The organism is Pseudomonas sp. LY-1, assembly GCF_053502595.1.
The window spans coordinates 6,566,732-6,622,307 of sequence record NZ_CP094353.1; the positions used below are offsets into that span (position 1 = coordinate 6,566,732).

Annotated in this window: 55 protein-coding genes and 1 other RNA gene (2 of these 56 cut by a window edge); 23 read left to right on the forward strand and 33 right to left on the reverse strand. The window is 62.2% G+C overall.

The genetic code is table 11. From position 1 onward, the window contains the following. Together pepP and MOQ67_RS30300 are read right to left on the reverse strand one after the other, a co-directional pair. Positions 1-300: the 5' end (the start) of a Xaa-Pro aminopeptidase gene (gene pepP / locus MOQ67_RS30295; protein ID WP_046381697.1), read on the reverse strand. 1,023 nt of this gene lie to the left of the window's left edge; the window shows 300 of its 1,323 coding nt (coding positions 1-300); the start codon lies at positions 298-300; its stop codon lies beyond the left edge, outside the window. Between the two features lie 20 nt (positions 301-320). Next, positions 321-878: a YecA/YgfB family protein gene (locus MOQ67_RS30300; RefSeq protein ID WP_017845110.1), complete on the reverse strand. Its 558-nt coding sequence runs from the start codon at positions 876-878 to the stop codon at positions 321-323. A 137-nt stretch (positions 879-1,015) separates the two neighbouring features. Here MOQ67_RS30300 and MOQ67_RS30305 point away from each other — a divergent pair, with 137 nt between their 5' ends. From MOQ67_RS30305 to MOQ67_RS30320, 4 genes are all read left to right on the forward strand, one after another. Next, positions 1,016-1,225, forward strand: coding sequence for a TIGR02449 family protein (locus MOQ67_RS30305; protein ID WP_017845111.1), 210 nt, complete (start codon positions 1,016-1,018; stop codon positions 1,223-1,225). Beyond that, positions 1,222-1,539 carry a cell division protein ZapA gene (locus tag MOQ67_RS30310; protein ID WP_017845112.1) on the forward strand — a complete coding sequence of 106 codons (318 nt, stop codon included), beginning with the start codon at positions 1,222-1,224 and terminating at the stop codon, positions 1,537-1,539. Before MOQ67_RS30305 ends, MOQ67_RS30310 begins: the two co-directional genes overlap by 4 nt. Before the next feature lie 30 nt (positions 1,540-1,569). Then, a non-coding RNA gene (ssrS, locus tag MOQ67_RS30315) (6S RNA) lies at positions 1,570-1,748 on the forward strand. A gap of 57 nt (positions 1,749-1,805) precedes the next feature. Beyond that, positions 1,806-2,435: a 5-formyltetrahydrofolate cyclo-ligase gene (locus MOQ67_RS30320; RefSeq protein ID WP_126585200.1), complete on the forward strand. Its 630-nt coding sequence runs from the start codon at positions 1,806-1,808 to the stop codon at positions 2,433-2,435. 7 nt (positions 2,436-2,442) lie between these two features. On the opposite strand, the gene MOQ67_RS30325 is transcribed toward MOQ67_RS30320, so the two are convergent. Beyond that, a complete protein-coding gene (locus tag MOQ67_RS30325; protein ID WP_017845114.1) occupies positions 2,443-2,592 on the reverse strand; it encodes a hypothetical protein in 150 nt (49 codons plus the stop codon). Positions 2,593-2,787: 195 nt separating this feature from the next. Here MOQ67_RS30325 and MOQ67_RS30330 point away from each other — a divergent pair, with 195 nt between their 5' ends. From MOQ67_RS30330 to MOQ67_RS30345, 4 genes are all read left to right on the forward strand, one after another. Further along, entirely contained in the window at positions 2,788-3,237 is a 450-nt protein-coding gene (locus tag MOQ67_RS30330; RefSeq protein ID WP_046381695.1) for an EVE domain-containing protein, read from the forward strand. A 139-nt stretch (positions 3,238-3,376) separates the two neighbouring features. Beyond that, positions 3,377-4,342, forward strand: a complete 966-nt coding sequence (locus MOQ67_RS30335) for an HlyD family secretion protein (protein ID WP_017845116.1) — start codon at positions 3,377-3,379, stop codon at positions 4,340-4,342. Next, complete coding sequence (rbbA, locus tag MOQ67_RS30340) at positions 4,339-7,056, forward strand: ribosome-associated ATPase/putative transporter RbbA (RefSeq protein WP_126587671.1); 2,718 nt, start codon at positions 4,339-4,341, stop codon at positions 7,054-7,056. Before MOQ67_RS30335 ends, rbbA begins: the two co-directional genes overlap by 4 nt. Next, the gene (locus MOQ67_RS30345) at positions 7,056-8,174 is read left to right on the forward strand and encodes an ABC transporter permease (RefSeq protein WP_046381693.1); all 1,119 of its coding nucleotides are present in this window, start codon (positions 7,056-7,058) and stop codon (positions 8,172-8,174) included. The genes rbbA and MOQ67_RS30345 overlap by 1 nt, the downstream gene beginning before the upstream one ends. A gap of 96 nt (positions 8,175-8,270) precedes the next feature. On the opposite strand, the gene MOQ67_RS30350 is transcribed toward MOQ67_RS30345, so the two are convergent. Next, positions 8,271-8,678 (reverse strand): flagellar basal body-associated protein FliL, encoded by a 408-nt coding sequence (locus MOQ67_RS30350; RefSeq protein ID WP_017845119.1) that lies wholly within the window; start codon positions 8,676-8,678, stop codon positions 8,271-8,273. A gap of 150 nt (positions 8,679-8,828) precedes the next feature. Between MOQ67_RS30350 and MOQ67_RS30355 the strand changes: the two genes are divergently transcribed. Then, positions 8,829-9,815 carry an NADPH:quinone oxidoreductase family protein gene (locus tag MOQ67_RS30355; protein WP_126587637.1) on the forward strand — a complete coding sequence of 329 codons (987 nt, stop codon included), beginning with the start codon at positions 8,829-8,831 and terminating at the stop codon, positions 9,813-9,815. 106 nt (positions 9,816-9,921) lie between these two features. Here MOQ67_RS30355 and MOQ67_RS30360 read toward each other — a convergent pair whose 3' ends face one another. Beyond that, positions 9,922-10,575: a gamma-glutamylcyclotransferase gene (locus tag MOQ67_RS30360; protein ID WP_017845121.1), complete on the reverse strand. Its 654-nt coding sequence runs from the start codon at positions 10,573-10,575 to the stop codon at positions 9,922-9,924. Positions 10,576-10,815: 240 nt separating this feature from the next. On the opposite strand from MOQ67_RS30360, the gene MOQ67_RS30365 reads away from it, so the two are divergent. Continuing rightward, a complete protein-coding gene (locus MOQ67_RS30365) occupies positions 10,816-11,298 on the forward strand; it encodes a hypothetical protein (RefSeq protein WP_017845122.1) in 483 nt (160 codons plus the stop codon). 38 nt (positions 11,299-11,336) lie between these two features. Here the strand turns inward: MOQ67_RS30365 and MOQ67_RS30370 are convergent, their stop codons facing one another. The 6 genes from MOQ67_RS30370 to MOQ67_RS30395 all read right to left on the reverse strand — a co-directional run bounded on the left by MOQ67_RS30370 (position 11,337) and on the right by MOQ67_RS30395 (position 18,609). Then, complete coding sequence (locus tag MOQ67_RS30370; protein ID WP_017845123.1) at positions 11,337-12,305, reverse strand: CDP-6-deoxy-delta-3,4-glucoseen reductase; 969 nt, start codon at positions 12,303-12,305, stop codon at positions 11,337-11,339. After that, on the reverse strand, positions 12,305-13,771 hold the full coding sequence (gene ubiD / locus MOQ67_RS30375; protein ID WP_046381692.1) for a 4-hydroxy-3-polyprenylbenzoate decarboxylase: 1,467 nt from the start codon (positions 13,769-13,771) through the stop codon (positions 12,305-12,307). Before ubiD ends, MOQ67_RS30370 begins: the two co-directional genes overlap by 1 nt. 59 nt (positions 13,772-13,830) lie before the next feature. Next, on the reverse strand, positions 13,831-15,813 hold the full coding sequence (locus MOQ67_RS30380) for an acyltransferase family protein (RefSeq protein WP_126587635.1): 1,983 nt from the start codon (positions 15,811-15,813) through the stop codon (positions 13,831-13,833). A 155-nt stretch (positions 15,814-15,968) separates the two neighbouring features. Beyond that, complete coding sequence (gene rho, locus MOQ67_RS30385) at positions 15,969-17,228, reverse strand: transcription termination factor Rho (RefSeq protein ID WP_017845130.1); 1,260 nt, start codon at positions 17,226-17,228, stop codon at positions 15,969-15,971. A gap of 234 nt (positions 17,229-17,462) precedes the next feature. Then, positions 17,463-17,792 (reverse strand): thioredoxin TrxA, encoded by a 330-nt coding sequence (gene trxA / locus MOQ67_RS30390; protein WP_017845131.1) that lies wholly within the window; start codon positions 17,790-17,792, stop codon positions 17,463-17,465. 121 nt (positions 17,793-17,913) lie between these two features. Then, positions 17,914-18,609, reverse strand: a complete 696-nt coding sequence (locus tag MOQ67_RS30395) for a FadR/GntR family transcriptional regulator (protein ID WP_017845132.1) — start codon at positions 18,607-18,609, stop codon at positions 17,914-17,916. A 255-nt stretch (positions 18,610-18,864) separates the two neighbouring features. Here MOQ67_RS30395 and MOQ67_RS30400 point away from each other — a divergent pair, with 255 nt between their 5' ends. From MOQ67_RS30400 to MOQ67_RS30415, 4 genes are read left to right on the forward strand one after another with little or no spacing between them, the layout of a single operon-like run. Continuing rightward, positions 18,865-19,650 carry a transporter substrate-binding domain-containing protein gene (locus MOQ67_RS30400; protein WP_046381688.1) on the forward strand — a complete coding sequence of 262 codons (786 nt, stop codon included), beginning with the start codon at positions 18,865-18,867 and terminating at the stop codon, positions 19,648-19,650. 21 nt (positions 19,651-19,671) lie between these two features. Further along, complete coding sequence (locus tag MOQ67_RS30405) at positions 19,672-20,340, forward strand: amino acid ABC transporter permease (protein WP_017845134.1); 669 nt, start codon at positions 19,672-19,674, stop codon at positions 20,338-20,340. Next, positions 20,337-20,987, forward strand: coding sequence for an amino acid ABC transporter permease (locus MOQ67_RS30410; protein ID WP_017845135.1), 651 nt, complete (start codon positions 20,337-20,339; stop codon positions 20,985-20,987). Before MOQ67_RS30405 ends, MOQ67_RS30410 begins: the two co-directional genes overlap by 4 nt. Beyond that, on the forward strand, positions 20,974-21,711 hold the full coding sequence (locus MOQ67_RS30415; protein WP_017845136.1) for an amino acid ABC transporter ATP-binding protein: 738 nt from the start codon (positions 20,974-20,976) through the stop codon (positions 21,709-21,711). Before MOQ67_RS30410 ends, MOQ67_RS30415 begins: the two co-directional genes overlap by 14 nt. On the opposite strand, the gene MOQ67_RS30420 is transcribed toward MOQ67_RS30415, so the two are convergent. The 4 genes from MOQ67_RS30420 to MOQ67_RS30435 form a co-directional block, all read right to left on the reverse strand. Continuing rightward, positions 21,683-22,231, reverse strand: a complete 549-nt coding sequence (locus MOQ67_RS30420) for a hypothetical protein (RefSeq protein WP_057003996.1) — start codon at positions 22,229-22,231, stop codon at positions 21,683-21,685. The genes MOQ67_RS30415 and MOQ67_RS30420 overlap by 29 nt on opposite strands. Further along, positions 22,221-24,722 carry a fimbria/pilus outer membrane usher protein gene (locus MOQ67_RS30425; protein WP_185833371.1) on the reverse strand — a complete coding sequence of 834 codons (2,502 nt, stop codon included), beginning with the start codon at positions 24,720-24,722 and terminating at the stop codon, positions 22,221-22,223. Before MOQ67_RS30425 ends, MOQ67_RS30420 begins: the two co-directional genes overlap by 11 nt. Before the next feature lie 7 nt (positions 24,723-24,729). Further along, complete coding sequence (locus MOQ67_RS30430; protein ID WP_206614658.1) at positions 24,730-25,446, reverse strand: fimbria/pilus chaperone family protein; 717 nt, start codon at positions 25,444-25,446, stop codon at positions 24,730-24,732. Positions 25,447-25,552: 106 nt separating this feature from the next. Continuing rightward, positions 25,553-26,212: a DUF1120 domain-containing protein gene (locus MOQ67_RS30435; RefSeq protein ID WP_046381682.1), complete on the reverse strand. Its 660-nt coding sequence runs from the start codon at positions 26,210-26,212 to the stop codon at positions 25,553-25,555. Positions 26,213-26,693: 481 nt separating this feature from the next. Here MOQ67_RS30435 and ppx point away from each other — a divergent pair, with 481 nt between their 5' ends. Next, positions 26,694-28,196, forward strand: coding sequence for an exopolyphosphatase (gene ppx, locus MOQ67_RS30440; protein WP_017845141.1), 1,503 nt, complete (start codon positions 26,694-26,696; stop codon positions 28,194-28,196). Positions 28,197-28,327: 131 nt separating this feature from the next. Here ppx and ppk1 read toward each other — a convergent pair whose 3' ends face one another. Continuing rightward, entirely contained in the window at positions 28,328-30,553 is a 2,226-nt protein-coding gene (gene ppk1 / locus MOQ67_RS30445) for a polyphosphate kinase 1 (protein ID WP_126589666.1), read from the reverse strand. Positions 30,554-30,571: 18 nt separating this feature from the next. Continuing rightward, positions 30,572-31,585, reverse strand: a complete 1,014-nt coding sequence (gene hemB / locus MOQ67_RS30450; RefSeq protein ID WP_057003998.1) for a porphobilinogen synthase — start codon at positions 31,583-31,585, stop codon at positions 30,572-30,574. 207 nt (positions 31,586-31,792) lie between these two features. On the opposite strand from hemB, the gene MOQ67_RS30455 reads away from it, so the two are divergent. Next, a complete protein-coding gene (locus MOQ67_RS30455) occupies positions 31,793-32,440 on the forward strand; it encodes a DedA family protein (RefSeq protein ID WP_126589665.1) in 648 nt (215 codons plus the stop codon). Here the strand turns inward: MOQ67_RS30455 and MOQ67_RS30460 are convergent. After that, positions 32,421-33,656, reverse strand: a complete 1,236-nt coding sequence (locus MOQ67_RS30460; RefSeq protein ID WP_126589664.1) for a sterol desaturase family protein — start codon at positions 33,654-33,656, stop codon at positions 32,421-32,423. The genes MOQ67_RS30455 and MOQ67_RS30460 overlap by 20 nt on opposite strands. A 115-nt stretch (positions 33,657-33,771) precedes the next feature. Here MOQ67_RS30460 and elbB point away from each other — a divergent pair, with 115 nt between their 5' ends. Next, positions 33,772-34,437, forward strand: coding sequence for an isoprenoid biosynthesis glyoxalase ElbB (elbB, locus tag MOQ67_RS30465; RefSeq protein ID WP_102617833.1), 666 nt, complete (start codon positions 33,772-33,774; stop codon positions 34,435-34,437). On the opposite strand, the gene MOQ67_RS30470 is transcribed toward elbB, so the two are convergent. From MOQ67_RS30470 to MOQ67_RS30490, 5 genes are all read right to left on the reverse strand, one after another. Further along, positions 34,434-34,889: a YaiI/YqxD family protein gene (locus MOQ67_RS30470; protein ID WP_017845147.1), complete on the reverse strand. Its 456-nt coding sequence runs from the start codon at positions 34,887-34,889 to the stop codon at positions 34,434-34,436. The genes elbB and MOQ67_RS30470 overlap by 4 nt on opposite strands. Before the next feature lie 2 nt (positions 34,890-34,891). Continuing rightward, positions 34,892-36,787 carry an FTR1 family protein gene (locus MOQ67_RS30475; protein WP_126589663.1) on the reverse strand — a complete coding sequence of 632 codons (1,896 nt, stop codon included), beginning with the start codon at positions 36,785-36,787 and terminating at the stop codon, positions 34,892-34,894. 294 nt (positions 36,788-37,081) lie between these two features. After that, positions 37,082-37,714 carry a LysE family transporter gene (locus MOQ67_RS30480; protein ID WP_026139801.1) on the reverse strand — a complete coding sequence of 211 codons (633 nt, stop codon included), beginning with the start codon at positions 37,712-37,714 and terminating at the stop codon, positions 37,082-37,084. Between the two features lie 88 nt (positions 37,715-37,802). After that, positions 37,803-38,375: a mechanosensitive ion channel family protein gene (locus MOQ67_RS30485; RefSeq protein ID WP_017845150.1), complete on the reverse strand. Its 573-nt coding sequence runs from the start codon at positions 38,373-38,375 to the stop codon at positions 37,803-37,805. Further along, positions 38,375-40,285: an ATP-binding cassette domain-containing protein gene (locus tag MOQ67_RS30490; protein WP_017845151.1), complete on the reverse strand. Its 1,911-nt coding sequence runs from the start codon at positions 40,283-40,285 to the stop codon at positions 38,375-38,377. Before MOQ67_RS30490 ends, MOQ67_RS30485 begins: the two co-directional genes overlap by 1 nt. Positions 40,286-40,335: 50 nt before the next feature. Here MOQ67_RS30490 and MOQ67_RS30495 point away from each other — a divergent pair, with 50 nt between their 5' ends. Then, entirely contained in the window at positions 40,336-40,800 is a 465-nt protein-coding gene (locus tag MOQ67_RS30495) for a TIGR02444 family protein (RefSeq protein WP_126589662.1), read from the forward strand. On the opposite strand, the gene MOQ67_RS30500 is transcribed toward MOQ67_RS30495, so the two are convergent. Next, a complete protein-coding gene (locus MOQ67_RS30500; protein ID WP_126589661.1) occupies positions 40,797-41,813 on the reverse strand; it encodes an AlgP family protein in 1,017 nt (338 codons plus the stop codon). The genes MOQ67_RS30495 and MOQ67_RS30500 overlap by 4 nt on opposite strands. 192 nt (positions 41,814-42,005) lie before the next feature. Here MOQ67_RS30500 and MOQ67_RS30505 point away from each other — a divergent pair, with 192 nt between their 5' ends. After that, positions 42,006-42,683, forward strand: coding sequence for an FKBP-type peptidyl-prolyl cis-trans isomerase (locus tag MOQ67_RS30505; RefSeq protein ID WP_104904261.1), 678 nt, complete (start codon positions 42,006-42,008; stop codon positions 42,681-42,683). Positions 42,684-42,737: 54 nt separating this feature from the next. On the opposite strand, the gene rsd is transcribed toward MOQ67_RS30505, so the two are convergent. From rsd to MOQ67_RS30540, 7 genes are all read right to left on the reverse strand, one after another. After that, the gene (gene rsd, locus MOQ67_RS30510) at positions 42,738-43,196 is read right to left on the reverse strand and encodes a sigma D regulator (protein ID WP_102617839.1); all 459 of its coding nucleotides are present in this window, start codon (positions 43,194-43,196) and stop codon (positions 42,738-42,740) included. 209 nt (positions 43,197-43,405) lie between these two features. After that, positions 43,406-43,927, reverse strand: a complete 522-nt coding sequence (locus MOQ67_RS30515; protein ID WP_046381673.1) for a disulfide bond formation protein B — start codon at positions 43,925-43,927, stop codon at positions 43,406-43,408. Positions 43,928-44,164: 237 nt separating this feature from the next. Then, positions 44,165-45,406 carry a heme biosynthesis protein HemY gene (locus MOQ67_RS30520; RefSeq protein ID WP_017845157.1) on the reverse strand — a complete coding sequence of 414 codons (1,242 nt, stop codon included), beginning with the start codon at positions 45,404-45,406 and terminating at the stop codon, positions 44,165-44,167. 5 nt (positions 45,407-45,411) lie between these two features. Beyond that, positions 45,412-46,527 carry a uroporphyrinogen-III C-methyltransferase gene (locus tag MOQ67_RS30525; RefSeq protein WP_017845158.1) on the reverse strand — a complete coding sequence of 372 codons (1,116 nt, stop codon included), beginning with the start codon at positions 46,525-46,527 and terminating at the stop codon, positions 45,412-45,414. Between the two features lie 18 nt (positions 46,528-46,545). After that, positions 46,546-47,304 carry a uroporphyrinogen-III synthase gene (locus MOQ67_RS30530; protein WP_126589423.1) on the reverse strand — a complete coding sequence of 253 codons (759 nt, stop codon included), beginning with the start codon at positions 47,302-47,304 and terminating at the stop codon, positions 46,546-46,548. Further along, entirely contained in the window at positions 47,301-48,242 is a 942-nt protein-coding gene (gene hemC, locus MOQ67_RS30535; RefSeq protein WP_017845160.1) for a hydroxymethylbilane synthase, read from the reverse strand. The genes MOQ67_RS30530 and hemC overlap by 4 nt, the downstream gene beginning before the upstream one ends. A gap of 138 nt (positions 48,243-48,380) precedes the next feature. Beyond that, complete coding sequence (locus MOQ67_RS30540) at positions 48,381-49,127, reverse strand: LytR/AlgR family response regulator transcription factor (protein WP_017845161.1); 747 nt, start codon at positions 49,125-49,127, stop codon at positions 48,381-48,383. Positions 49,128-49,628: 501 nt separating this feature from the next. Here MOQ67_RS30540 and argH point away from each other — a divergent pair. Then, on the forward strand, positions 49,629-51,023 hold the full coding sequence (gene argH / locus MOQ67_RS30545) for an argininosuccinate lyase (RefSeq protein WP_046381669.1): 1,395 nt from the start codon (positions 49,629-49,631) through the stop codon (positions 51,021-51,023). 40 nt (positions 51,024-51,063) lie between these two features. On the opposite strand, the gene MOQ67_RS30550 is transcribed toward argH, so the two are convergent. Continuing rightward, positions 51,064-51,723 (reverse strand): glutathione S-transferase family protein, encoded by a 660-nt coding sequence (locus MOQ67_RS30550; protein WP_126589422.1) that lies wholly within the window; start codon positions 51,721-51,723, stop codon positions 51,064-51,066. A gap of 125 nt (positions 51,724-51,848) precedes the next feature. On the opposite strand from MOQ67_RS30550, the gene MOQ67_RS30555 reads away from it, so the two are divergent. The 3 genes from MOQ67_RS30555 to MOQ67_RS30565 all read left to right on the forward strand — a co-directional run bounded on the left by MOQ67_RS30555 (position 51,849) and on the right by MOQ67_RS30565 (position 55,549). Continuing rightward, positions 51,849-52,133, forward strand: coding sequence for a hypothetical protein (locus tag MOQ67_RS30555; protein ID WP_017845164.1), 285 nt, complete (start codon positions 51,849-51,851; stop codon positions 52,131-52,133). 152 nt (positions 52,134-52,285) lie between these two features. Then, the gene (locus MOQ67_RS30560) at positions 52,286-52,540 is read left to right on the forward strand and encodes a TIGR02647 family protein (RefSeq protein ID WP_017845165.1); all 255 of its coding nucleotides are present in this window, start codon (positions 52,286-52,288) and stop codon (positions 52,538-52,540) included. Positions 52,541-52,708: 168 nt separating this feature from the next. Next, entirely contained in the window at positions 52,709-55,549 is a 2,841-nt protein-coding gene (locus MOQ67_RS30565; protein ID WP_126589421.1) for a class I adenylate cyclase, read from the forward strand. Here MOQ67_RS30565 and rnk read toward each other — a convergent pair. Further along, positions 55,546-55,576, reverse strand: partial view of a nucleoside diphosphate kinase regulator gene (gene rnk, locus MOQ67_RS30570; RefSeq protein ID WP_017845167.1) — the final stretch only. Its footprint extends 380 nt past the window's final position; the window shows 31 of its 411 coding nt (coding positions 381-411); the start codon falls outside the window, past its right edge; it ends in the stop codon at positions 55,546-55,548. The genes MOQ67_RS30565 and rnk overlap by 4 nt on opposite strands.

Below are 55,576 nucleotides of genomic sequence, written 5' to 3' on the forward strand. Positions count from 1 at the left end.
ACGGATCGCGCCTTCAGTACCGGCGCGCAAGCCGTCCCACAGTTCGCGCTCGGCATTGCGTTCGCGACAGAACAGCACGTACTCGCCGTGCGGGCGACCGGGCATCAGCACGATCACCGCTTCGGGCTCGGGGAAGCCGCTCAGGTACTGGAAATCGCTGTCCTGGCGGTAGACATGTTCGACATCGCGATTGCGGATGGCCACCGCGGCGGCCGGCAGGATCGCGATACTGTTGGGTTCCATCTGCGCCATGAGCGCCTTGCGGCGACGGGTGTATTCCGCTTTCGGGATATGGATCATGGGCAGACGGGCTTCCTTTCTCAGTGCAGCGACGGCTTGGGGGTGGCCGGTTCAGCGGACTTCTTGGTCTCGGTGAACAGCAGCAGCGGCGCGACGCGCAGGTATTCCATGACTTCCATGTAGTCGCCTTCGCCGTCTTCGGATTCTTCCAGGGCATCTTGCACCTGGGAGATGGCCGCCAGGTCCTGCAGCACTTCCTTGGCGTCGGTGCTCAGCTCCAGGCCGCCGGCATTCACGCCAAAGCCATGGAGGAAGCCCTGGCACCATTGGCCCAGCGCGGCAGCACGTTCGGTGAGCGGTGCATCGTCGGTCGGCAGCAGCAGGACCACGGTGACGTCATCACCGGTCAGCTCGCCCTTGACCATTTCCTGCAGGCCGATCAGCGCGTTACGCACGTTCTCGGAGGGCTCGGTTTCCAGCAGTTCGGCCACATCGGCCAGCCAGTTGTCGGCGTCAAAGCCAACACCGGTGCAACTGCGGCCCAGCAACACGCCGTGCAGTTCGGCGGGCGAGCAAGGATGACCGCTGGAGCTCAGCAGTTTGGTAAAAGCGTCGTACGGGGAGTTCTGAATGGGCATGGTGAGCTAGGCGCCAGACGGCGCAATGTCTAGAATGAAGCGCTGTATCCTAGCACCGGCAGACGCACCAGACTATCAAGGGCGTCAGATCGTTTATCCCGCAGTTGCCATTCATCAGACAAATCCAGTGGAACCCAATGGAAGACACCGACCTGCAAGCGCTGATGGCCAGACTCGAATTGCTAATTGATCGGGTCGAGCAACTAAAGAGGCAAAACGGACTCCTATTAGCTCAGGAAAAGACCTGGCGCGAGGAACGCGCTCACCTCATTGAAAAAAACGAAATCGCCCGGCGTAAGGTCGAGTCGATGATTTCGCGCCTGAAGGCCCTGGAGCAAGACTCATGAGTTCAAGCAATAGCGTCACCGTGCAGATTCTCGACAAAGAATATTCGATCATCTGCCCCCAGGAAGAGCGCAGCAACCTGGTGAGCGCCGCCCGCTACCTGGACGGCAAGATGCGTGAAATCCGCAGCAGCGGCAAAGTGATCGGCGCCGACCGCATCGCCGTGATGGCCGCGTTGAATATCACCCACGATCTGCTGCATAAGCAGGAGCGCCCGGACGTGCAGGCCAGCGGCTCGACGCGCGAGCAGGTACGTGACCTGCTGGAGCGTGTGGACCTGGCACTGTCCAACGATTCCGACACATCCAAGGGCTGATTGCCGTGTCTGTTTAAGGTATACTCGCCCCACTCCCTGGCGTGCTTGCCAGTCGGCGATGTCCCGGAGCCGATTCGCACTACCCTGGAAGTTGCACGTTTGGCTGGTGTGCATGTCCGCTAGACGGAAAGCCTTAAAGCCTACTGCTTCTTCCACCTTGAACTTTCGGGTTCAAGGGCTTAGTCGACAGCGGTTCTGTCGGGGAGCCTGAATCCCAAACTCAATGCCAGTCCCAGGACTGGCATTGTTTTATGAGCCGAAAAACCATGACCGAACCTGCGCCGCTTTCCCGTCCGCAACTTCGACGCATGTTGCGCAACGCCCGCCGCGCACTCACGCCAAGCGAGCAGCGAAAAGCCGCCCAAGGCGTGTATCGGCAATTGGCACAGCACCCGCTGTTTCGCCGGGCCAAGCATATTTCCCTGTATCTGCCGACGGACGGTGAAATCGATCCGCGCTTGCTGCTGCGTGCGGCTCAGCGGCGGGGCAAGGCCACTTACCTGCCGGTGCTCAGCGCCTGGCCACGGACCAAGATGGTGTTCCAGCGCGTTCGCCCCGGGGAGAAGTTGCTGCCCAATCGCTTTCGCATTCTTGAACCACGGGTGAATGTCCGCCGCCAGCGCAAGGTCTTGGCGCTGGACCTGGTGCTATTGCCGTTGGTGGGGTTCGATGACGCGGGGGGACGGCTGGGCATGGGTGGCGGTTTTTATGACCGCAGCCTGGCTTACCTGGCGCGCCGCCAGCACTGGCGCAAGCCGACGCTGCTGGGCCTGGCCCATGAATGCCAGAAAGTCGAACGGCTGGTGCAGGCGAGTTGGGACGTGCCGTTGGCGGGCACCGTCACCGATAAGCAGTGGTATATCGCACAGGCGTCGCTGGAACCCGCGACGCCCTGAAGAAGAGTTAACGCTTGAACGGTTGTGGCGGCTGCTGGGTCAGCTCAACGGGCGCATCGGTCTTGTTCGACCATAAGCTTTGCGCATACCCGGTGGTCACGACGCCCAGACCAAACAAAATAACCAGTATCCATAGTAAATCCGGTTTGCGTTGCATCGATTGCCCCCCTTCAGGCACCTCGTACACGATGACAACAACGTTCCAAAGTAGTCCGTTGCAGCTGCGTCAAGCTTAAAATCCCGGCATTCTGCGTTAACGTGAACCAACACGCAAACCTTGACGCCAACCGACCGTCGGTTTGTCATGCAATTGCCCCACAACCTGTCCAACGCCTTTTTCAGGAGCCCCCCAATGGCCTACTGGCTGATGAAATCCGAGCCCGACGAACTCTCCATCACCGGCCTGGAACACCTCGGCGAAGCGCGATGGGACGGGGTTCGCAACTATCAGGCGCGCAACTTTCTGCGTGCGATGGCGGTGGGCGATGAGTTTTTCTTCTACCACTCCAGCTGCCCCGAGCCTGGCATTGCCGGCATCGGCAAAATCGTCGTGGCGGCGTATCCCGACCCCACCGCGCTGGAACCTTCCAGCCACTATTTCGACGCCAAGGCCAGCCCGGACAAAAACCCGTGGAGCGCGATCGACGTGGCCCACGTCCAGACGTTTCCCAAGGTGCTCGGCCTGGGCTATCTGAAGCAGCAAACCGCCCTGGCCGAACTGCCCCTGGTGCAAAAAGGTAGCCGTCTGTCAGTGATGCCGGTGACCGCCGAGCAATGGTCGGCGGTCCTCGCGCTGGGCTGAACCGCAGAACCTTGCAGTCACGCGCCCGACGCATGCATCTGCAGCGCAACCGGGTTAGGCTTGCGCTTCATTTGACCCGTATCAAGCGCCCTCGGGCCGAACCCGTCAGACTAGGACGCTAACACCGCAGGAAGCATCTATGTCCACGAACCACCGCACCTCCCAGCTGTTTGCCACCCTCCTGATTGTGTTGCTGCTCGCCGCTGGCGGTTTCGGTTACTGGAAATCCACCCAGGACCGCCTGCCCGAAGGCTTGAGCATGGGCAACGGCCGCCTGGAATCCACCGAAGTGCAGATCGCCGCCAAGATCCCCGGGCGTCTGGAAGAAGTGCGGGTGGATGAAGGCGACAAGGTACTCAAGGGCCAACTGCTCGCGCGCATGGACACCCGCACTCTGGAAGCCCAGCGCGCCCAGGCCGAAGCCGAAGTGCTGCGGGCCAGGGAAAACCTCGCCGCCGCCGAGGCCAATGTGCAATTGCGTCAGAGCGAACAACTGCTTGCCCACCAGGAACTCCAGCGGACCCAGGAGCTGTACAAACGCGGCTTCGCCAGTGGCCAACTGATCGACCAACAGCAGGCGCGCCAGAACACCGGGAATGCGGCCGTGGTCGCCGCCCAGGCCCAGGTCAATTCGGCCAAGGCCGCCATCGGCGCCGCCCAGGCCCAGGTGGCGCAGCTCACCAGCGAAATCGACGACAGCAGCCTGCGCGCGCCCATCGACGGCATTATCCAGCTGCGCCTGGCCGAGCCGGGCGAAGTGCTCGGCGCGGGCGGGCGCGTATTGCTGCTGATCGACCCCGAGGATCAGTACATGAACCTCTACCTGCCCGCTTCGGTGACCGGCGCCCTGACCGTCGGCAGCGACGCGCGCATCCTCCTCGACGCGCTCCCCGGCCAATCGCTGCCGGCCAAAATCAGCTTCGTCGCGGCTAAATCGCAGTTCACCCCCAAAGAGGTGGAGACCCGCGATGAACGCCAGAAACTGGTATTCCGCGTCAAACTGCGCCTGACCCAACCCAGCGCCGTGCCGCAGGCCAAACCGGGCATGCCCGGCGCCGGCTACGTTCGCACGGCTGACATCCCATGGCCGGCCAACCTGCAATGACCGATCTGGCGCTGCACGCCACCGGCATCCAGCACCGCTACGGCAAGCAACAGGCGCTGGTCGATATCGCCTTCAGCCTGCCCACCGGCACGCGCTGCGGGCTGATCGGCCCGGATGGCGCCGGCAAGTCGAGCCTGCTGGGTTTGATCGCCGGGGTTAAAAAACTCCAGGACGGCCAACTGGAGGTGCTCGGCGGCTCCATCGCCAACCGCCGCCACCGCAACAGCCTGTACCCGCGCATCGCCTTCATGCCTCAAGGCCTGGGCGGCAACCTGTACCCCGAACTGTCCATCCGCGAAAACATCCGCTTCTTTGCGACGCTGTTCGGCCTGTCCAAAGCCGATTGCAACCAGCGCATGCACAACCTGCTGCTGGCCACCGACCTCGAGCGCTTCGCCGAACGGCCGGCCGGCAAACTCTCCGGCGGGATGAAGCAGAAACTCGGCCTGTGCTGCGCGCTGATCCACGACCCGGACCTGTTGATCCTCGACGAACCCACCACCGGGGTCGACCCGCTGTCCCGTCGGCGCTTCTGGGAGCTGGTCGAAACCGTGCGCAGCGAGCGCCCGCAACTGACGCTGCTGGTGGCCACGGCCTACATGGAAGAGGCCGAGCAGTTTGAACATTGCCTGATGCTCGACCGCGGCAAACTGATCGCCGACGGTTTGAGCAGTGAGCTGGCGGCAGTGACCCCCAGCGGCAAACTGGACGAAGCCTTCACCCACTTCCAGGGAGACAACGCCCATGACAACCAGCCGCTGGTCATCCCGCCGCGCACAGGCAACAACACCGATATCGCCATCGAAGCCCACGACCTGACCCTGCGCTTTGGCGACTTCACCGCCGTCGATAAAGTCAGCTTCGCCATCGGCCGGGGCGAGATCTTCGGTTTTCTCGGCTCCAACGGCTGCGGCAAGACCACCACCATGAAAGTCCTCACCGGCCTGATGCCGGCCACCGAGGGCAGTGCCACGTTGTTGGGCAACCCGGTGAACGCCAAGGACCTGGCCACCCGCAAGCGCGTGGGTTTCATGTCGCAGAGCTTTTCGCTGTATGGCGAACTCAGCGTGCTTCAGAACCTGGTGCTGCACGCGCAGTTGTTCGATTTGCCCAAGGTCGACAGCGGCAAGCGGATCGACGAGTTGATCCAGCGTTTCGACCTCAGCGAGGTGGCCGAGCAGCCGTCGGGCGAACTGCCCCTCGGCTTGCGTCAGCGCTTGTCGTTGGCCGTAGCGGTGCTGCATCGTCCTGAAGTGCTGATCCTCGATGAACCGACCTCGGGCGTCGACCCGGCGGCGCGGGATGACTTCTGGCGGCTGCTGATCGAACTGTCGCGCGAACAAGGGGTGACGATCTTTCTGTCCACCCACTTCATGAACGAAGCCCAGCGTTGCGACCGCATCTCCCTGATGCACGCCGGCAAGGTGCTCGCCTGCGACACGCCCGACGCGCTGCAGCAGCAATTCCACGGCGACACCCTCGAAGCCGCGTTCGTCACGTGCCTGGAGCAAGCCCAGGGCGAGGCCGAACCTACCGCGCCCACCGCCACCGTCAGCGAAACCAGCGCGCCGCCGGTGAGCAAGCGCGGCTTCAGCCTGTCGCGCCTGCTGGCCGTGGCCAGCCGTGAAGGCAAGGAACTGCTGCGCGACAAGGTGCGTATGGCCTTCGCCCTGCTCGGGGCGATGTTCATGATGGTGATCTTCGGCTACGGCATTTCCCTGGACGTGGAAAACCTCGCCTTCGCCGTCTACGACCAGGACCAGACCCCGCAAAGCCGCGCCTACCTGGAGGCGTTTCGCGGCTCACGCTATTTCGCCGAACAAACGCCGATCCAGGATGCCAACGAGCTACACCGGCGCCTGCAACGTTCGGAAATCAAACTGGCCCTGGAAATCCCGCCCGGTTTTGGTCGTGACCTCTACGCCGGCCGCCAACCCAGCGTGGCGGCCTGGCTCGACGGCGGCATGCCATTTCGCGCGGAAACCAGCCGGAACTATGTAGAAGCGGTCCACCAGGCCAACCTGCAGCAACTGGCCGAGCTGAGCAGCCAGCCGCAGAACAGCCAAGGCGCGGCCAAGCTCGAAACCCGCTTTCGCTACAACCAGGATGTGGTCAGTGTGAACGCCATCGGCCCAGGCGTGATGGCACTGATCCTCGCCTTCATCCCGGCGATGCTCACCGCCCTGGGCATCGTGCGCGAAAAGGAGCTGGGTTCGATCACCAACTTCTACGCCACGCCCCTGACTCGCCTGGAGTTCCTGCTGGGCAAACAGACGCCGTACCTGGCCGTGAGCCTGATCAACCTGGCGGTGCTGGTCGCGATGAACCGCTGGCTGTTCGGCGTACCGTTCAAGGGCAGCGGCCTGACCCTGGCGTTCGGCGGCCTGCTGTACGTGCTCGCCACCACCAGCATGGGCCTGCTGATTTCCGCGTTCACCCGCACCCAGATCGCCGCGATCCTCGGCACCATGATCATCACCAGCCTGCCGACCATTCAGTTCTCCGGGCTGATCGTGCCGCGTTCGTCCCTGGAAGGCGCGGCGGCGGTGATGGGCACGCTGTTTCCGGCGGGGCACTTTCTCGATATTGCGGTGGGCACGTTCACCAAGGCCCTCGACCTGCGGCAACTGTGGCCGCAGTGCCTGGCGCTGTTCGGGTTTTTCCTCGGGTTTACCGGGCTTAGCCTGATCATGCTGAAGAAGCAGGAGGCTTGATGCATAAGTTCGCGCACATCCTGCGCCTGGGGATCAAGGAACTGACCAGCCTGCGCCACGACAGCGTGCTGCTGCTGTTTCTGTTCTACGCCTTCACGGTCGCGATCTACATGCCCGCGGCCGGCTCGGTGATTGGCGTACACAACGCCAGCGTGGCGTTTGTCGACGAGGACCACAGCGCGATCTCGCGGCAGATGGCCGAGGCGTTGCAGCCGCCCGAGTTCCAGTCACCCGTGCCGCTGGCGTATGACCAGTTGGATAAGGTCATGGACAGCGGCCAGTACACGTTCGTGATCAACGTACCGGCGAATTTCCAGGCCGACCTGTTGGCCGGTCGCGAGCCCGATGTGCAGGTGAACGTCGATGCCACGGCGATGAGCCAGGCATTCATGGGCGCCGGCTACATCGGGCGGATTTTCCAACGCGAGCTGCTGACCTACAGCGGCCAGGCCGACTCCGCCAGCAAAGCGCCGGCGCTGCTGACAACGCGGGCGCTGTTCAATACCAACCTGGAGGGCGGCTGGTTCCTCGCGGTCATCCAGATCGTCAACAACATCACCATCCTCGCCATCGTGCTCACCGGCACCGCGCTGCTGCGCGAGCGCGAACATGGCACCCTCGACCATTTGCTGGTGCTGCCGCTGACGGCGCTGGAAATCATGCTGGCGAAAATCTGGAGCAACCTGCTGGTGGTGGTGCTGTGTACCTGGGTGTCACTGGAAGTGGTGGTCAAGGGCATGCTCGGCGTGCCGCTGGCCGGGTCGCTGAGCCTGTTTCTGTTCGTGACCGCGCTGTACCTGTTTGCCAGCACCGCCCTGGGGATCTTCCTCGCCACCCTCGCCCGCTCGACGCCGCAGTTCGGCTTGCTGGCAATCCCAGTGATCATCCCGATGCTGTTGCTCTCCGGCGGCAGCACGCCGCTGGACAGCATGCCCGAATGGTTGCAGTGGGTGATGCAGGCCTCGCCGTCGACGCACTTTGTGAGCCTGAGCGCGGCGATCCTGTTCCGCGATGCGGGCATGAGCGTGGTGTGGCCGGACATGCTGGCGCTGGCGGGAATTGGCTTGCTGTTCTTTTTGGTGGCGCTGGCGCGGTTCCGCAAGAGCCTGGCGTCCTGAGGTGCCTGCCCGGCCGCTATCGCAGGCAAGCCTGCTCTCACAGGTGGAACACATTCCCTTGTGGGAGCGGGCTTGCTTGCGATCGTTGCGCCGTGACTATTGGATGATCAGGTTGTTGAACAACAGGTCTTCCACCACCGGCTTGCCGGTTTCGTCGTTCATCACTTGCTGGGTCTGCTTCAGGGCTTCCTGGCGCAGTTTTTCCTTGCCCTCAACCGTGCTCATGGTCTCGTTGGTTTGCTGGGTGAACAGCGCCACCAGTTGATTACGAATCAACGCATCGTTGGCTTTGATGGCGGCGGCCGCGTCGGTGCCGGTCACGCGCAGAGCGATATCGGCCTTGTACACCTTGAGCTTGGACGTACCGTCCAAGCCATAGTTGCCCACGAACGGCGGGGCCAGGCTGATATAGCTGACCTTCGGCGCCTCGCCTTCTTTCGCCTCTTGCGCCTGGGCCGCCATTGGCAAGGTCAGGGCCAGCATCAACAGAATCCACGCTTTCACAGTTCATTCCTCACATTCGGTAGCCCAGTAGCATAACGCTAGCAAGGCAGAGCACAAGCTTATGGCGACTTATCAGGCCCGGGCATGCTCGTTGACCCACGGGCATACCCTCCTACACTTATCGGCCACGACGCCAAAAGGAATAGTCCGATGAAAGCTGTGCTGTGCAAAGCCTTCGGCCCCGCCGAAACCCTGGTGCTGGAAGACATCGCCAGCCCGGCGATCAAGAAGAACGAAATCCTGTTGGACGTGTATGCCGCCGGGGTCAACTTCCCGGACACGCTGATCATCGAGGGCAAGTACCAGTTCAAGCCGCCGTTCCCGTTCTCGCCGGGTGGCGAAGCGGCGGGCGTGGTCAGTGAAGTGGGGGAAAAGGTCAGCCACCTGAAGGTAGGAGACCGCGTGATGGCGCTGACCGGCTGGGGCAGTTTTGCCGAGCAGGTCGCGGTGCCCGGCTATAACGTGCTGCCGATCCCGCCCAGCATGGGCTTCAACACCGCCGCCGCGTTCAGCATGACCTACGGCACCTCGATGCATGCGCTGAAACAACGGGCCAACCTGCAGCCCGGCGAAACCTTGCTGGTCCTCGGCGCCTCCGGCGGCGTGGGCCTGGCTGCCGTGGAAATCGGCAAGGCCATGGGCGCCCGGGTCATCGCCGCCGCCAGCAGCGCCGACAAACTGGCGGTGGCCAAGGCCGCCGGCGCCGATGAGCTGATCAACTACAGCGAAGCCAGCCTGAAAGATGAGGTCAAGCACCTGACCGACGGGAACGGCGCCGACGTGATCTACGACCCGGTGGGCGGCGACTTGTTTGACCAGGCCATCCGCGCCATCGCCTGGAACGGCCGCCTGCTGGTGGTGGGTTTTGCCAGCGGGCGCATTCCGGAGCTGCCGGTGAACCTGGCGCTGCTCAAGGGCGCGGCCGTGGTCGGAGTGTTCTGGGGCGCGTTCGCCCAGCGCCAGCCGCAGGACAATGCGGCGAACTTCCAGCAGCTGTTTGGTTGGTATGCCGAGGGCAAGTTGAAACCGCTGGTGTCGCAGGTGTATCCGCTGGAACAGGCGGCCCAGGCGATCAATGACCTGGGGCAGCGCAAGGCGGTGGGTAAGGTGGTCGTGCAAACCCGCCTGCCGAGGTGAAATGCGCTTGAATGTGGGAGGGGCGGTGTCCTCGACCATCACCTGTCTATTCGCGACATGTTCGTAAGAGAACATGCATTTGCTCATATTTCCTGCGTTTGGCGCGTTAATCGCCTGAGCAATCCTTGGCACAACGCTTGAGCCGCGCCTCCAGGTTTTTGTCTGGCATGGCGTGGCTGCGCAGGGCGTTGACGGTCTGCTCGACATAATCGCGCGTCGTGCCGTAACGCCCGCAAGCGCTTTGCAGCACATGGCTGAGCACGATGTCGGGCAGATTGCCAGCGTAGCTCGGCAGGTGCCGCTCCAATACAAACCCCAATGCCTGCACCCGACTGCCATCTTCCAGACGGCAACTGAGCCAGTGCGGCCGATAGGAGGGGTAAGGCATTTCGCGCTGCCACAAGGCGTACAGCGAGGCTTCTAACTGATCTTCCGGCAGACGGTAGGCAAACCCGCTGCACGAGCCGCCACGATCCAGGCCGAACACCAACCCGGGCAACTCCGGCGTACCCCGATGCTCGTGGGACCACAGGTACAAACCACGGTGATAGCCATGGACCCGCGCCCGAACCCGCTCGGTCGATGAACATTCCGGCCGCCAGATCAGCGAACCGTAAGCGAATAGCCAGACCGGCCCGCCCTTATGCCGGGCCATGGTGGCCTGCATCGAGTTCATCAACTGTTCGTGCGTGAGTTGCGGTCCCAGATCGAGCCGCGGAGGGTAAGCCAATTGCAAAAGATCGGATTCGATGGCGGTCATGGCGAAAAGTGGCTCGCCTCCTATGTGTTACCAATTGTTAGCAACTCTACCGTAATAAAACGCGCTGCTGTGACCATACGGCAAAAAAGTACAATAGGCTGAACGACCACCGCATTCTCCAGAAGCAATCCCAGTATTTTCAGCTCCGGTTCAGCCCGGCAAAGCGCTTGACCGTCAAAATAGCGCAGCTGGCACGACTCAGTCGGTCACCCCTCACACCGATTACTCGAGGTCGCACCTATGAAAAAATTACGATTGCCGGGCCTGCTGCTCCTGGCCCAGGCCACCACCGCTCTCGCTGTCGAAACCCCGCCCGTCGACGATGACAAGGGCTTCTGGTATGCGCAGACCAGCGTCTACACCCGGCACTTCTCCCCCGACCCGGACCACAACAACAACCAGGATTTGCTTGGGTTGGAGCGCAATGAAGCGTCAGGTTTGGTGTATGGGGCGGCGACGTTCCGCAACTCGTTCAGCCAACGCTCGTACTACGTCTACGCGGGCAAACGCTATGACATGACCGACTATCCGGTGTATCTGAAACTGACCGGCGGGGCGATCCAGGGCTATCGCGGCAAGTACCGCGACAAAATCCCGTTGAACCGTTTCGGCGTGGCGCCGGTGATCATACCGTCCGTGGGCACCCATTACGGGCCGGTGGCGGCGGAGTTGGTGCTGCTGGGGTTCAATGCGGCGATGATCACGACCGGCGTGCGTTTCTGACAGCGACGCCAGCTCCTCCACCAGAGCCGGCGCAGGTTTCAGGGCCGCGGGGCGTAGGCGAATACGTCGGCGCGCATCTGGTGTGCATCCATGCCCGCAGCCACCAGCGCATCCAATGTGCCGTAGATCATCGCCGGTGAACCGCTGGCGTAGACATGCACGCCTTTGAGGTCGTGGATGTCTTCGCACACCGCTTCATGCAACAGCCCACAGCGTCCTTCCCAACCGCACAGGTCACTGACCACTTTGTGCAGGAACAGGTTGGGCAGTTGCAGCCATTGATCCCAATGCTCGATCTCGTAGAAATCTTCCGGACGCCGCACGCCCCAATACAGATGCACCGGGTGTTTGAAGCCGGTGGCGCGGCAGTGCTCGATCAGGCTGTGCATCTGCGCCATGCCGGTGCCCGCAGCGATCAGCACCAACGGCCCATCGGGCAACTCGGCCAGGTGGGTATCGCCAAACGGCAGCTCGATGCGGGCCATCCGGTTGCGCTGCAATTGCTCGATCAGATTGCGCGCGCTGTCCTCGCGGGCCAGCACGTGCAGTTCCAGTTCGCGTCCGGCGTGGGGCGCCGAAGCCAGGGAAAACGCCGACTTCTCGCCGTTATCCCGTTCAATCATCAGGTATTGCCCGGCGTGGTAACGCACGGCCTTGCCGGCCGGGGCGAGCAAGCGCACGCGCCATACATCGCCACCGACTTGCACGCATTCACTCACTTGGCACGACAACTTGCGCAACGGCAACTCTCCCGGCGCCAGCACGCCATCCCACAACACCACACAATCCTCCAGCGGCTCGGCGATGCAGGTGTAGAACTCCCCGTGGTCGCGTATTTCACCGGACTGCCGCACCCGGCCGTCCACCAACAGCGCCGCGCACACGTGGCACACGCCATTGCGACAGGCTTGCGGGCATTCGTAGCCCAGGCGGCGCGCACCTTCGAGAATTCGCTCACCGGGGACCAGCTCCAATACGGCGCCGGAAGGTTGCAGGGTCACACGCATCAATCTATTCCCAACTCTTTCCAGATCGCATCGACACGCGCCGTCACGGCTTCGTCCTTGACGATCACCCTGCCCCACTCGCGGGTGGTCTCACCCGGCCATTTGTGCGTGGCATCCAAGCCCATCTTCGAGCCCAGGCCCGAGACCGGCGAGGCGAAATCGAGGTAGTCGATCGGCGTGTTGTCGATCATCACCGTGTCGCGCTTGGGGTCCATGCGCGTGGTGATGGCCCAGATCACGTCGTTCCAGTCGCGGGCGTTGATGTCGTCGTCGGTGACGATAACGAACTTGGTGTACATGAACTGTCGCAAAAACGACCACACGCCGAGCATGACCCGCTTGGCATGGCCTGGGTACGACTTCTTCATGGTCACGATGGCCATGCGGTACGAACAGCCTTCCGGCGGCAGGTAGAAGTCGGTGATTTCCGGGAACTGCTTCTGCAGGATCGGCACGAACACTTCGTTCAGCGCCACACCGAGAATCGCCGGCTCATCCGGCGGACGGCCGGTGTAGGTGCTGTGGTAGATCGGCTTGATCCGATGAGTGATGCGCTCGACGGTGAACACCGGGAAGCTGTCGACTTCGTTGTAGTAGCCGGTGTGGTCGCCGTAGGGGCCTTCGTCGGCCATTTCGCCGGGGTGGATCACGCCTTCGAGGATGATTTCCGCGGTGGCCGGCACTTGCAGGTCGTTGCCACGGCACTTCACCAGCTCGGTGCGGTTGCCGCGCAGCAGGCCGGCGAAGGCGTATTCGGACAGGCTGTCCGGCACCGGGGTCACGGCGCCGAGGATGGTGGCCGGGTCGGCGCCCAGGGCCACGGAGACCGGGAACGGCTTGCCGGGGTGTTTTTCGCACCATTCACGGAAGTCCAGCGCGCCGCCGCGGTGGCTCAGCCAACGCATGATCACCTTGTTGCGGCCGATCACTTGCTGACGGTAGATGCCGAGGTTCTGGCGATCCTTGTTCGGGCCCTTGGTGACGGTCAGGCCCCAGGTGATCAGCGGGCCGACATCGCCGGGCCAGCAGGTCTGCACCGGCAGCATGCCCAGGTCGACGTCATCGCCTTCGATGACCACTTCCTGGCACACCGCGTCCTTGACCACCTTGGGCGCCATGGCAATGATCTTGCGGAAGATCGGCAGCTTCGACCAGGCGTCCTTCAAGCCCTTGGGTGGCTCGGGCTCCTTGAGGAACGCCAGCAACTTGCCGATCTCGCGCAATTCGCTGACTGACTCGGCGCCCATGCCAAAGGCCACGCGATCGGGGGTGCCGAACAGGTTGCCGAGCACCGGGATATCAAAACCGGTCGGGTTCTCGAACAGCAGCGCCGGGCCCTTGTTGCGCAGGGTACGGTCGCAAATCTCAGTCATTTCCAGCACCGGCGAAACCGGCACGTGGATGCGTTTCAACTCTCCGCGCTGCTCAAGTTGCTGCACGAAATCCCGAAGATCCTTGAATTTCATTAACCATGCCACCCGTAAAATAGGCGTACATCCTACCTGCTCTGAGGACGGCTGGCAGCTTAATTGGCCGTCAGCCCCCGTGATTGCAGCGAACGGAACAGCGGTTCCAGGAACGCCTGGACATGTCGCGCGCCGACGTCGGAGAGGTGGTTATCGTCGGTGTACAGCGCGCGGCCGTCGAGCTCGACCCGGCACAGGCCGTCGGCGCCACACAGCAGGGGCGCGGGGTCCAGCACGGTGACGCCACTGTCGGCGGCGGCCAGTTCGTCAAACAGCCGAGTGATAAAGGCCTGGCGCTTCTCGTGCTCCGCCACGGGGAGCCCTTCGCCGTCCACCGGCCGGTGCATCATGGCCAGGCGACTGAGGCGGTACGGCACGATGATTTCCTGCAACGGCACTTCCTTGACCAGCCACACGCGATGCCCGGCGGCGCGCAGCCCCTGGATGCGTTCACGCAAGCCCTGCTCGAAGCGCTGCTCGGCCACGGCACGCACGTACTTGCCGGTGCCCAGGTCTTTTAGCGCATGTTCCTTGTCACCCGACATCTGCCCATAGAGGTACAGGCTCCAGCGCGCCGCCAGCACGACATCGCTGAACGACTGTTCGGCCAGGGCCTTCTCGACGCGCTGGTTGAAATGCGCGCACGGGGTGATGTTCTCCAGACCGTCCAACGGCACACACCCGGCAAAACTGGCCTGGACCAGACTGATATCGTGCCGATTGGCCGCGTCCTCAAGCGCTGGAATCAACGCCGTGGCGTGGCTGTCGCCCCAGACCAACGCTGACACCGAGAGGCCTTGCGGACCGAAGTGGCAGAACGACCGCTTATCTGCAGTATTCTTGTCCGCCAGGCAGGCCGTCAGCTCCGGGCTCCACTTCTTCGCCTGGGCATAACGCAATGCCTGCTCGGACAGGCGCCACGGCACGCCATCGGCTTCCCGCAATGCCAGGCCAGTAAGGCCGAGGCACAAAATGCCGGCCGCGGCGCCAGCCAGGATCGCCTTGCGTCCGGCCAGCAGACGTTTTTCCCGGAATGGCGCCTCCACGAAGCGCCAGGACAAATAACCCAGCACCAGGCTCAGCAGCATCAACCCGCCCAATTCCGCCGCGCTCAAGCCATCAACCGCTGCGTAGTTGGCGTACACGAACACCGGCCAATGCCACAGATACCAGGAATAGGAGATAAGCCCCAGCCCCACCATCAGCCGCGAACTCAGCAGCTGCCCGACCCAGGTGGCTTGCTGCCCATTGGCCCAAATCAACCCGACCACGCCCAGCACCGGCAGCAAAGCGGCCGCGCCAGGGAACGGTGTATGCCGGTCGAAACCGAATATGGCGGTCAGGATCAATGCCAGGGAAGCCAGGCTGACCGCTTGCGCCAGGGGCGGCGAGGCGCGCCACTCAACCTTCGGCATCACCGCCAGCATGGCGCCGGCCAGCAATTCCCAGGCACGCAGATGCAGCAGGTAGAAGGCTTTCTGCGGCTGATGGGAAACCGCCCAGACACTCATGCCAAACGACACCAGCAGCACCGCGAACAACGCCAGGCGCCAGTGTTTCAAGCGGCTTGAAAGCAGGGCCAGCAACAGCGGGAAGAAGATGTAGAACTGCTCCTCCACCGCCAGCGACCAGGTGTGCAACAAGGGCTTGATGTCGGAGGATGCATCGAAATAACCGTGCTGGCGTGCAAACAGCAGGTTGGAGGTAAAGGTCACCTGGTAGTGCGCCGACCGCCCCAGCTCTTCATAGTCCTTGGGCGCCAGCAAAAACCAGCCCACGGCCAGTGTCGCGGCCATCATCACGAACAACGCCGGCAAGATACGCCGGGCACGGCGCGCCCAGAAGCCCACGAAACTGAAACGCCCGGCCTGGCGTTCGCGCCAGATGATCGAGGTAATCAGGAAGCCGGAAATCACGAAGAACACATCGACACCGACAAAGCCGCCAGTAACACCCGGAACGCCAAAGTGGAACAGCACGACTGCGAGGACAGCGACAGCACGCAAGCCATCAATGTCTCTTCGGTAAGCAAGAATGGTCATAAATCCAGAGTCAGCCAGAAACGAATGGGAACGAGCGTAGCCTCGCTCATCCTTTTGTTTCTTAACTGACACTTTAAGCGCTCAAACCTCCCTTTCTAGATACAAAAAAAATGGCGCCCCGAAGGACGCCATTTTTTTGGACCTGAAACGTCGTGTTACTTACGCTTCATCGACAGGAAGAACTCGTCGTTGGTCTTGGTGGTTTTCAGCTTGTCGATCAGGAACTCGATGGCCGCGACTTCATCCATCGGGTGCAGCAGCTTGCGCAGAATCCACATGCGCTGCAGTTCGTCGTCGGCTGTCAGCAGCTCTTCACGGCGGGTGCCGGAGCGGTTGATGTTGATCGCCGGGAACACACGCTTTTCAGCGATACGACGGTCCAGGGGCAGTTCCATGTTGCCGGTACCCTTGAACTCTTCGTAGATCACTTCATCCATCTTCGAGCCGGTTTCAACCAGCGCGGTGGCGATGATGGTCAGCGAGCCGCCTTCTTCGATATTCCGCGCGGCGCCGAAGAAACGTTTCGGTTTCTCCAGGGCGTGGGCATCGACACCACCGGTCAATACCTTGCCGGAGCTCGGGATCACGGTGTTGTAGGCACGGGCCAGACGGGTGATGGAGTCGAGCAGGATCACCACGTCTTTCTTGTGTTCGACCAGGCGCTTGGCCTTCTCGATCACCATTTCGGCAACCTGCACGTGGCGGGTTGGCGGCTCATCGAACGTCGAGGCAACCACTTCGCCGCGCACGGTACGCTGCATTTCGGTCACTTCTTCCGGACGTTCATCGATCAGCAGCACGATCAGGTGAACTTCAGGGTTGTTACGCGCGATGTTCGCTGCAATGTTCTGCAGCATGATGGTCTTACCGGCTTTCGGCGGTGCGACGATCAGGCCGCGCTGGCCCTTGCCGATCGGGGCGCACAGGTCGATCACACGACCGGTCAAGTCTTCGGTGGAACCGTTGCCGGCTTCCATCTTCATTCGCACGGTCGGGAACAGCGGGGTCAGGTTCTCGAAGAGAATCTTGTTTTTCGCGTTCTCTGGACGATCGAAGTTGATCGTGTCGACCTTGAGCAGGGCGAAATAACGCTCGCCTTCCTTCGGCGGACGGATCTTGCCAACGATGGTGTCACCGGTGCGCAAGTTGAAGCGGCGGATCTGGCTCGGCGAGACGTAGATATCGTCTGGACCGGCGAGATAGGAAGCGTCTGCAGAGCGGAGGAAGCCGAAGCCGTCCTGGAGAATCTCCAGCACGCCATCACCGGAGATTTCCTCGCCGCTTTTCGCGTGCTTTTTGAGCAAGGAGAAAATCACGTCCTGCTTGCGCGAACGGGCCATATTTTCTATGCCCATCTGTTCGGCCAATTCGAGCAGTTCGGTAATCGGCTTTTGCTTGAGTTCAGTCAGATTCATATAGGAATGACGTAATCATTTATGGAGGGGGGAAATTAAGCTTTTGGCTTAATGAGGCCGCGCCGCAGAGAAGGCGACAGGATCGCGTACTAATCGAAAAGGAATGCGTCGGCGACGGCTTGCAGGGGGCAGTGGAGAAACCAGTGCGGGGCCGAATGTACCACCTGAGTTTCGGAGCGTCTAGCCCTGTTTCACGAAAAAGCCCCGCAATTTGCGGGGCTTTTTTGACGGCGCTTAGATGTTCACGTCGATGAATGCAGCCAGTTGGGACTTCGACAGCGCGCCCACTTTGGTCGCTGCGACTTCGCCGTCCTTGAACAGCATCAGGGTCGGAATACCACGCACGCCATGCTTGGCCGGGGTTTCCTGGTTTTCGTCGATGTTCAGCTTGGCAATGGTCAATTTGCCGTTGTACTCGGTTGCAATGTCGTCCAGAACCGGAGCGATCATTTTGCAAGGGCCACACCATTCAGCCCAGTAGTCAACCAGCACCGGGCCAGCAGCCTTGAGTACTTCGGCCTCAAAGGTCGCGTCGGTGACGTGCTTGATAAGATCGTTGCTCATGGATGTCTCCGGATTGTAAGCAAAAAAAACGTGGCCCATCATAGCTGCCCTTCCCTCGTTCAGGAAGCCGCCTCTGATTGAGTCTTGCTATGGTGGCGCATGAGTTTGGGTATCGCCTCGCTCACGGCGCTACGGGAGTCACGAAAGCAATCCCGGTGCGCAACGCCGCATTACGTACATGTTCCTGCATGGTTTTCTGCGCCGCCGCGCTCGCGCGCCGGGCCAGGGCGCGCAAGACTCTGCGGTGCTCCTGCCAGGTTTCCATGGCCCGCTCCGGCCGGATGAACGGTAGCTTCTGACTCTCCAGGAACACCTCGGCGCTGGCACTCAGGATGCTGACCATCGCCTGATTGCCGCTGGCGAGGAGGATGCGCTGGTGGAATTCGAAGTCCAGCCGCGCGGCCGCTTCGAAGTCGCCGGCCTTGAGCACCTTGCGCATGGCTTCGACATTCTCTTCCAGGCTATCCAGTTCATCAATGGTCAGCGTGACGGCCGCCAACCCTGCCGCAAACCCTTCCAGGGCATAGCGCAACTGGAAGATATCCAGCGGCGTCGCCTGGGCCGCGAAGGGCCACGCAAACCCCGGTGGCTCCTGTGCCTCTTGCACGAACACGCCTTTGCCCGGCTGCACGCTGACCACCCCCAAGGCACTCAGGGACGACAACGCTTCGCGCAATGACGCCCGGCTCACGCCCAACTGCAGCGCCAGGTCGCGCTGGGACGGCAGTGCGTCGCCCGGCCCGAAGCCTTGCTCCTTGATCAGTTTGCGGATGGCCTGCAAGGCCGCTTCCGGTACCGCTTGGGCGATGGAATTCATAAAAAACTCAAGGTTCCAGACAACTGAGCGGCTAGTTGTAAAGCTATTCGTGCCCGGCGGCAAGCCACGCCCCAAAGGGGCTCGCGCGCTTTGGGCGGCGCTCGAAAAAGGTGCGAAAGCCGCGCTCACTGTTCAGACCAGTAAGACCACCGAAGTTCAACAAATCCCGGCCTTGCAGACGAACCGAGCCGGGATGGCATGGGCTGTGCACTGGGCAAAAACAGAATGCCCCTTCGCCCTTCTCGGAGAGTTCCCATGACCAAGCGCTACAGCGCCCTGCTCACCGCCCTGTTTGCCAGCCTGATGCTGAGCCAGGCACCCGCCCAGGCCAACGGTCTGGACGATATCGTTGCCCGCGGCACCTTGAAGGTCGCCGTGCCCCAGGACTTCCCGCCGTTCGGCTCGGTCGGCCCCGACATGAAACCACGCGGCCTGGACATCGACACCGCCAAGCTGCTGGCCGACCAGCTCAAGGTCAAACTGGAGCTGACCCCGGTCAACAGCACCAACCGCATCCCGTTCCTCACGACCGGCAAGGTCGACCTGGTGATTTCCAGCCTGGGCAAGAACCCCGAGCGAGAAAAGGTCATCGACTTCTCCAAGGCCTACGCGCCGTTCTACCTGGCCGTGTTCGGCCCGCCTGACGCCGCCATCAGCAGCACCGACGACCTCAAGGGCAAGACCATCAGCGTGACCCGTGGCGCCATCGAAGACATCGAGCTGACGGCCGTCGCGCCCAAGGAAGCCACGATCAAGCGCTTCGAAGACAACAATTCGACCATCGCCGCCTACCTGGCCGGCCAGGTCGACCTGATCGCCAGCGGCAACGTGGTGATGGTTGCGATCAGCGAGCGCAGCCCGAAACGCGTACCGGCGCTGAAAGTGAAGCTCAAGGATTCGCCGGTGTACGTGGGCGTGAACAAGAACGAGCCGGCGCTGCTGGAGAAGGTCAACCAGATCCTGGTGGCGGCCAAGGCTGACGGCAGCCTGGAAAAAAATGCGATGCAGTGGCTGAAAGAACCTCTGCCTGCTGATCTCTGAAGCCCGCGACGGAGCTGATTCATGGCCTATCAATTCGACTTTGTGCCGGTGCTGGCCAATACCGACCTGCTGTTGCGCGGCGCCCTGTTCACCCTTGAACTGACCGCGATCGGCGCAATCCTGGGGGTGGCCCTGGGCACCGTCGGCGCAGTAGTGCGGGCGTGGAAAATCCAGCCGTTCGCCTGGTTCTTCGGGGTGTATGTCGAGTTGATCCGCAACACGCCATTTCTGGTGCAGTTGTTTTTCATCTTCTTCGGCCTGCCCTCCCTGGGGCTGAAAATCACCGAGTGGCAAGCGGCGGTATTGGCGATGGTGATCAACCTGGGCGCCTATTCCACCGAGATCATCCGCGCCGGCATCCAGGCGATCCCCGGTGGTCAGCTGGAGGCTGCTGCCGCCCTGGCGATGACGCGCTTCGAGGCGTTCCGCCACGTGGTGCTGCTGCCGGCACTGGGCAAGGTGTGGCCGGCCCTGAGCAGCCAGATCATCATTGTGATGCTCGGCTCGGCGGTGTGTTCGCAGATCGCCACCGAAGAGCTGAGTTTTGCCGCCAACTTCATCCAGTCGCGCAACTTCCGCGCCTTTGAGACCTATGCCCTGACCACCCTGGTGTACCTGTGCATGGCGTTGATGATTCGCCAGTTGCTCAACTGGATCGGCCGCCGGTTTGTGATGAGGAACAGCCGATGAGTGATTTTTCCTTCTGGGACATCGTGCGCAACCTGCTCATCGGCCTGCAATGGACACTGTTGCTGTCGCTGGTGGCGTTTGTGGGCGGTGGCCTGATCGGCCTGCTGGTGATGACGATGCGTATCAGCCGCAAAGCCTTCCCGCGCAATGTCGCCCGCACCTATATCGAACTGTTCCAGGGCACGCCGCTGTTGATGCAGCTGTTCCTGGTGTTTTTCGGCGTCGCCCTGCTAGGGGTGGATATCTCGCCCTGGCTGGCGGCGGCGATTGCCTTGACCTTGTTTACCAGCGCCTACCTCGCCGAGATCTGGCGCGGCTGCGTCGACTCCATCGCCCACGGGCAGTGGGAAGCCTCGGCCAGCCTGGCCCTGAGCCCGCTGGAACAGCTGCGCTACGTGATCCTGCCCCAGGCCCTGCGGATTGCCGTGGCGCCTACCGTGGGGTTCTCGGTGCAAGTGGTCAAAGGCACCGCGGTGACCTCGATCATCGGCTTCACCGAACTGACCAAGACCGGCGGCATGCTCGCCAACGCCACGTTCGAGCCCTTTATGGTCTACGGCCTAGTGGCCCTCGGTTACTTCCTGCTCTGCTACCCCTTGTCCCTCAGTGCGCGCTACCTGGAAAGGAGACTGCATGCCTCTGCTTAGAATTTCCGCCCTGCATAAGTATTACGGCGATCACCATGTGCTCAAGGGCATCGACTTGACCGTTGAAGAAGGCCAGGTCGTCGCGATCATCGGCCGCAGCGGCTCGGGCAAGTCGACCTTGCTGCGCACCCTCAATGGCCTGGAGTCGATCAACGACGGCGTGATCGAAGTCGACGGCGAATACCTCGACGCCGCCCGCGCCGACCTGCGCAGCCTGCGGCAGAAAGTCGGCATGGTGTTCCAGCAGTTCAACCTGTTCCCGCACCTGACGGTGGGCGAAAACGTCATGCTCGCGCCGCAGGTGGTGCAGAAAGTGCCCAAGGCCAAGGCCGCCCAGTTGGCGCGGCAGATGCTGGAACGGGTCGGCCTGGGCGAGAAGTTCGACGCCTTCCCTGATCGCCTGTCCGGTGGCCAGCAACAACGCGTCGCGATAGCCCGCGCCCTGGCCATGTCGCCCAAGGTGCTGCTGTGCGACGAGATCACCTCGGCGCTGGACCCGGAACTGGTCAATGAAGTGCTTAGCGTGGTGCGCCAACTGGCCAAGGACGGCATGACCCTGATCATGGTGACCCACGAAATGCGTTTCGCCCGCGAAGTCGGGGACAAACTGGTGTTCATGCACCAGGGCAAGGTGCATGAAGTGGGCCCGCCCCAGGCGCTGTTCGCCAACCCCCGCACCCCCGAACTGGCCAACTTCATCGGCTCGGTGGGGCAGCCGGGCTGACCAGCTCGAAGGTGCCCCGCCCCTCCAGCCGCGTTTCATCACGGACCTGCAGGGCATCGGAAGGCAGGTCGATATCGACATCGACCTGGGCCGTCAGGCGCTGGCCGACCAGCGCTTGACCTGCTGCGCGTGCCACCAGGACCTGGCCCGGCAACAACGCCCCGCTGACGGTTTCACCGGGCAAGTGCGCCACCCCCCACTCGACGGCGCGCCCATCGACCTGGGCATGCTTGAGACTCAGGCGCATACGCCCCTGGCGGTCAAACCGGAAACCTTGCCCATCCGCCGCACCGATGAAGCGCAACGCAATCATCGAAGGCTGCGTACACACAACGTTCAGGTGCAGCGTGCGGGTGCCGAGGGCCACGGAGGTGCTTTGGACGACGGCCTCCCTGCGAATGACGCCATAGTCGAGGCGCGGCTGGCTCACGGACAACCGGCAGTTTTCAGCGCGCACGCCCTGGGCCATCAACAGCGCGCAGAACAGGACGACGCCCGCGCTTCTCCACTTAGCGGCCATGGCACACCGCCGTCGTGGTCTCATAGAACTTGTCATGGTCAGGCTGGGTTCCGGGGTCAAGGCTCAGTTGGCAGGTGGAAGAGTCCGGCAACGAAACCCGCAGGCTTTGCGACTCATTGACGTCATTCAGGAAAATCATGCCCTCGCCCACCACGCTGGTGAGGAAGCGGCCATCCTGGCCGAACACCGACGCGCCCTGGGGCAACGGCTGACCGTGCTGATCGCTGGCGGTGAGCAACACGCGGCGCACTGTCACCACATCGAACGCGACGGTATTGAAGGACCCGCGACCGGCGGCGAGCACCTGGGTGCCGTTCTTCAGGTCAACCCGCCTGGGCAACGACTGCGTCTGCACTTCGACGCGGCTGTTGGCATACGCGGGCAAGCCGGCAATCACGGCCTGCCCGGTGAAGTCGGTCCACACCGGCCCCTGGGGGGTTTCGACTTTCGCGGAGCCGATATCCCCCACGGAGACGATGCCGAACGTGTCCTGCACGGGATAGGGCGAGAAGGTCAGGCCGTTTTCGTGCGCGACGATGCCGCCTTGCAGTTGCCCCGTATAACCGGTGCCCTGGGCATCTCGGCTGACGCCCAGGCCGACGCGGGTGTAGCGCGGCAGCAGGTCCACATGGCCGCGAACCGCTTGTTCGCGGGCGCTGAGGTCGCGCTCGACACCCACCTCGTAATTCACATAGTCATTGACCCGCTCGCTGAGTGCCGTACCGGCGCGGGACTGGTTACCACGCCGACTGACGTAGCTGTTCACACGACGATCACCGCCCAGCGGCACGCTGATCTGCAACCGTACCGACAGATCATTGTCCACCGTGCTATCGCGCCGGCCGGCGGCAACGCTGGCGTCACGCCGCGGCCGCGTGCCGCCCACCTGCGAGTCGGCGATCAAAGCAACATCGACGTGACTGAACGACTTGTTCCACGAAGCAAACACATGTTCGGCCGTTTGCCGGTCAAATTGCGCGCTGCGCGAATAACCCAGGGAGAACACGCCCAGGGTTGGATCGGCCCAGCTCATGCCCGCCGTGTACTGGTTCTTGAAGCGCGAACCCAACTCGTCGGCCTTGAACGAGCGGCCCGCTTCAAGCACCTCGCGATACCCCCGGGTCTGGGTGGTGGCGCTGAAGTTGACGTCTATATTGGCGTAGACCGGGCTGCTCGCGGACACGCTGCTACGCGAACCCGACACCGCGTTACGGCCGTCCCGGGACACATTGTGGCGAGCGCCAACCGCAACCCGCTGGAAAAAGACGCTGCTCAGGGTGCCGCCTGCCGACCAGTATTCATCGGTGCTCAATAAGCCAAACCCCGCCGACGATTCACGCCCCAGACCCCAGGTGCCGCTGCCCATGGCGACCACCGGCGACGGCGCCTGCGCGTCGATGTTTTCGCGCACCTTGCCGAGCGAAAAATAATAGCCGGGCGCCGCCGGGGCTGCCCCCGCGAACGAAGCCGCCGGCACCACGAAACTGCGCTTGGCGCCGCGTACATCGATCACGCTGACTTCGAGGTCGCTGGTGCCATTGAGCAAAGGCAACCCGGTCAGCCGGAAGGGGCCTTCGGGCACCAGCGTGCTATGGATCAGCACGCCGGACTGGCGCACTTCAATCCGCGACTGACTCTGGGCCAGCCCCTCGACCACCGCATTATTACCGCCCGCCGGCACCCGCGACTGGCCATCGGGGGAAAACTGCACACCGGACAACTGGATGCCGCCAAACAGCGGATTGTTGCTGGAGAGCTGACCCACCTGGAACGTCGATCGCAGCACGGCCAGATCCCGCTGGGCGAAGGCGTACAGGTGCTCGGTGCGCGCATCGCCATTGTCGGACACATAGAATTGGCGGCTGCGGACAATCCAGTCGCCCAGGTTGAAGCCCGCTTCGGTGTAGGCCGATACGAACCGGCTGGACTCACTGCGCGAACGGTTGTCGAAACCCAGCACGTCATAGTTGAACATCGCCGCTGCGCCACCCTGGGCAAAGTCCCCGGCCTCCCACTGGGGTTCACGCAATGACTGGGTCGGCACCACCAGTGCCACCTCATCGATGCCGGGCCGGAGCCGAACCATCGTCGTCGGGAAGGCGCCCAGGAAGTCATGGCAGGCCTGGTCCGGTGACGCGCCTTTGCGGACAACGGCGCGGGGCTGCACCAACCCGGCTTTCTCGAGCAAGCCCGGGGTGAAACACAATTGCCCCTGTGCGTCGAACCGCGCATCGACTGACCCGAGCGGGTTCCCGTTGACCCGCAGCCCTACCACCTGGACGCCTTCGCGAAAACGCGCCGCACTGCGGAAGTAGTCGGAGACCTTCGGGTCTATACCGTGGGTGGTCAGTGCCGCGAGGTCAAAACCCTCGCCCAACTCGAGCGCCGGAGCCAGGCCGGGCAAGCTCCACAGGGTCGCAAACCCGATGAGCAGCGTGGGGCGGCGAGACCGGATGGAAACCGCAGGCGTGTTACTCGACAGGTTTTTCATAAGCCGCTCAACCCCCATCGGTACTGATCGGGGCGCGGTAACTGTCCACCGAAAACCCATAGACCGTGGCGGGCTGGATCTCGACTTCGGCCAAGCCGTCCAATGTTCCGTCAACCTTCGCCGTCAACGCCTCCCCCGGCAAAATGTAAGCACGCGGCAACGTCGCCAGAACCCGTTGGGGCAGCAACTGCACCTCCGGCGCCAGGCGCACCACATAAGCACTGTCGTTGTGAACAGCGAGCCTCTCTCCTGCCCGCCGCCACTTCAGCAGCTCCCAGGGCGTGTGATGTTGAGGCAAGCCTTTGGGGTGCAGGATCAGCGGCAGATTCTGCCGAAGGGTGATACCGATGGTCGCACCCCCTGCGGCACGCGCCTGCGGAATACCCTCGAAGGACACACGCTTCAAGCGCTGGGTCTTCAGCGGTGCTTCCAAGGTGCTGATGAAACGCACCAACTGGGTTTCACCGGGTTCCACACGCGCAATAGGCGGCGTGACAATCAATAGGGGCTCTACGTCTTCGGGCACGTTCAGTACGACTGAATGAAGCAGCGCCGGCCCCGAATCGGTGTTCTTGATATTTATCGTGGCCTCGCCCTGTTCCTCATAAAGAACCACAACCGAGGTTTCCGGCAACATTCCGTCCGCCAATACCATGCCGGTAAAACACAGACACACACTTGCACACAACAACAGCAGATTATTTATTACTGAAAGACTACGCACTCAGTGTTCCCCGCAGACCATGAAGTTGGCAATTGATAGCCAAGCACCCACATGAAAACAGCCGATCAGAACGCGTGCGTTCTTTGACCGGCTGTATTTCAGCCGCTTAGAGGTAAACCAAAGTAAGCGTTGCGCGACCATCAAGAGTAACGTCGCGAGCCAGGTTCAAGTCTTGGCCTTTGTTGATCACGGCCCGTACTGCAATAGTCCCGGTCAGTTGAGAGAGTTCGGCCGGAATGAGCGAAGTGCCACTGCGCCACGAAGATTGGTTAGGCGATTTCGCGACTTTGCCATCACTGCTCTGCCAGGCCGCGCCTTCGCCGACACGTGTAATAGCCGTCAGCGTTTTGCTCGGCGACCTGAGGTCCCTGAGCGTAACCGCATAGCCACCGGTATTTTTGCCAGCGACCGAACCCAAGCCGAAGTTATGCACCTCGGTATAACCTGCGCCAAGGGCGCTGAGAATGCCCGTTACCCTGCTGCCGGCCTGCAGGTCGGTGAATGTCAGCCCGAACGGAGCGCTGCCGGTGCCGCAATTGACGGACAGGGGCGTGGTCATTTCCCGAAGCGGGTTGAACGCCGTCTGGGAGAGTTGGCCCGAAGGAATATCGCCGTAATTGATAATGCCGCCGCCAGTCATGCTGAGGTTGCAGGCAGCGGGTTTGATCGTGCCCCTGACGACCAGTTCGGCACTGGTGGATGCGTTAGCACTGATGGCCGCAGCCAGGCAAGCGAGACCGAGAGTCAATCCAACAATTTTTTTCATATTCGACCTGTCACTGAAAGTTATCAGGCGTTCTTTATTTATCTCTTGGCAAGTCCAGCGCCAAACGGCTTATTTCTCCGGAGCTGCACGACTATAAATAAATAACACCCAGGCAATATTGCCGGGTGACAGTCTGTCGCTTTGGCACTTCATTAAAGAATCAGATAACACATCAGTTAGTGTGGGAGCCGTAAAAACAAAGAGTCGCCTTTACCCGACCGCGAGGTAGTCCTAAACAAAAAAACCAATGGAACATCAACAAGCACCCTGTAGGGAAAATCATAAAAAGCTTTACAACAACAACTAGTTAAAAACTCCTACAAAACTAAAACCTCATTCAGTGGATATTTAGAAACCCACCCTACATTTCCCACAAGAATTCCTCGCAGACACCCTTAGGAAAATTACCGGAGCGCTACGCGTTGGCTCCAGCGGTCGATCGTGGCACGATGGTCAGGTTATCGACCGAGACCCTCTAACCATGCCGCAATCCCAAGCCAAGAATCTGTCCCTGATCGCCGCCATCGACCTGGGCTCCAACAGCTTTCATATGGTCGTGGCCAAGGCCCAGAACGGCGAAATCCGCATCCTTGAGCGGCTAGGCGAAAAAGTCCAACTGGCTGCCGGAATCGACGACGCGCGCCAGCTCAATGAAGAATCCATGCAGCGCGGGCTCGATTGCCTCAAGCGGTTTGCCCAGCTGATCAACGGCATGCCCCCGGGTGCTGTGCGAATCGTCGGCACCAACGCGTTGCGCGAAGCCCGTAACCGGGGCGAATTCATCCGCCGCGCCGAGGAGATCCTCGGGCACCCGGTAGAAGTCATCTCCGGACGCGAAGAAGCGCGCCTGATCTACCTCGGCGTGTCCCACACCCTGGCCGACACCCCCGGCAAGCGCCTGGTGGCGGACATCGGCGGCGGCAGCACCGAATTCATCATTGGCCAGCGCTTCGAGCCGCTGCTGCGCGAAAGCCTGCAGATGGGCTGCGTCAGCTATACCCAGCGTTATTTCAAGGACGGCAAGATCACCCCGGCGCGTTATGCCCAGGCCTACACGGCGGCGCGGCTGGAGATCATGAGCATCGAGCACGCCCTGCATCGCCTGTCGTGGGATGAAGCGATCGGCTCGTCCGGCACCATCCGCGCCATCGGCCTGGCCTTGAAAGCCGGCGGCCATGGCACCGGCGAGGTCAACGCCGAAGGCCTGGCGTGGCTCAAGCGCAAGCTGTTCAAGCTGGGAGATGCCGAAAAAATCGACTTCGATGGCATCAAGCCCGACCGCCGCACGATTTTCCCGGCGGGCCTGGCGATTCTCGAAGCGATCTTCGACGCCCTCGAACTGCAACGCATGGACCACTGCGACGGCGCCCTGCGCGAAGGCGTGCTTTACGACCTGCTCGGCCGTCATCACCATGAGGACGTGCGTGAGCGCACCCTCAGCTCGTTGATGGAGCGCTATCACGCCGATCTGGAACAAGCGGCCCGCGTGGAACGCAAAGCCCTGCATGCCTTCGACCAGGTGGCCGCGGACTGGGACCTGGAAGACGGTGTATGGCGCGAACTGCTGGGCTGGGCGGCCAAGGTGCATGAAGTGGGCCTGGATATCGCCCACTACCATTACCACAAGCACGGCGCCTACCTGATCGAGCACTCCGACCTGGCTGGTTTCTCCCGGGAAGACCAGCAGATGCTCGCGCTGCTGGTACGCGGCCATCGCCGCAATATCCCCAAGGACAAGTTCGCCGAATTCGGTGACGAAGGCATCAAGCTGATCCGCCTGTGCGTGCTGCTGCGCTTTGCGATCCTGTTCCACCACATCCGTGGCACCCAGGAAATGCCCCAGGTGACCCTGCGCGCCAGCGGCGACAGCCTCGACGTGGTGTTCCCGGAAGGCTGGCTGGAGGAGAACCAACTGACCCAGGCGGACTTCGCCCAGGAAGCGGAGTGGCTGACGCGGGTGGGCTTCAGCCTGAACGTGCGCTAAAGAACACCGAAAATACATGTGGGAGGGGCGGTGCGACGATTCGACTTGCTCCCGATGGCGGTGTGTCAGTCACTTGGTACTTTGACTGAACCATCGCCATCGGGGGCAAGCCCCCTCCCACATTAGGTCGGTTAATTCACTGCGAGAATCGGGCTACCCAGCCTTTCCAGCAAGGAGGCCTGGGCGCTGCGCGGGTTCTGGTTGCCGGTCGGCGTGTTGCGCACGTAGCGGCCGTCCGACTGCAGGCTCCAGCTGTGGGTGTTATCGGTGAGATAACTTTCCAGCTCTTTCTTGACCCGCATGATCAGCTTCTTGCCCTCCACCGGGAAGCACGTCTCTACGCGCTTGTCGAGGTTGCGCTCCATCCAGTCGGCGCTGGAGAGGTACATCTGCTCTTCCCCGCCGTTGAGGAAGTAGAACACCCGCGTGTGCTCCAGGAACCGCCCGATGATCGAGCGCACATGGATGTTGTGCGAGACCCCGGCAATGCCCGGCCGCAGGCAGCACATGCCGCGTACCACCAGGTCGATACGCACGCCGGACTGGCTGGCCTTGTACAGCGCGCGGATGATCTTCGGATCGGTCAGCGAGTTGAACTTGGCGATGATGTGCGCCGGTTTGCCGTCGAGAGCGAACTGGGTCTCGCGGGCGATCATGTCGAGCATGCCCTTCTTCAGGGTGAACGGCGCATGCAGCAGCTTCTTCATGCGCAACGTCTTACCCATGCCGATCAACTGGCTGAACAACTTGCCGACGTCTTCACACAAGGCGTCGTCGGAGGTCAGCAGGCTGTAGTCGGTGTAGAGCTTGGCGTTACCGGCGTGATAGTTGCCGGTGCCCAAGTGCGCGTAACGCACGATCTCACCGGCTTCGCGGCGCAGGATCAGCATCATCTTGGCGTGGGTCTTGAACCCGACCACACCGTAGATCACCACCGCGCCGGCCGCTTGCAGGCGGCTGGCCAGTTGCAGGTTGGACTCTTCGTCGAAGCGCGCGCGCAGTTCGATCACCGCGGTGACTTCCTTGCCGTTACGCGCAGCGTCCACCAGGGCGTCGACGATCTCCGAGTTGGCACCGCTGCGGTACAGGGTCTGGCGCACGGCGAGTACATGCGGGTCCTTGGCGGCCTGGCGCAACAGGTCGACCACCGGGGTGAAGGACTCGAACGGGTGCAGCAACAGGATGTCCTGCTTGCTGATCACGCTGAAAATGTTTTCGCTGTTTTGCAGCAGTTTCGGGATCTGCGGCGTGAACGGCGTGTATTGCAGCTCCGGGTGGCTGTCCAGGCCGGTGATGCTGAACAGACGCGTCAAGTTGACCGGGCCGTTGACCTGGTAAAGCTCGCTCTCGCCGAGGTTGAACTGCTTGAGCAGGTAGTCCGACAGATGTTTCGGGCAGGTGTCGGCCACTTCCAGACGCACCGCATCGCCGTAGCGCCGCGAGAACAGCTCGCCGCGCAGGGCGCGGGCCAAGTCTTCGACGTCTTCGGAGTCCAGCGCCAGGTCGGCGTTACGGGTCAGGCGGAACTGGTAGCAGCCCTTGACCTTCATGCCCTGGAACAGGTCATCGGCGTGCGCGTGGATCATCGACGACAGGAATACATAGTTATCGCCAGCGCCCCCCACCTCTTCCGGTACCTTGATGATCCGTGGCAGCAGACGCGGTGCCGGGATGATCGCCAGGCCGGAATCGCGACCGAAGGCGTCGATACCTTCAAGCTCAACGATGAAGTTCAGGCTCTTGTTGACCAGCAACGGGAACGGGTGAGTCGGGTCGAGACCGATCGGCGTGATGATCGGCGCGATCTCGTCGCGGAAGTAGCGACGCACCCAGGTCTTGATCTTGGTGGTCCAGTGACGGCGACGGATGAAGCGGACCTGATGTTTTTCCAGTTCCGGCAGCAGGATGTCGTTGAGGATCGCGTATTGGCGATCCACATGCCCGTGTACCAGCTCGCTGATGCGCGCCAGGGCTTGATGCGGTTGCAGGCCATCGGCGCCGGCCTGTTCACGGGCGAAGGTGATCTGCTTCTTGAGGCCGGCGACGCGGATCTCGAAGAACTCGTCCAGGTTGCTGGAGAAAATCAGCAGGAATTTCAGGCGTTCCAGCAACGGGTAGGACTCATCCAGCGCCTGTTCCAGCACGCGGATGTTGAATTGCAGTTGTGACAACTCACGGTGGATGTACAGGCTGCTGTCATCCAGGTTGGTCACCACGGCAGGCGCTGGCGCCGGGGCCGGCGCTTCGGCGACCACCACCGGCGGCGCCGGCTCCGGCACCGGCGGGGTCTCGGCGACGGATTCGACCACCGGGTGGGCGTCTTTTACGGCAACTTCTGAGAGTCCTTCGGTATTCATCGAGTGTTCCTGTGAGGGCTATTGTTGCTCTCTAAGCAATTGGGCAGCGCGGGCGGCGAAGTAGGTCAGAATGCCATCAGCGCCAGCACGTTTAAAGGCTGTCAGGGATTCGAGGATCACCCCTTCACTCAACCAACCATTCTGGATCGCGGCCATGTGCATGGCGTATTCACCGCTGACCTGATAGACAAAGGTCGGCACCTTGAATTCCTCTTTGACCCGATAAAGGATGTCCAGGTAAGGCATCCCGGGCTTGACCATCACCATGTCGGCGCCTTCGGCCAGGTCGGCGGCCACTTCGTGCAGGGCTTCATGGCTGTTGGCCGGGTCCATCTGGTACGAGGCTTTGTTGGCCTTGCCCAGGTTCAGGGCCGAGCCCACCGCATCGCGGAACGGACCATAGTAGGCACTGGCGTATTTGGCCGAGTAGGCCATGATCCGCACATTGACGTGGCCGGCCAGCTCCAGGGCTTCGCGGATCGCCTGGATGCGGCCGTCCATCATGTCCGACGGCGCGACCACCTGGGCCCCGGCGGCGGCATGAGACAAGGCTTGCTTGACCAGCGCGTCGACGGTGATGTCGTTCTGCACGTAGCCGTCTTCATCCAGGATGCCATCCTGCCCGTGGGTGGTGAACGGGTCCAGGGCCACATCGGTGATCACCCCCAATTCCGGGAAGCGCTCACGCAACGCACGGGTGGCGCGCTGGGCGATCCCTTGCGGGTTCCAGGCTTCGGCGGCATCGAGGGACTTGAGTTCAGCAGGCGTGACAGGGAACAGCGCCAGCGCCGGAATCCCCAACTCGACCCAGTTCGCCGCCTCTTCCAGCAGCAGATCAATGGTCAAGCGCTCGACACCCGGCATCGACGCCACGGCTTCCCGACGGTTTTCCCCGTCCAGCACAAAGACCGGCAGGATCAGATCGTTCGTGGTCAGTACGTTTTCACGGACCAGACGGCGAGAAAAATCATCACGACGGTTGCGACGCAGACGGGTCGCGGGAAACAGGCGATTGGCAGGGGTAAAGCTCACGACAGACTCCTGAGCCCGCGTTTACGGGCGAGTGTTGCAGTTATAAGCGGCCATTATGACGAAGGTATGACAGTTGTGCTTAACGATGCGACCTGTAGTCGCATTCGGCGTTTCTGTAGGAATTGTTCACTTCGTGACACATCTCGATACTTTCACGAATGATCGCGAAGGCGTAGGCTGCGCGTTCATTTCGCCAGCACCCAGACCATGCTTCAACAATTTCTGCATGACTTCGGCTACTTTGCCCTCTTCCTCGGGACGTTCTTCGAAGGCGAGACCATACTCGTTCTCGCAGGCTTCCTGGCGTTCCGTGGGTACATGGATATCAACCTGGTGGTGGTCGTTGCTTTTTTTGGCAGCTACGCCGGCGACCAGCTTTGGTATTACATGGGGCGCAAGCACGGCCGCAAACTGTTGGCACGTAAACCGCGCTGGCAATTGATGGGCGACAAAGCCCTGGAACATATCCGCAAGCACCCGGATATCTGGGTGTTGAGCTTCCGCTTTGTCTACGGATTACGCACGGTGATGCCCGTGGCGATTGGCCTGTCCGGCTATCCGCCCTTGCGCTACCTGTTACTCAACGGCATTGGCGCGGCGGTCTGGGCGGCGGCACTCGGTGCGGCGGCGTACCATTTCGGCGCGGTGCTGGAAGGCATGCTGGGCAGCATCAAGAAGTACGAGCTGTGGGTGCTGGGTGCGTTGTTACTGCTGGGCCTGGTTCTCTGGCTGCGGCGGCGGTTCAAGAACGCGCGCATCGCCCGTCAAGCCTGCGCCGACGCCAAGGCCCGACTGGCGGCCGCACAACTGAGTGAGACCAGCCCGACCGAGCCGCCTAAGACGCCAGTCGAGTAAGCCGGCCTCGGCAGCAGTAGAGGCCAATCAGGCTCAGCAAGCTGTAGCTCAACAGGCCCGGCCAGCCCAGGTGGCTGGCCGGGCAAAGCCCGACCAGCGGCGCCAGCCATACCAACGGCACATTCAGGCCCAGACGCACCAGTTCCGCCTTCAACGCCCACGGGCGGTTCTCCAGGGCGACGCCCAGGCTGAACAGGCCCAACGCCATTGCACTCCAGCCCAGCACCAACGCCGCCGTGGGCAGCCCTTCGCCGATGTTCATCAGATAACTGCCAAACCCCACATACACCGCGAATTGCACGGCGACGTACACCTGTTGCCGCGTATCCAGCGGCACCTCGAATTTGCGGAACTGGCTCAAGTCCGGCTTGGTCAACGGGTAGTTGGCCTTCACGTCGGCCGGCCGCCAGCCGGTACGCATGAACCAGATGCGCAGCTTGTCCCAACGGCTTTGCGTGCGCCGCGCGTCACTCCACAACTGCGCATAGAACTGCAGGTTGGCCCACAGCGGGTTCCAACTGGCCAAGGGGGTGGTGACGCCAAAGATCACCGGCTCGTTTTCGTCTTCTTCCTGAAACGAGCCAAACAGCCGGTCCCAAATAATGAACACCCCGCCGTAGTTGCGATCCATGTAGAGAGCGTTCTGTGCATGGTGGGCCCGATGATTGGATGGGGTGACGAAGAACCACTCGAACCAGCCGAGCTTGGGTACATGGCGGGTGTGGACCCAGAATTGATACAACAGGTTGAGCGAGGCGACGCTGATGAACACCACCAGCGGCACGCCGAGCACGGCCAGAGGCAGATAGAAGATCCAGCTCAGCAGAAAGCCGGTGCTGGTCTGGCGCAAGGCGGTGGTGAGGTTGTAGTCCTCGCTCTGGTGATGCACCGAATGTGCGGCCCACAGGATATTGCGCTCGTGACCGCAGCGATGCAGCCAGTAATAGCAGAAGTCGTAGAACACAAAGGCGAACACCCAGGTCCAGACGCTCTCGGCCGACAGCTCGATCAGCGCCAGGTGCTTGAGGGCGAATGCGTAGGTCAGCAATCCCACGCCCTTGGTCAGCAGCCCGGTGGTGGTGGACAGCACGCCAGTGCTGAGGCTGTTGATGGCATCCGCCACCCGATAATTGCGCGCGCCGCGCCAACGGTCGACGAGCAGTTCAACCACGATCAAGGCGATGAAAAACGGTACCGCGTAAGGCACGAAGTCCATGGGCTAGTCCGGTCTGTTTTTATTGCATCAAGATTAGGGGCTGCGGCGGGAGTTCCCATTGGCAACAGATGACAAATTAGTAGACATTTAACGCCATGAATCAGGAGAAATGCCCATGAGCAAAAAGATTGCAGTGATCCTTTCCGGCTGTGGCGTGTACGACGGCGCAGAAATCCATGAAAGCGTGATCACCCTGCTGCGCCTGGATCAGCGCGGCGCTCAGGTCCAATGCTTTGCACCCGACATCGCGCAGTTGCACGTGATCAACCACCTCACGGGCGAAGAAATGCCCGAGTCGCGCAATGTGCTGGTGGAGTCCGCCCGCATTGCCCGGGGCGACGTGAAAGACATTCGTGAAGCCAACGCCGAGGATTTCGACGCGCTGATCGTGCCTGGCGGGTTTGGCGCGGCGAAGAACCTGTCGAACTTTGCCAGCGCAGGCGCCGGTTGCAGCCTCAACCCGCAGGTATTGGCGCTGGCCGAAGCCTTTGCCGAAGCGGGCAAGCCGCTGGGACTGATCTGCATCTCGCCGGCCCTGGCCGCGAAGATCTATGGCCCGGGAGTGACCTGCACCATCGGCAACGATGCCGACACCGCCGCCGTGCTGGACAAGATGGGCGCCCACCACCAGGCATGCGCGGTGGACGATATCGTCGAAGACACCGCGCGCAAGCTGGTCAGCACCCCCGCCTATATGCTCGGCAAGAACATCAGCGAAGTCGCGTCAGGCATCAACAAGCTGGTGGATCGGGTGCTGGAGCTGACCCACGAAAACGACTAACCGGCCCGCATCAAGCGTGTGAGCAGGCGGTCGAGTGCGTTGGCGAACGCTTGCTTGTCCTTTTCCCCATGGGGCGGTGGACCACCGCCCATCTGGCCTTGCTCGCGCAGATCGGTGAACAGGTTACGCACCGCCAGCCGCTCACTCATGTTCTGCGGGCTGAATTCCTTGCCGCGCGGGTCGAGGGCCGTCACGCCGTTCTTCACCAGGCGGTCAGCCAGGGGCACGTCGCTGCAGATCACCAGCTCACCGGGCACCGCGTGCTCCACCAGGTAGTCATCCGCCGCGTCCGGGCCGCTGGGCACCACGATCAGCTTAACGCAGGCGAAGGCCGGCTTGATCTGGCTCTGCCCGGCCACCAGCACCACCTCGAACTGACGCTTGAGGGCGAACTTCACCACCTGGTCCTTGGCCGCGCGCGGGCAGGCATCGGCGTCGATCCACACGCGCATGCTTATGCCGCCAGCCGGCGCTTGTCGGCGATCCGACTGCGGCCATACATCACCATAATCGCCAGGATCGCCACCACCTGCGCACTCAGCGAGTAGGCATCGGCGTGGATACCCAGCCAGTCGAAGTCAAAGAACGCCACCGGCCGCGTGCCGAAGATACCGGCTTCCTGCAACGCCTTCACGCCGTGCCCGGCGAATACCACCGACAACGCACACAGCAGCGCCGCGTTGATCCCGAAAAACAGCGCCAATGGCAGCTTCGCCGAACCGCGCAGGATCACCCACGCCAGACCCATCAACAGCACCAGCGCCGTGGCGCCGCCCGCCAGCACGGCGTTGTGCCCGGCCGGGCCGGCTTGCAACCACAGGGTTTCGTAGAACAGGATCACTTCGAACAGCTCGCGGTACACCGAGAAGAACGCCAGCAGCGCGAAGCCGAAACGGCCACCGCCGCCCACCAGGCTGCTCTTGATGTAGTCCTGCCAGGCTGCTGCGTGGCGCCGGTCATGCATCCACACGCCGAGCCACAGCACCATCACACTGGCAAACAACGCCGTGCAACCTTCGAGCAATTCGCGCTGGGCGCCGCTCACATCGATCACATAGGCCGCCAACGCCCAGGTGGCCAAGCCGGCCAACAAGGCCAGGCCCCAGCCGACGTGGACGCCGCGCACCGCCGATTCCTGGCCGGTGTTACGCAGGAAGGCGAGGACCGCCGCCAGCACCAGGATCGCTTCCAGACCTTCGCGCAGCAGGATCAGCAAGCCTGAGATAAAGCTCAACGACCAGCTCAGGCCATCGCCGCCCAACAAGCCGGCAGATTCGGTGAGCTTGCCCTTGGCGGCGTCCAGGCGCTGCTGCACCTGTTCGAGCGGCAAGCCGTCCTGCAACGACTGCCGATAGGCCATCAGGGCCTTCTCGGTGTCTTTGCGCACGTTGGCGTTGACGTTGTCCAGGGAGCTTTCCACCAGCTCGAACCCTTCCAGATACGCCGCTACCGACAGGTCGTAGGCTTGCTCATGGTCACCGTTGCGGAACGCCGCAAGGCTCTTGTCGAGGGTGGCGGCGGTGTAGTCGAGCAACTGCGCCGGGCCGCGCTTGACCTGCGGCGGCTGGGCACGCTGGGCGCGGAACGTCGCAGCAGCGGCCGGGCCGTTGGCGGCCAACACTTCATTGGGGGTCTGGCGGGCCAGGTCGGCGAGGTTGAACGGTTGCGCGCTTTTCGCGGCAGCCGGGTCGGCCGTGAAGCCGGCGATGTAGGTGGCCAGGTCCCAGCGCTGACGTTCGTCCAGTTGGTCGGCGAAGGACGGCATGTCCGTGCCTTCGACGCCCAGGCCCAGCGTATTGTAGATCGCATAGAGGCTCAGGCGGTCCAGGCGCTCCGCGTTCTGCAGGTTCGCCGGCGGCGGCGTCATGCCGACGCCCGCCGGGCCATCACCGGCGCCGGCCGTGCCGTGGCAGACCGAGCAGTGCTGGGCATACAGTGGTGCGCCGCGGGTCGGGTCGGGCGTAATCGCCGGGGCCTGGCTGACTTCATACGCCGCCGCCAGCTTGGCGCCCAACTGCCGGGACTGACGGGCCACGCTGGCACCATCCTGACGAGCGGTCACGGCCGCGACCAATTCATCGACCCCTTTGACCAATTCCGCGCGCTCGGGCTTGGACGGCAGCTCAGCCACCAGGCCCTGCAATACCCCCAGAAATTCCACCTGCTCACGGTATTCCGATTCATCGACGACCTTGCCCGCCGCTACCGTCGGCGGATAGTCCGCGCCGATGTAGTCCAGCAAATGCAGGGCTTTCGTGGCGCCCTCGGCAGGCGCGGCCAACAGATTGAAGCTGCACGACATCAACGCCGGCAATAGCAGCCAGGCGAGAAAACGGAAGGGGGCAGTCATGAACGAATCTCAAAGGGAAATACGAAGTAACACATTGTTGAGCTTTATGAGATTTGACTCAAGGTGTAAGTGATTTGTATTTTGAGTAACAGAGCAGATTGAGCTGTAGCAATGACGCCACGCCCGACGATTCTGCGCTGAACCCAACGCGCACAGACAACGCAAAACCAATGTGGGAGCGGGCTTGCTCGCGATAGCAGTGGGTCAGCCGACTGACTCGGTGACTGACACTCCACTATCGCGAGCAAGCCCGCTCCCACATTGTCGATCCGGTTTCTTCAGCCCGGTCCGGGTTCAAGCCGTCGCGCGATGCAAGCTGGCGAGGAAGCCCGCAGCCCCCACGAACAACCCGGCAAACGTGCGGTTCATGCGTTTTTGCTGCTTGGGCGTGCGCAACAGGCGCAAGACTTTCGACGCCAGGCCGGTATAGCCCGCCATCACGATCATATCGACGCTGATCATCGTCGCGCCGAGGATCAGGTATTGGATCAGCAGCGGCGCCTGCGGGTTCACGAACTGCGGCAGCACCGCGAGCATGAACACCAACGCCTTGGGGTTGCTGGCGTTGACCAGAAAGCCACGGAACATCATCGCCATCGGCTTGCCGATCGGCCGTACTGCAGCGTCATCGGTCATGTCCATGGGCAACGCGCGCCATTGCTTGACGGCCAGGTACACCAGGTACGCCACGCCAAACCATTTGATCGCATAGAACGCGGTGGACGACGCCGCCAGAATGGCTCCCAACCCGCCGGCGACCACGGCGATCTGCATCGCCAGGCCGATTTGCAGGCCGATGGCGTTCCAGTAGCCGCGCAGGAAACCGTATTGCAGGCCACTGGACATCGAGGCGATGGCGCCTGCGCCAGGAGAAAGGGAAATGATCCAACTAGCGAGGAAAAAAGCCAGCCATGTGTCGAGTGCCATTGCACACCTCAGCAGCGAGTTTGCGGTTGTGCCTTAAGCTAACGCTGCCGACCGAAGGCTGGCTATAGTTTTTTGCATGATGTGAACGCTAGCGCTCGCCCGGGAGGACAGCACTGTCGCGCCAGCGGCGCACCGAGCGTTGGAAGAACAGGCTATTGGGCACCTGCACCGTCACGCCGCCGGTCCCCGCCTCTTCCACTTCGATCAGCGTGGTGTAAAGCAGGTTGATCGCCACTACCCTGCCTTTGACGCCGGGCTTGTCGACGGTGTCCACCAGCTCGACCACATCACCGAGGCGGAACGGCCCGACGGTGAAGATCAGGATCGCGCACAACAGGTTGGACAACACCGACCACATGGCGAAAAACGCCACCGCCGCCACCGCGACAAACCCCGACAGCGCGGTCCACAACACCGTGGCGGACACGCCCAGGCGCTCCAGCACGAAGATCAGCGCACTGCCCATGATCAGCCAGCGCAAGCCGCCACGCAGCGGCATCAACAGCTGCGGCGGGAAGGGGTAGTGCTCGCCGAGGCGGGTCAGGCCTTTGGCGACAAACCGCTGGGTCAGGTAGCCGGCCAGCAGGATCAGCAGGATTTGCACGCCGATCCACACGGGCGCGACCCATTGCGCCGGCAGCGGCAGTTGCAGCGCGTCCATCAGGACAGCGCCTCCAGCTCCGCTTGCAGGCTTTCGAGCAGTTCGAGGGCTTCCATCCAGCTTTCCTCCAACTGCCCTTCACGGACCTTGAGCTTGGCCTGCTCGGCCAGCAGATCGCGCAGTTCATCCTTGCGCGCGGCTTCGTACACAGCACTGTCGCCCAGGCTGGTTTCGATCTTGGCCAGGCGCTCGTGGACCTTGCCCAGCTCGGCTTCCAGCTTGTCGGCTTCGCGCTTGTGCGGCGCCAACTGCTGGCGCAGGGCGGCGGCGGCCTGGCGCTGGGCCTTCTTGTCGGTTTTGTCCGGGTTGACCGGGGTGTTGCTGGTCGGCGCGTTGCGCAGGCGGTATTCCGTCAGCCAGCGCGCGTAGTCATCGAGGTCGCCGTCGAACTCTTCGACTTTGCCGTCGGCCACCAGCAGGAAGTTGTCGGTGGTGCTCTTGAGCAAGTGGCGATCGTGAGACACCACCAGTACCGCACCGCTGAACTCCTGCAAGGCCATGGTCAACGCCAGGCGCATTTCCAGGTCGAGGTGGTTGGTCGGTTCGTCGAGCAGCAACAGGTTCGGCCGGTCCCAGGCGATCAACGCCAGGGCCAGGCGGGCTTTTTCGCCGCCGGAGAAATTCAGCACCGGCTCATCGATGCGCGCGCCACGGAAGTCGAAGCCGCCGAGGAAGTCGCGCAGGGGCTGCTCGCGTTCGGTCGGCGCCAGGCGCTGCAGGTGCAGCAACGGGCTGGCCTTGGCGTCCAGGGAGTCCAACTGATGCTGGGCGAAGTAGCCGACCACCAGGTTCTCGCCACGGGTCAGGCGCCCGGCCAGGGGTTGCAGCTCGCCCGACAGGTTCTTGATCAGCGTCGACTTGCCCGCGCCGTTCGGCCCGAGCAGGCCAATGCGCGCGCCCGGCGTGAGTTGCAGCTTGACCTTCTCGAGGATGGTTTTCTCGCCATAGCCCAGGCGGGCATCGGACAGGTCGAGCAACGGGCTGGAGATCTTCACCGACTCGCGGAACACGAAATCGAAAGGCGAATCGACGTGGGCCGCCGACAGTTCTTCCATGCGCTCCAGCGCCTTGATCCGGCTCTGGGCCTGGCGGGCCTTGGTGGCCTGGGCCTTGAACCGGGCGATGTAGCTTTCCATGTGCGCGCGCTGCGCCTGCTGCTTCTCGAACGCCTGCTGTTGCTGGGCCAGGCGTTCGGCGCGGGCGCGTTCGAACGCGGTGTAGCCGCCACGGTAGAGGGTGATTTTCTTCTGTTCGACGTGGGCGATGTTGTCGACCACGGCGTCGAGGAAATCCCGGTCGTGGGAAATCAGCAGCAAGGTGCCCTGGTAGCTCTTGAGGAAATCCTCCAGCCACAGGATCGCATCGAGGTCCAAGTGGTTGGTCGGTTCGTCGAGCAGCAACAGGTCCGAGGGGCACATCAGTGCCTGGGCCAGGTTCAGGCGCATGCGCCAGCCGCCGGAGAAGTCGGCGACCGGGCGGTCCATCTGTTCGTTGGTAAAGCCAAGGCCGGCGAGCATCTTGCGCGCACGGGCGTCGGCGGTGTAGCCGTCGGCGCTGTCCAGTTCCGCGTGCAGGCGGGCTTGAGCGGCGCCGTCCTGGGCTTTCTCGGCCGCGGCCAGGTCGTGTTGCACCTGGCGCAGACGCAGGTCGCCATCGAGCACGTAGTCGATCGCGATGCGGTCCAGGGTGTCGATCTCCTGGCGCATATGGGCGATGCGCCAGTCGGCCGGCAGCAAGCAGTCCCCGGAATCCGGGGTCAGCTCACCCAGCAACAGGGCGAACAACGTGGATTTGCCGGCGCCGTTGGCACCGATCAGGCCGGCTTTGTGACCGGCGTGCAGGGTCAGCTCGGCGTCTTCGAGAAGACGTTGCGGGCCACGCTGTAATGTTAGGCTTTGAAGTCGGATCATAATGGCGGCGGAGTCTACCAGCTTCGTTGGCCGCTGGCTTGGGTGTGAATATGTGCGCTGACCTATGGAGCTTTGCCCTCTCGACTTACGCCCGCCCGGGCGTCGAGGCTGCGTGCCTGCGTGTGCAGGAACAAGGCGCGGATGTGTGCCTGTTGCTCTGCGGGGCGTGGCTGGAACAGCGGGGCGTGGCGCTGACGCGTGAACGCGCGCTGGCGCTGAGGCATATCGCCGAGCCCTGGCAATCGCAGGTGGTTGAACCGTTGCGACAGGTACGCTGGCAATGGCGGGCCGTGGCGCAGCAGGATGCGCCCTTGGCGGCGTTACGGGAGCGGGTCAAAGCCCTGGAGCTGGACGCGGAACGCGAGTTGCTGGCGCGCCTGGAAGCGCTGGCAACGACATGGCTGACAGGCGAGGCGATGGGTCAACGATGGTTGGAAGGCCTGGCGGCTGAGGGAGCCGCCAACCTTGACCACGACGCGCTGCAGCAGCTGCGCGTCGCAGTCACCGGCACTTAGGAAGCGCTGGTTGGAGTGCTGTTGCTTGGCGCGACCGACGCAGGGGTGCTGGTCGATGCGCTTGGCGCTGCAGGGGTAGCAACCGATGCTGCCGGGGTGGCTGGCTTGGCCGGTGCTGGTTTTGCAGCAGCCGCTTTAGCCACTGGCTTGGCGGCTGGTTTCGCGGCAGCCGCTTTAACCACTGGCTTGGCAGCTGGTTTTGCAGCAGCGGCTTTAACCACTGGCTTGGCGGCTGGTTTTGCAGCAGCGGCTTTAACCACTGGCTTGGCAGCTGGTTTTGCAGCAGCAGTTTTGGCAGCAGGTTTTGCAGCAGCGGCTTTAGCCACTGGCTTGGCGGCTGGTTTGGCAGCGGCAGTTTTGGCAACTGGCTTGGCAGCCGGTTTTACAGCAGCGGCTTTAGCGGCTGGCTTGGCGGCTGGTTTGGCAACAACGGCTTTAGCCACTGGCTTGGCGGCTGGTTTTGCAGCAGCCGTTTTGGCAGCTGGCTTGGCGGCCGGTTTGGCAGCAGCGGTCTTGGCAACTGGCTTGGCAGCTGGTTTTGCAGCAACAGTCTTGGCAGCTGGCTTGGCGGCGGCCTTAGCCGGCGCTTTGGCGGCAACGGCTTTTGCCGGTGTACGAGCGCCCAGCACTTTCGATACAGCTTCCTTCACACGACCAACGCCCTGGGCCAGTTTCAGGCTTTCTTGAGCATCTTTTTTGAGTTGGGAAATGTAGGTGCGGGTTTCGGCTTGGCGATCCTTGAGGGCGTCCAGCATGTCCTCAAGTTCTTTGACTGCGTCTTTGGCTTTGGCTTGAGCCTTGGCTTTGCCGGCAGTGGCGGCGTCTTGCAATTTGGTGCGGGACTTATGCAGTTTTTCTTGCGCTTTACCGCGTTGTTTTTCCAACTTGGCGAGCAGTTTTTCTGCATCAGCCAAGGCTTGGGAACACGCGCTTTCCAAATGCTCGAGCAGACTGCCCGAGAGTTGTTGGAGTAAGTGCAACGGGGTATTTACAGGCTTTTGTTTGGCCGACATGGTTTACCTCCTGGCTGACGTGGGTGCGGCTCATACTAGCCCTCTGCTCTTACCGCCGCTAGGGCATGTTGACAGTATCGTTTGCCTTGCGTTGCACCGTGCGAAAAATCTTATCGATATAACGAAAAACCACGCCACTTTTTACCCTCTCACACTGGCATAATCCGTCGCACTTTCGGCTGGAGAAGACCCATGTCGCGTTACCTTTTTCTTGCGCTTGGCTTGGCGATTTCCGTGGCCAATGCAAACGAGCCGGCGTCCTCCAAAACCACTGCCCCGGACGCGCACGACCTCGCGTACAGCCTGGGCGCCAGCCTCGGTGAGCGGCTGCGCCAGGAAGTCCCCGACCTGCAGATCCAGGCCTTGATCGAGGGTCTCAAGCAAGCCTATCAAGGTAAACCGCTGGCACTGGATAGCGCGCGCATCGAACAACTCCTGGCGCAGCATGAAGCGCAGGACGAAGCCGATGCTCAGGCACCGCAAAGCGAAAAAGCACTCACGGCCGAACAGCAGTTTTTGACCCAGGAAAAAGCCGCGAGCGGCGTGCGCGAATTGGCCGATGGCGTTCTGCTCACGGAACTCACGCCCGGCAGCGGCAACAAGCCGTTGGCCAGTGATGAGGTTCAGGTGAAATACGTGGGGCGATTGCCCGATGGGACGGTGTTCGATCAAAGCACCCAGGCGCAATGGTTTCGTCTGGACAGTGTGATCAGCGGCTGGAGCAGTGCGCTGCAACAGATGCCGGTGGGCGCGAAGTGGCGCCTGGTGATTCCATCGGCACAGGCCTATGGCGCCGACGGTGCTGGCACGTTGATCCCGCCTTACACGCCCCTGGTATTCGAGATCGAATTGCTCGGCACCCGGCATTGATCCAATAAAAAACGGCGCGTCATACGCACCGTTTTTTTATCTCGTCAGCAACGGTCAGGCCTGGGCGACAGCCACATCCCGGTGAGCATTGTGCAGCACTTCGATCAGGCAATCCTCCAACTCGAAACGCTCATGGAGCAGGCCGCCCAGCTCTTTGAATTTCTCGGCAACACACTTGCCGGCATCACACAGGTCATTGAACGCCAGCAGCTTCTCGGTGATCACATCGATGCGTGGGTAGAGGGTCTCGGCCAATTCAAGACCACGCTGATCGTCAAAGGCTTCCGCCTCCTTGGTCAACTGTTCGTAGACGCCGAAATGACCGGCAGACACGTAGTCCACCAAGACACCGCAAAACGCCTGCAGCGGCTTGCGATTCATCGCTAATGCTTCGGGCTTCTCGCCGAGAGCATCAAACGCCCGAACCAGTTCGTGGCGTGCCTTCAACCAGCTGTCGATCAGCTTGTGCACCCCACCCCAGCGTTCCTGAGCATTCTGACAACTTTCCAGCATGATGATCTCTCTTCCCTATAGGGGGCGCTGCCACTCTGTGCCCGCGCAGTACTTCAAGGATAAAGCGGCAGCCGGACAAAGCCGCATCTGACAACGGTTTCAATAACGCATGCGGGCCAGATTATGCCCGCATGACTATGGCTTCAAGGTACGCAGGAGAGAAAGTTCATACAAGTGTTTAATCCCGTCCTACAACTTGCGACCACTTTTCAGCGTGTCGACAGGCGCAAGCGTTGGCTGAATATCAGCCGTGAAAACTGCATGAAACCCAGGATCAACATCGCCACGAAAAACAACAGACTCCACTCCGGGAGGCTCAAATCGAACAGGGTCCAGGTGATTTCCACGCAGTCGACGGTACCGTTGAAGATCGAGCGCAGCGCCTGCGAGAACGACAGGTTTTCGAGCATGTACTGCAAACTGGGCCAACAATCGCCAGCCTGATCAGACGCAGTGTTCTGCAGCAACACCTGGCGCACTGCGGTAATTGCGCCTAGCGCGGCACAGCCCATGCTCACCAACCCGTACCCATAGATGCCGTAGCGCTTGGGGTTATGAACAGCCGCGACTAGGTTGATCAACGTAAAGGTGGCGAGGAATAGCCGCTGAACCTGGCACAGAAAGCAGGGCCGCAGCAGCGCGCCATATTCCAGGTAGAAAGACGCACCCAACGTCAGCGCACCGGCCATGAACGCCAGGAAAAACAAGGAGCGTGAGGGGGCCAAAGACATTGTTTATCCGTACCGCGAGAGATAGGCCGTTACGGTAGAGGAAAGGCCTGACCCCTTTCAATACGCGTTAGAGCAGACGATTCCGTTAAAACGTAGGGACATCCCGCCAGAGCTTGGAGGACATAACCTGACGCAACGTAGGAATGTATTACGAACCCAGTTAAATCGAGTCTTTACACAGAACCCAAGGGTTGGCTGTCGGATGCATCCGAGCCAACCCTCGTACCTGTTCCTGCTTCAACCCCGCACCGGCGCGGGCAACGGTGAGGCGAGCAGACGGTTGTCCAGCAGGCCCAGGCCTTCCTGGAACAGCTGGTTGCTGCGCTCGGTGTCACCCAACTGGGCCAGCAGGCGTGCCAGTTCGGCACACGCCTCGGGGTTACGCTGCACCTGCAGGCTGCTTTCCAGATAGTCCCGCGCCTTGCCCCACAGACTGTTTTGCAGGCACAGGCGCCCGAGGGTCAACAGCAAGCTGGCATCACCGGGATGATCCTTGAGCCAGCCTTCGGCAAACTTCAACTGACGGGCCGGGTCACTGCCGCGCAACAGGCCATACAGGCGGATCAGGTGGCTGTCATACGCACGCTTGAGCGCGCCGCGCAGCACCTCTTCGGCCTTGGCATCGGCGCCCAGCTGGCGCAGTTGCTCGGCGTAGGCCAGCACTAACGGCGGCTCCTGGCGCTGGGCGGACGTCAGTTGCTGCCAGGCGCGCTCAAGCGCCTGCAACCCCGCTTCGCCCTGCTCTTCACGCTGGGCGGCCAGGCTCAGGTTTTCACCCCAGGCGCGGCGCTCCAGCTCGGCCAATTCGCCGGCCGGCAATACTTTGTCCTTGCGCAGCTCAGGCAACAGACGAATCACCGACGACCAATCGCCCCGCTGCTGATGCAAGCGTTGCAACTGGCGCAGCACCTGGGCGTTATGCGGATGACGCTCGTGCATGGCCTGCAAGGTGGTCAGCGCGCCGTCGGTGTCGCCACGGTCCGTCTGCAATTGCGCATGGCTCAAGGCAATCGCCAGTTCGGCCTGGGGCTGTCGCTCGAGGGCGCGCTCCAGCAGTCCGTCGCACTCTTCATATCGCCCTTGCTCGTTTGCCGCCCGGGCCGCGCCAAGGTAATACAGCAGCGGCTGGCGTTCGGCTTCGGCGGCACGATGCAGGTGGCGTTCGGCACTGGCCCAGCGGCCTTCGGCGAGGTCCATCTGGCCGTGCTCGATCGCGATCTGCACGCGCCGGCTGCGGTTACGCCGCGACCATGGGTTGACCACGCCGCCCGAGGTGCTCAACAGGCTCAACAACACACGAATCAGGTAGATCGCCAGGCCGATGACAAACACCGCCACCAGGGTAGCCCACAGGCTCGACTCGTAATGCAGCAGATGGGGATAGGTAATCAACACGTAGCCGGTGTGTTTCGAAATGCCCACGGCCAGCGCCAGGGCGACCGCAATCGCCAGCACCAGGATCACATAGAAACGCTTCATCGGCTCTACTCCTGGCTCGCCGGCGTGCCGGCCGAAGCCTTGGCTTCGTCGGCAGGCAAGTGACGACGTTCAAGGTATGCCTGCACGGCGGCCAGGCTGGCGGCCAGGTCCGGAGTCACAACCGAGACGGCCTTGGGCTCAAGCTCGGCGATACGCGCGAGCATCGCTTTGCTCTGCGGGTTGTCCTGGTTGAAGTTGTCCTGCAACACGCTGCGCGCTTCACCCAGCGAACGGCTGTACACCGCCGCCTCGCCATTGAGCGCAGCCCATTGCGCCTGTTCGAGGGCCAGGCTCAGGGCCAGGCGCACTTGGTTCAGGCCTTGGCCGGCGAGCAGTGGGCGAATGTTGTCATCGGGGTTGAAGTCGATGCGGAAGTAACGCGAGAGCTGCTCCCACCATTGGCTCAAGCGGTTTTCCGTATCGGTGGTCGGACGCCCATGGGATGTCGGTTCCTGAAGCTGGTACTCCGGCGCAATCGCCGCCAGTTGCACGACTTGATCGCGCAAGGCCGCCAATTGCAGGTAGAGCCCGGTACGGTCCGGTTGTTCGGTACTGCGCAACGCGGCAAGGCTCTTGGCCAATTGCTCGCGCGCGGCGTAGGAACCCGGATCGCTCTGCTCGCGAAGAATCTCGTCGGCGCCCTGGACCAGCGACTGCGCGCTGTTGATGTCCTGCAGGGCAGACAAGCGCAGGCTCGCCAGACGAATCAAGTGTTCGGCTTCTGCCAGGCGCCAGTCCTTGCGGCTGGCCCCGAGCACGGTTTCCAGGCGCTGGCCCAAACGCTGCTGGTCGCCCTGCAACTGGGCCAGCAAGCGGCGGCGCTCCTCCAGCTCGTCCGCACCCGGCAATTGCGCCAGGCGTGCAGCCAACTGTTGCTGGCTTTGCTTGAGGGTCTGGGACTGGTCGTCGAGGCTCTTTACCTGGCTCAGCTGTTGCTGGTTGCTGGCTTGCAGGGTGCGGACCTGCCAGATCCCCCACCCGCCGGCGGCAACGCCCGCAGCACCCAGCAGCAAGGCGACGATTGCCAGGCCATTGCCACGGCGCGGCGCGGTGACCGGTGTCTGGCCCGGCGCATCGAGCGCGGGCTGAGCTTCATCTTTAGGCAAGGCTGTTTCGCTCACGTATCCATCCTTTGCGTATCAGAGAGTGGGAACGGAATGGCTCCGTAACGCCACTAACAAAGCCGCGGCACTCGCGCCGCGACAATCCACAACTTTTTCTGCGCCAGCCGCCCGCGCCATCTCATAGACGCGCGGGCTGGGCACGAACAACGGCAGCCGGGCCACCTGTGGCCAATCCGAACCGGCCAGGGCCTGCAGGTGCAAAAAACCCTGCCCACTGCTGACCACCAGGCCGTTCAAGCGTTCCAACTGGATGCGCTGCATCAGTACACCCGGGTCGTAGGCCGGAAGGAAACGGCGATACAACTCCAGATAGTCGACACTAGCACCTTGCTCGCGCAAACGCTCAGCCAGCAGCTCTCGCCCGCCCTCGCCGCGCAGGATCAGCACCCGCGCATCGGTGCGCGCAACAGCCTCGCGCAAGGCGGGCAAGGCCAGCAAGGCCTCGCTGTCGTCGCCGCTGGGCGGATAATGAACGTCCAGGCCCTGATCGGCCAGTACCTGGGCGGTGGCGGCACCCACGCTGAACCACGGCAACCGCGGCCAGTGTCGGTCCAGGCGTTGCACGCCAAGGCGCGCCGCCGGTTTGCTGACCACAATTACCGCGCAATAGCGACCCAGGTCAGCCCAGACCGCCTGCTGCTCAGGCGTGACCGGCAAGGCTTCGATCTCCAGCAACGGCAGGCTGCGGCTGAAAATCCCGACATCCGACAACGACGCCGCCAACAGCGCAGACTCCTCGGCAGGCCGCGTCAGCAGCACACGCCAATCGGTCACTGCGGACCGGCCTCGCCGTAGACTTTTTGCAGGATGGCACCGGCGCCCTGGTCCAGCAGCTCTTCGGCAACCTGGATCCCCAGCGCCGTCGCATCACGCTGCGGCCCGCGCACTTGCGCGGTGATCAAGTTGCCGCCTTCCGGGTCGCCCACCAGGCCACGCAGCCACAGGTTTTCGCCTTCGAGCACGGCGTAGCAGGCGATTGGCACCTGGCAGCCACCATTGAGGTGTTTGTTCAGGGCGCGTTCGGCGGTGACACGGACGTCGGTGTCGTGGTGGTCGAGCGGTTTGAGCAAGGCGTGGATTTCACTGTCGGCGGTGCGACATTCGATGCCCACTGCGCCCTGCCCGCCGGCGGGCAAGCTGTCTTCGACGCTGATGACCGAGGTGATGCGGTCCTCGAAGCCGAGCCGGATCAAGCCGGCCGCCGCGAGGATGATCGCGTCATATTCACCGGCATCGAGCTTGGCCAAACGCGTGTTGACGTTGCCGCGCAGGAAGCGGATCTGCAGATCCGGGCGACGCGTCAGCAACTGGGCCTGACGACGCAGGCTGGAAGTGCCGACGATACTGCCCAACGGCAGCTCATCCAGGGACGCGTAGGTATTGGACACAAAGGCATCGCGCGGGTCTTCGCGCTCGCAGATGCAAAACAGGCCCAGGCCTTCGGGGAAGTCCATGGGCACGTCTTTCATCGAATGCACGGCGATGTCGGCTTCGTTTTCCAGCAGCGCGGTTTCCAGTTCCTTGACGAACAGACCCTTGCCGCCGATCTTCGACAGCGGCGAGTCGAGCAGCTTGTCGCCGCGACTGACCATGGGCACCAGGGATACCTGGAGCCCAGGGTGGGCCTGCTCGAGACGTGCTTTGACGTATTCGGCCTGCCACAAGGCCAGGGCGCTTTTACGGGTGGCGATGCGGATTTCGCGAGAGGACATGGATCAATCCGTACTGAATAGATACGGCAGATAATAACAGCTCAGGCAAATTCGCTTTGATTTGAATCAGCAAGTGCGGGGCCTCCCTGGCCACAGCGCACCGGGATCACGACTATAGACCGCGCTGCAGCCCGTGGACTAAAGCTGCTGCATCATCTTGCGCACGCCAGCGACATGGCGGCGGCTGACGATCAAGGCATCGCCGTTAAGCCCTTTCAGGAACAACTGAAAGTGCCCCAGGGGCGTGCGTTGCAGGCGCTCGATGCGCTCACGGGCCACCAGCGCGTTGCGGTGGATACGCACGAAACGGTCGCCGAATTCATCCTCAAGGGCCTTGAGCGGCTCATCGAGCAGCACTTCGCCAGACTCGTGACGCAGGGTCACGTACTTGTGATCGGCGATGAAGTACACCACCTGGCTCAGCGGAATCAGCTCGATACCCTTACGGGTGCGTGCGCTGATATGGCTGCGCGGCCCGTTACCGCTCTGGGCGGCGGGCTGGGTCAGGGCGGCGAGCTGGACGCGATTGGGGCGCTCGGCTTTTTTCAACGCCTTGAGCAACACCTCGGCAGTCACCGGCTTGGCCAGGAAGCTGACACCGCTGGCTTCCAGGGTTTCGGCAGGGAATTCTTCCTCGGCGGCACACAACACCACGGCCGGCGGCGATTCGCGCTCGCTCAGGCGGGCGGCGACTTGCAGGCCATCCAGGCCCGGCATGCGGATGTCGAGCAGCACCACATCCGGCTTGAGGCTGTCGATCAACGTCAACGCCTCCTCACCCGTGCTGGCGCTCGGTTCAAGGACTGTATAACCCTCGAGTTCGCTGAGCAGACGGCTCAGTCGCTCGCGGGCTTGGGGTTCGTCATCAACGATCAGGACATTCATATTGCGCTGGATTCCTGCGTGAGTCTCGCACAAGGATAGCGTAGACAGGTGCGGTGACTTGCGTCACAGCGATCCACGCTAAGACTAGCGCGAGCGGCAAAAAGTGCCCTGAGAGCGGCACTCATATTTATCCGGACCTGTTCAATAGCGCCCAAAACCTGCCGCCCTTGGGCATCGTCGTAGGGTTTGCTGATACACAATCCGAATACCCCCCTTGTTTAATGGTAGTCAGGGTTATGACCGCATCACCTGACTTTGGTGCATTCACACACTATCAGTCCAACTGTAGACGCTCGCCGAGACGACATTGCTCATTCGTCAAATATCGTTTCAATAAGCACCTCTGCCCAGTCTCTTCCCGGACGCGGTCGGCGGCAAGGCACTTAGCCATGCTTGGCACAAATAAAATGCCGACCACCCGCAGCACCGCCTCCACGGGCAACCCTGTTATTATCGTCGGCACACCTCCACGCCTCTTTTAAGCAGATCACGAGCGAATCCATGAGCACCGACAAGACCAACCAGTCCTGGGGCGGCCGCTTCAGTGAACCCGTCGACGCCTTCGTCGCCCGCTTCACCGCCTCCGTCACCTTCGACCAGCGCCTGTACCGCCACGACATCATGGGCTCGATCGCCCACGCCACGATGCTGGCCAAGGTCGGCGTGCTGACCGACGCCGAGCGCGACAGCATCATCGACGGCCTGACCACCATCCGCGGTGAGATCGAAGCCGGCACGTTCGACTGGCGCGTCGACCTGGAAGACGTGCACATGAACATCGAAGCCCGCCTCACCGATCGCATCGGCGTGACCGGCAAGAAACTGCACACCGGGCGCAGCCGTAACGACCAGGTGGCCACCGATATCCGCCTGTGGCTGCGTGACGAAATCGACCTGATCCTGGCCGAAATCACCCGCCTGCAAAAAGGGTTGCTGGAACAGGCCGAGCGTGAATCGGACACCATCATGCCCGGCTTCACCCACCTGCAGACCGCACAGCCGGTAACCTTCGGCCACCACCTGCTGGCCTGGTTCGAAATGCTCAGCCGCGACTACGAGCGCCTGGTGGACTGCCGCAAGCGCGCCAACCGCATGCCGTTGGGCAGCGCCGCGCTGGCGGGCACTACCTACCCGATCGACCGCGAGTACACCGCACAACTGCTGGGTTTTGACGCCGTGGGCGGCAACTCCCTGGACGGCGTGTCGGACCGCGACTTCGCCATCGAATTCTGCGCCGCCGCCAGTATCGCGATGATGCACCTGTCGCGCTTCTCCGAAGAACTGGTGCTGTGGACCAGCGCGCAATTCCAGTTCATCGACCTGCCCGACCGCTTCTGCACCGGCAGCTCGATCATGCCGCAAAAGAAAAACCCCGACGTGCCGGAGCTGGTACGTGGCAAGAGCGGCCGCGTATTCGGCGCGCTGATGGGCCTGCTGACCCTGATGAAAGGCCAACCCCTGGCCTACAACAAGGACAACCAGGAAGACAAAGAACCGCTGTTCGACGCCGCCGACACCCTGCGCGATTCGCTGCGTGCCTTTGCCGACATGATCCCGGCGATCAAGCCCAAGCACGCGATCATGCGTGAAGCGGCGCTACGTGGGTTCTCCACCGCGACCGACCTGGCGGACTACCTTGTGCGCCGTGGCCTGCCGTTCCGCGACTGCCACGAAATCGTCGGCCATGCCGTGAAGTACGGCGTGGAAAGCGGCAAGGACCTGGCGGAAATGAGCCTGGAAGAACTGCGCCAGTTCAGCGACCAGATCGAGCAGGACGTGTTTGCCGTGCTGACCCTGGAAGGTTCGGTGAATGCGCGCAACCACGTGGGCGGTACCGCGCCGGCCCAGGTCAAGGCCGCCGTCGTGCGCGGCCAGGTCCTGCTCGCCAGCCGCTAGGTCGAAAATGTGGGAGGGGGCTTGCTCCCTCCCACATTGATCACTTCTTCGCCGCCACCATCGCCATGAACGCCGGCATCGCCGCTTCCCTGTCCGCCGCCACCTTCAGGGCGTTAGGCATGGCGTGCAAACGCTCCAGCAATGCCTTGGCCGTCGGCAATTCAGCCAACAGGTCCAGGCCGAACAGCTTCTCGGCCACGCCGCAGGCGAGGTTCAGGCTGTACATGAAATACAGATCGGCAATCGTAAAGCTCTCCCCCGCAACGTAAGGCGCGAACTTGCCGTGCCGACCTAACGTCCCCACCCCCAGCAGCAACTCGGCCCGGGCTTTGTCCTTGATCGCCTCCGGCACCGGCATGCCGAAATACGCTTCGGCGAAACACGCACGGGCGGGCAGCTCGATGTACAGCTCGATTTCCCTGCACAATGTCAGCACCTGAGCGCGCTGAAACGGTTCGGCCGGCAGCAGTGCGGGGCCTTCCTGGGTTTGCTCGATGTATTCGAGGATCACGCTGGTTTCGTTGATAAAGCCCTGTTTGACACCCAGCACCGGCACCTTGCCCCGCGGGCTGATCGCTAGGGCGGCGGGTGTTTGCCCGGCAAAAAAAGGCACCTCTTCGAATGCCAGGCCTTTCTCCAAGAGCGCCAGCTTGACCATGTTGTAGTAATTGCTGACCGAAAATCCGTAGAGCTTGAGCATCGCAAAGCCTCCAGGCCATGTGCGGGGTTGGCTGCATGAGTTATAGATCCGCCCGACCAACCTGGCTAGCAGCATCACCTGCCTGAATGGGGGTAGACTGGCGCCCTTTTCTTGAGGAGCCTGCCATGAGCGAGCCGACCGATATCGACAACGACGAAGAAGCGTTCACCGAAAGCACGCTGACCCAGGCCATCGAAAACCAGATCGAAAGCGACAATCCGCCCGCCGCCAAGGCCACGTTCAACAAGCTGACGCTGGTGGGTTACGAGCGCGAAGAGATTTTGAACATGATGGCCCATGTGCTGGCTGTGGAAATCGACAAGATGCTCGACGAAGACCGCGCCTTCGATACCCAATGGTATGAATCCGCCTTGCGCGCACTGCCCGAGCTGCCGCCTGAAAACGCCTGAAGCGAGCGCCCGTGTGGCCGGGAAGCCTGCTTCCTCGCCACAACACTGCGCCATATCAACAGCCGCGAGTTTCCCACTGGACAGCCCGCCAAAGTACGTTCACCTTAGGGCCTGCTAGCCTCTAACAAATTCTTAGAAAGTCTGGAGTCCCTATGTCGTATACCCCTGAGTTGGTTGCCGAACTGGAAATCCTTGCACTCTTCAACCTGGACAGCTCCCAGGAAGGTCTGAAAGTCCATCAGACTGCCGCACCGACTGCTATCGCCGCCGCCAAACGCCTGTTCGAGAAAAAACTGATCGACCAACCGGACGGCGGTTACCTGACCAGCCTTGGCCGGGACGCTGCAGAACAAGCCCAAACCCTGCTGACCATCCTGACCACCGCCGCAACCAAAGAAGCTGCCTGATTCCGGATACTGCCCATGGAGTCCGCCGCGGCGGATTCCGAGGGCATTGCCGCGAACCGGATAAAATTCTGACGCCAAAAACCGTTTCCCCTCTAAACCTCCTACGCTTCTGAATGTAAACTCCTACACGGCCGCCCATGTCGGGCCTTGCACGCCGCCGAGTTCGACATGACCCGCACCCATGAGATCCGCCCCGACCTGGACGAAGGCATCGACCGCAAGGTGCTGGCCCAACTGCGCGCGCGGTTCATGGCGCTTAACGCAGGGCGCATGGCCCGGGCTGTCGAAGGGCTGACGCCACGCCAGCAAAGCGTATTGACCCTGCTGCCGCTGTTTTTCCACGTCAATCACCCGCTGTTGCCCGGTTACGTGTCGGGCAGCACCCCGGCCGGGCTGTCGAATTTCGAACCCGACGCGCAGGCCCTGAACGAAGCCCAACGCCTGACCCGTTCGTTCTCCTACAAACCGCGCCACGGCAACCCGCCGCAGCCGATCCATGGCCTGTTCCTGATGGGCAGCCTCGGCACATTGGCCCAAGCCGACCAGAGCGACATGGACGTGTGGGTATGCCACGCCCCCGACCTGAGCGACAACGAACTGGTCGAGCTGCGCAAGAAATGCCAGTTACTGGAAGCCTGGGCCCAGAGCATGGGCGCCGAGGCGCACTTCTTCCTGATCGAGCCGAGCCGGTTTGTCTTGGGCGAACGCGACACGCAACTGAGCTCCGACGACTGCGGCACCACCCAGCATTATCTGTTGCTGGATGAGTTCTATCGCACCGCCATCTGGCTCGCCGGCCGCACGCCGATCTGGTGGCTGGTGCCGGTGTATGAAGAAGTGCGCTACGCCGAGTTCACCCACACGCTGATTTCCAAACGCTTTATCCGTGCCGATGAAACCCTCGACCTCGGCCACCTGGCGCGCATCCCGCCCGGTGAATTCATTGGCGCCGGGCTGTGGCAATTGTTCAAGGGCATCGAATCGCCCTACAAGTCGCTGCTCAAGCTGCTGCTGACCGAGGTCTACGCCAGCGAGCACCCGAACGTGCAGTGCCTGAGCCTGCGCTTCAAACGGGCGGTGTTCGCCAACCGGATGGACCTGGACGAGCTGGACCCTTACGTCGTGGTCTACCGGCGCATCGAGGAATACCTCAACGCGCGCAACGAGCCGGAACGCCTGGAACTGGTACGGCGCGCGCTGTACTTGAAGGTCAACCGCAAGCTCAGCGCCGGCCAGCGCACCGTCGGCTGGCAGCGCCTGTTGCTGGAACGCCTGGCCCATGAATGGGGTTGGGACCAGCGTCAACTGGCGCTGCTCGACAGCCGCAGCCAATGGAAAGTACGCCAGGTCGCCTCCGAGCGCCGCGCCCTGGTCAATGAGCTGAACTACAGCTATCGCTTCCTGACCCAGTTCGCCCGCACCGAACAGACCGTCAGCCTGATCAACAAGCGCGACCTCAATGTGCTTGGCCGTCGCTTGTACGCGGCGTTTGAACGCAAGGCCGGCAAGGTCGAATTCATCAACCCCGGCATCGCCCCGGACCTGGCCGAAGACACCCTGACCCTAGTGCAATCGGCCAACCGCAAGGAACCGGGCCAGCATCATTGGGGCCTGTACAACGGCAACCTCACCGCCCTGGAATCGGAGCACTTCGCGCCGATCAAGCGCAGCCGCGACCTGCTGGAAATGCTCACCTGGTGCCACCGCAACGGCGTGATCGACAGCAGCACGCGCCTGGCGCTGCACCCAGGCGTCAGCGACATGACCGAATTCGAACTGTTCAACCTGCTGGGCAGCCTGCAACAGACCATCGCCCTGCCCCTGGCCAGCGTCGATGAAGAGCGCCTGCTGCGCTCGGCGGTGCCGGAAGAAGTGCTGTTGCTGATCAACGTCGGCGTCGACCCGCTCAAGCACCATCGCGACCTGAACATCCTGATGACCACCGAGCGCACCGACTCCCTGAGTTACGCCGGCGTGCGCGAAAACCTGGTGCTGACCCTCGACCAGATCACGCTCAACAGCTGGAACGAGGTGATGGTCAGCCGCTACGACGGTCCCCATGCCCTGCTCGACTGCCTGCGCGACTACCTCAACCAGTTGCCGTCGGACCACCTGCCACGCCTGCGGGTGCGCTGCTTCTGCCACAACCGCGCACAGTTCATTGCCCAGCGCGTGGAAGACATCTTCGACACCGCGCAGAACCTGCTGCTGGGACAGGGCAACCATCGCTACTTGCTGCAGGTGCAGCAGCACTATCACGTGATGGAGCTGATGCCCGGCCAGGCCACCCACGTCTCACTGGCGACCCAGGACGCGCTGATCGCCTACCTCAGCGAAGAACTGGCCAGCTACAGCCCGTTGCACCTGGACGCCATGGCCCTGGAAGACCACGACCTGGCGCTGCTGCTGCCGATGGGCATGGCCGAATGCGTGCAGGTGTTTTACCGGGTCAACGAAGGCTTCGCCGAGCTGTATGTGCTGGATGAGTTCAACGCGCTCTGGCAGCAACGCTTGCCGTTCCATGATGAACAGAGCCTGCTGGCGCCGTTGCAGCGTTTTCTGCAGTCGATCATCTATCGCCGGGACGCGCTGTCGCCCCTGGACCCGCAAGAACCGCTGGGCGCGGTGCAAACCTTGTATTACCAACTGTTGCCGTCGGGCAGCAATCGCGCACGCGGTATCGAGCCTCGGCCGGCCCCGCAAAACCCGGCCAACAAGCCGTTTTATGACGTGCAGGCGATTATCGGCAAGGCGGCGCCGGGCCAGGTGGGGATCACCCTGTACTGCAATCAGCGGGAGTTTTCCGAACTGGAGTTTGGCGACCAGCTGTTTGCAGTGGTCGCCCGGGAGATCGTCGGGCAGCGCCGCGAAACCGAGCGCTACCGCTGCTATATCACTGATCTGGATCTGTCGGGCCTGCTCGGCGACGTACAAAGCCCGAGCAATCTGTACCTGCGTTACAAAGCCGAGCTGGAACAGGCGCTCAATGAGGCACTGAAGCAGATTTAAAGCGAGAAGGCGCCGCCGTCTTTGGGC

Bases quoted from the DNA above. Each gene is read 5' to 3' on its own strand.
- MOQ67_RS30300 (WP_017845110.1), bottom strand. From the start codon at position 878: ATGCCCATTCAGAACTCCCCGTACGACGCTTTTACCAAACTGCTGAGC.
- MOQ67_RS30305 (WP_017845111.1), top strand. From the start codon at position 1,016: ATGGAAGACACCGACCTGCAAGCGCTGATGGCCAGACTCGAATTGCTA.
- MOQ67_RS30310 (WP_017845112.1), top strand. From the start codon at position 1,222: ATGAGTTCAAGCAATAGCGTCACCGTGCAGATTCTCGACAAAGAATAT.
- MOQ67_RS30320 (WP_126585200.1), top strand. From the start codon at position 1,806: ATGACCGAACCTGCGCCGCTTTCCCGTCCGCAACTTCGACGCATGTTG.
- MOQ67_RS30325 (WP_017845114.1), bottom strand. From the start codon at position 2,592: ATGCAACGCAAACCGGATTTACTATGGATACTGGTTATTTTGTTTGGT.
- MOQ67_RS30330 (WP_046381695.1), top strand. From the start codon at position 2,788: ATGGCCTACTGGCTGATGAAATCCGAGCCCGACGAACTCTCCATCACC.
- MOQ67_RS30335 (WP_017845116.1), top strand. From the start codon at position 3,377: ATGTCCACGAACCACCGCACCTCCCAGCTGTTTGCCACCCTCCTGATT.
- rbbA (WP_126587671.1), top strand. From the start codon at position 4,339: ATGACCGATCTGGCGCTGCACGCCACCGGCATCCAGCACCGCTACGGC.
- MOQ67_RS30345 (WP_046381693.1), top strand. From the start codon at position 7,056: ATGCATAAGTTCGCGCACATCCTGCGCCTGGGGATCAAGGAACTGACC.
- MOQ67_RS30355 (WP_126587637.1), top strand. From the start codon at position 8,829: ATGAAAGCTGTGCTGTGCAAAGCCTTCGGCCCCGCCGAAACCCTGGTG.
- MOQ67_RS30360 (WP_017845121.1), bottom strand. From the start codon at position 10,575: ATGACCGCCATCGAATCCGATCTTTTGCAATTGGCTTACCCTCCGCGG.
- MOQ67_RS30365 (WP_017845122.1), top strand. From the start codon at position 10,816: ATGAAAAAATTACGATTGCCGGGCCTGCTGCTCCTGGCCCAGGCCACC.
- MOQ67_RS30370 (WP_017845123.1), bottom strand. From the start codon at position 12,305: ATGCGTGTGACCCTGCAACCTTCCGGCGCCGTATTGGAGCTGGTCCCC.
- ubiD (WP_046381692.1), bottom strand. From the start codon at position 13,771: ATGAAATTCAAGGATCTTCGGGATTTCGTGCAGCAACTTGAGCAGCGC.
- MOQ67_RS30380 (WP_126587635.1), bottom strand. From the start codon at position 15,813: ATGACCATTCTTGCTTACCGAAGAGACATTGATGGCTTGCGTGCTGTC.
- rho (WP_017845130.1), bottom strand. From the start codon at position 17,228: ATGAATCTGACTGAACTCAAGCAAAAGCCGATTACCGAACTGCTCGAA.
- trxA (WP_017845131.1), bottom strand. From the start codon at position 17,792: ATGAGCAACGATCTTATCAAGCACGTCACCGACGCGACCTTTGAGGCC.
- MOQ67_RS30395 (WP_017845132.1), bottom strand. From the start codon at position 18,609: ATGAATTCCATCGCCCAAGCGGTACCGGAAGCGGCCTTGCAGGCCATC.
- MOQ67_RS30400 (WP_046381688.1), top strand. From the start codon at position 18,865: ATGACCAAGCGCTACAGCGCCCTGCTCACCGCCCTGTTTGCCAGCCTG.
- MOQ67_RS30405 (WP_017845134.1), top strand. From the start codon at position 19,672: ATGGCCTATCAATTCGACTTTGTGCCGGTGCTGGCCAATACCGACCTG.
- MOQ67_RS30410 (WP_017845135.1), top strand. From the start codon at position 20,337: ATGAGTGATTTTTCCTTCTGGGACATCGTGCGCAACCTGCTCATCGGC.
- MOQ67_RS30415 (WP_017845136.1), top strand. From the start codon at position 20,974: ATGCCTCTGCTTAGAATTTCCGCCCTGCATAAGTATTACGGCGATCAC.
- MOQ67_RS30420 (WP_057003996.1), bottom strand. From the start codon at position 22,231: ATGGCCGCTAAGTGGAGAAGCGCGGGCGTCGTCCTGTTCTGCGCGCTG.
- MOQ67_RS30425 (WP_185833371.1), bottom strand. From the start codon at position 24,722: ATGAAAAACCTGTCGAGTAACACGCCTGCGGTTTCCATCCGGTCTCGC.
- MOQ67_RS30435 (WP_046381682.1), bottom strand. From the start codon at position 26,212: ATGAAAAAAATTGTTGGATTGACTCTCGGTCTCGCTTGCCTGGCTGCG.
- ppx (WP_017845141.1), top strand. From the start codon at position 26,694: ATGCCGCAATCCCAAGCCAAGAATCTGTCCCTGATCGCCGCCATCGAC.
- ppk1 (WP_126589666.1), bottom strand. From the start codon at position 30,553: ATGAATACCGAAGGACTCTCAGAAGTTGCCGTAAAAGACGCCCACCCG.
- MOQ67_RS30455 (WP_126589665.1), top strand. From the start codon at position 31,793: ATGCTTCAACAATTTCTGCATGACTTCGGCTACTTTGCCCTCTTCCTC.
- MOQ67_RS30460 (WP_126589664.1), bottom strand. From the start codon at position 33,656: ATGGACTTCGTGCCTTACGCGGTACCGTTTTTCATCGCCTTGATCGTG.
- elbB (WP_102617833.1), top strand. From the start codon at position 33,772: ATGAGCAAAAAGATTGCAGTGATCCTTTCCGGCTGTGGCGTGTACGAC.
- MOQ67_RS30470 (WP_017845147.1), bottom strand. From the start codon at position 34,889: ATGCGCGTGTGGATCGACGCCGATGCCTGCCCGCGCGCGGCCAAGGAC.
- MOQ67_RS30475 (WP_126589663.1), bottom strand. From the start codon at position 36,787: ATGACTGCCCCCTTCCGTTTTCTCGCCTGGCTGCTATTGCCGGCGTTG.
- MOQ67_RS30480 (WP_026139801.1), bottom strand. From the start codon at position 37,714: ATGGCACTCGACACATGGCTGGCTTTTTTCCTCGCTAGTTGGATCATT.
- MOQ67_RS30485 (WP_017845150.1), bottom strand. From the start codon at position 38,375: ATGGACGCGCTGCAACTGCCGCTGCCGGCGCAATGGGTCGCGCCCGTG.
- MOQ67_RS30490 (WP_017845151.1), bottom strand. From the start codon at position 40,285: ATGATCCGACTTCAAAGCCTAACATTACAGCGTGGCCCGCAACGTCTT.
- MOQ67_RS30495 (WP_126589662.1), top strand. From the start codon at position 40,336: ATGTGCGCTGACCTATGGAGCTTTGCCCTCTCGACTTACGCCCGCCCG.
- MOQ67_RS30500 (WP_126589661.1), bottom strand. From the start codon at position 41,813: ATGTCGGCCAAACAAAAGCCTGTAAATACCCCGTTGCACTTACTCCAA.
- MOQ67_RS30505 (WP_104904261.1), top strand. From the start codon at position 42,006: ATGTCGCGTTACCTTTTTCTTGCGCTTGGCTTGGCGATTTCCGTGGCC.
- rsd (WP_102617839.1), bottom strand. From the start codon at position 43,196: ATGCTGGAAAGTTGTCAGAATGCTCAGGAACGCTGGGGTGGGGTGCAC.
- MOQ67_RS30515 (WP_046381673.1), bottom strand. From the start codon at position 43,927: ATGTCTTTGGCCCCCTCACGCTCCTTGTTTTTCCTGGCGTTCATGGCC.
- MOQ67_RS30520 (WP_017845157.1), bottom strand. From the start codon at position 45,406: ATGAAGCGTTTCTATGTGATCCTGGTGCTGGCGATTGCGGTCGCCCTG.
- hemC (WP_017845160.1), bottom strand. From the start codon at position 48,242: ATGTCCTCTCGCGAAATCCGCATCGCCACCCGTAAAAGCGCCCTGGCC.
- MOQ67_RS30540 (WP_017845161.1), bottom strand. From the start codon at position 49,127: ATGAATGTCCTGATCGTTGATGACGAACCCCAAGCCCGCGAGCGACTG.
- argH (WP_046381669.1), top strand. From the start codon at position 49,629: ATGAGCACCGACAAGACCAACCAGTCCTGGGGCGGCCGCTTCAGTGAA.
- MOQ67_RS30550 (WP_126589422.1), bottom strand. From the start codon at position 51,723: ATGCTCAAGCTCTACGGATTTTCGGTCAGCAATTACTACAACATGGTC.
- MOQ67_RS30555 (WP_017845164.1), top strand. From the start codon at position 51,849: ATGAGCGAGCCGACCGATATCGACAACGACGAAGAAGCGTTCACCGAA.
- MOQ67_RS30560 (WP_017845165.1), top strand. From the start codon at position 52,286: ATGTCGTATACCCCTGAGTTGGTTGCCGAACTGGAAATCCTTGCACTC.
- MOQ67_RS30565 (WP_126589421.1), top strand. From the start codon at position 52,709: ATGACCCGCACCCATGAGATCCGCCCCGACCTGGACGAAGGCATCGAC.